Source organism: Serratia sp. CY82433, from assembly GCF_052166535.1.
Taxonomy (GTDB): domain Bacteria; phylum Pseudomonadota; class Gammaproteobacteria; order Enterobacterales; family Enterobacteriaceae; genus Serratia; species Serratia sarumanii.
Genome location: NZ_JBJNOR010000008.1, coordinates 55934 through 112267, shown reverse-complemented (window position 1 = coordinate 112267; position 56334 = coordinate 55934). Strand labels below are relative to the sequence as shown.

The following is a 56334-nucleotide window of genomic DNA, read 5'->3' as shown; positions in this document are numbered from 1 at the left end:
GTCATCGACGATCCAGACTATCCCTCGTTGCATAGCAAACCTCACTGACGAATGGGCAGGTAGACCGAGAATTCGGTATGACCTGGCCAACTGTTGAATTCAATTTTTCCGCAATGCTGATCGATAAGATTGCGGGCGATGGATAATCCCAGGCCGGTGCCGCCCTCGCGGCCGCTGACCATCGGGTAGAACAGCGTGTCCTGCAGCTGCGCCGGCACGCCGGGGCCGTCGTCTTCGACGTCGATGCGCGCCGCCAGCCGGTAGCGGGTGCCGTGCAGCGTAATCTGAAACGCGGTGCGGGTGCGCAGCGTGATGGTGCCGCCCGCCTCACCCAGCGCCTGCAGCGCATTGCGGGTGATGTTCAGCAGCACCTGCTCGATCTGATCCGGGTCGTGGGCCATTTCCGGCAGGCTCGGATCGTAATCGCGCACCAGCGTGACGTTATCCGGCATTTCCAGCGACACCAGCTGGCAGACGCGCTCCGCGACCTGATGAATGCTCTGGGTGATGTGCTGGCCGGGCCGCTGCGGGCCGAGCAGGCGATCCACCAGATTGCGCAGCCGATCGGCCTGCTCGATGATCACCTTGGTGTATTCGGTCAGCGCCGGATCGGGCAGCGCCTTGGCCAGCAGCTGTGCCGCGCCGCGCAGACCGCCCAGCGGATTTTTAATCTCGTGCGCCAAACCGCGCACCAGATCGCGGGCCGCCACCTGTTGGGCATGCTGCAGCTGTTCCTGGCTCAGGCGGCGCTGATTGTCCATCGGCGCCAGCTCGACCAGAATATAGCCTTCCGGCAGCGCCTGAGCGGTCAGGGAAAGGATATGCGCACGGCCGTCGACCACCAGGGTCACTTCGTTGTCGGTGAAGCCCTGACCGGCGCGCAGGCTTTCACGCATCAAAGAGACGTTCAGCGAAAAATAACCGAGCAAATCGGGCAGCGGCGTGCCGAACAGCTTGCGGGAGCTTTGCGCCAGCAATTGCTGTGCCGCAGGGTTGGCGTAGTGAACCGCCAGAGAGTCATCCAACAGCAGGATGCTGTTGATGAGTGAATTGAGGATCTGCCCAGCATCGGGCAGCTTGCCAGTTGCCATACAGCAGACTCCTGCACCTTTTTAGTGCATCTATCCTACTCCATCCGGGATCGGCGCGGTATGGAATAGTTTTGCAGAAAATACGGTGGAGAAAAAAACCCATCCGAAGATGGGCTGAAAGTTTCCACGGCAACAAAAAAGCGATAACAAAAATGTGGGCGCCGTCCACCTGCGCAGACGGCGCGGGTAGGGCTTAGACGCTGTAGTACAGTTCGAACTCAACCGGGTGTGGCGTCATGCGAATGCGGTCCATCTCTTCTTTGCGCAGTTCGATGTAGGCATCGATCGCATCGTCGGTGAACACGCCACCGCGGGTCAGGAACTCGCGGTCTTCGTTCAGTGCGGCCATCGCCTCGTCCAGCGAGCCGGCCACTTTTGGGATCTCGGCTTCTTCTTCCGGCGGCAGGTCGTACAGGTTTTTGTCCATGGCGTCGCCAGGGTGGATCTTGTTGATGATGCCGTCCAGGCCGGCCATCAGCAGCGCGGCGAAGCACAGGTATGGGTTAGCCGCCGGATCCGGGAAGCGGGCTTCGATGCGGCGCGCTTTCGGGCTGGCGACCACCGGGATACGGATGGACGCGGAGCGGTTACGGGCGGAGTAAGCCAGCATCACCGGCGCTTCGTAACCCGGCACCAAACGTTTGTACGAGTTGGTGGTCGGGTTGGCCAGGGCGTTGATCGCCTTGGCGTGCTTGATGATGCCGCCGATGTAGAACAGCGCGGTTTCAGACAGGCCGCCGTATTTGTCGCCGGCGAACAGGTTGGTGCCGTTCTTGGACAGCGACATGTGGCAGTGCATGCCGGAACCGTTGTCGCCGAACATAGGCTTCGGCATGAAGGTCGCGGTTTTGCCGAAAGCGTGCGCCACGTTGTGCACCACGTATTTGTAGATCTGAATTTCGTCGGCTTTCTTGGTCATGGTGTTGAAGCGGGTTGCCACTTCGTTTTGACCGGCGGTCGCCACTTCGTGGTGGTGCGCTTCAACCACCAGGCCCATCTCTTCCATGGTCAAGCACATGGTGGAACGCAGATCCTGCGAAGAGTCGACCGGTGGAACCGGGAAGTAACCGCCTTTCACCGCCGGACGGTGGCCTTTGTTGCCGCCGTCGTATTTTGTGCCGGAGTTCCAAGCGCCTTCGATGTCGTCGATGGCCACGTGGGAACCGCGGATGCTGCTGCCGAAGCGGATGTCGTCGAACAGGAAGAACTCAGGCTCTGGCCCGAACAGCACGGTATCCGCGATGCCGGAGGAGCGCAGGAAGTCTTCGGCGCGTTTGGAGATGGAGCGCGGGTCGCGATCGTAGCCTTGCATGGTGCCCGGCTCGAGAATGTCGCAGCGAATGATCAGGGTAGGTTCTTCGAAGAACGGATCCAGAACCGCCGTGCTGGCGTCCGGCATCAGCACCATGTCAGATTCGTTGATGCCCTTCCAACCACCGATAGAGGAGCCGTCAAACATTTTGCCTTCTTCGAAGAAGTCGGCGTTTACCTGGTGAGCCGGGATAGTCACGTGCTGTTCCTTACCCTTGGTGTCAGTGAAACGCAGGTCTACGAATTTCACTTCATGCTCATTCAGCATCGTCAAAACGTGTTCAGCGGACATACTTAACTCTCCCGGTTTATCATTGTCGTCGTCGTGGAACGAATCTGTGGAACTGGCTTTTTTTCGCCTTGAAAAGACTAAAGCGAAAAGCGTGCCAACTTTTTAAAAAGGCGTTCATCGCCTTTCTGGGCGGGTTTTACCCAGCCACAGTATGCACCACCAACGATAAATTGCACTGCTATGGTGCAATAAGGGCGGGTGCAGGCACCGAAATGGTGCAAAAGTGCAGCGATTGCGGCTTTTTGCACCGTGAAAGGGATCACAAACTGACCGGTACGCGGTTGTTTATAAGAGATGGTTGTGATCTTGTTTAGTCCCTCGCTTAATACGTGTACAATAGCGCGCTATTTCTAATGCCCGAGGCAAAGCTGTGATCGAAAATTTGCGTAACATCGCCATTATTGCCCACGTTGACCATGGTAAAACCACCCTGGTTGATAAGCTGCTGCAACAATCCGGTACTTTCGGAGAGCGTGCGGAAGCCACCGAACGCGTAATGGACTCCAACGATTTGGAGAAAGAGCGTGGGATTACCATCCTCGCAAAAAACACCGCCATTAATTGGAACGGTTACCGTATCAACATCGTGGATACCCCAGGACACGCCGACTTCGGCGGCGAGGTAGAGCGCGTGATGTCGATGGTTGACTCGGTGCTGCTGGTTGTGGATGCAATGGATGGCCCTATGCCGCAAACCCGCTTCGTGACCAAGAAGGCCTTCGCCAACGGTCTGAAGCCGATCGTGGTCATCAACAAGGTTGACCGTCCTGGCGCGCGCCCTGACTGGGTTGTGGATCAGGTGTTCGACCTGTTCGTGAACCTCGACGCGACCGACGAGCAGCTCGACTTCCCGATCATCTACGCTTCTGCGCTGAACGGCATCGCCGGCGTCGACCACACCGACATGGCGGAAGACATGACCCCGCTGTATCAGGCGATCGTCGACCACGTGTCTGCGCCGCAGGTTGAGCTGGAAGCGCCATTCCAGATGCAGATCTCCCAGTTGGACTACAACAACTACCTGGGCGTTATCGGCATCGGCCGCATCAAGCGCGGTAAAGTGAAGCCGAACCAGCAGGTCACCATCATCGACAGCGAAGGTAAAACTCGCAACGGTAAAGTGGGCAAAGTGCTGGGCCACCTGGGGCTGGAGCGTATCGACAGCACCCTGGCGGAAGCGGGCGACATCATCGCCATCACCGGCCTGGGCGAGCTGAACATCTCCGACACCATCTGCGACACCAACGCCGTAGAAGCGCTGCCGGCGCTGTCCGTCGACGAACCGACCGTCACCATGTTCTTCAACGTCAACACCTCGCCGTTCTGCGGTAAAGAAGGCAAGTACGTGACGTCGCGTCAGATCCTTGACCGTCTGAACAAGGAGTTGGTGCACAACGTGGCGCTGCGCGTTGAAGAAACCGACGATGCGGACGCCTTCCGCGTTTCCGGCCGTGGCGAACTGCACCTGTCGGTGCTGATCGAAAACATGCGTCGCGAAGGTTTCGAGCTGGCGGTTTCCCGTCCGAAAGTTATCTTCCGCGAAATCGATGGCCGCAAGCAGGAGCCATTCGAGAACGTGACGCTGGATATCGAAGAGCAGCATCAGGGTTCCGTGATGCAGGCGATGGGCGAGCGTAAAGCCGACCTGAAAAACATGGATCCGGACGGTAAGGGCCGCGTGCGTCTCGACTACGTGATCCCAAGCCGCGGTCTGATCGGCTTCCGTAACGAATTCATGACCATGACTTCGGGCACCGGTCTGCTGTACTCCACCTTCAGCCACTACGACGACGTGCGTCCGGGCGAAGTGGGCCAGCGTCAGAACGGCGTGCTGATCTCCAACGGCCAAGGCAAAGCGGTCGCGTTCGCGCTGTTCGGCCTGCAGGATCGCGGCAAGCTGTTCCTGGGCCACGGTGCGGAAGTGTATGAAGGCCAGATCATCGGTATTCACTCGCGTTCCAACGACCTGACCGTAAACTGCCTGACCGGTAAGAAGCTGACCAACATGCGTGCTTCCGGTACTGACGAAGCGACTACCCTGGTTCCGGCCATCAAAATGACCCTGGAGCAAGCTCTGGAGTTCATCGATGACGACGAACTGGTAGAAGTGACGCCAACCTCGATCCGTATCCGTAAGCGTCACCTGACGGAAAACGATCGTAAGCGTGCCAGCCGCGGTCCTAAAGACGCTTAATCGCTGATTGAGTGCCTCATGCTTAGGGCGCGGTTCTCGCGCCCTGAGTTTTTTCCTCTGTTGTTCCCCGTTTGTGCGGCGCGCTATGCGCTTTTCCGTTCGTTCCCTGTTCAGCTGTTCCTTTTCCCGCTACAGTGAAATCTCACCGGCCCATCAGGAGAGGACTATGCTGTATATCTTTGATTTAGGTAATGTGATCGTCGATATCGATTTCAAGCGTGTGCTGGGCGTGTGGAGCAATTTGAGCGGCACGCCGTTGGCGGTGCTGTCCGATCGTTTCACTATGGGTGAGGTGTTCCAGCAGCATGAGCGCGGTGAAATCAGCGACGAAGACTTCGCCGGCAAGCTGTGCGATGAAATGGGCATCGCGCTCAGCTTCGAGCAATTCGCCACCGGCTGGCAGGCGGTATTCGTCGCGCTGCGCCCGGAAGTGATCGACATCATGCAGCGCCTGCGCAACGAGGGCCACCGGGTGGTGGTGCTGTCGAACACCAACCGTCTGCACTGCAACTACTGGCCGCAGCACTATCCTGAAGTGGCCGCCGCCGCCGATCATCTCTATCTGTCGCAAGATCTCGGCATGCGCAAGCCGGAGGCCGAGATCTACCAGCATGTGCTGGCCGCGGAAAACACCGCCGCCGCCGACGCGGTGTTCTTCGACGATCACCCGGCGAACGTCCTCGCCGCGCAGGCGTTGGGGATCAAGACGGTGCACGTCACCGATCGCGACGTGGTGCCGGCCTATTTTGCTCAATGAGCGTAGGGCGCGTTAAGCTTAAGGCGTATCAACGGACATCAAGGAGTGACCATGTCGTTTTTCCGCCGCAAGAAGTTGCCCTCTGCGATTAAGCCCGGCGTCACCTTCGGACGGCTGCTGTACCAGCGTATCGATCACGATGGCCTGACGATGTTGGCGGGCCATCTCGCCTATGTTTCCCTGCTGTCGCTGGTGCCGCTGGTCACCGTGGTGTTCGCGCTGTTCGCCGCTTTCCCGATGTTTTCCGACATCAGCGAACAGCTGAAGAGCTTCATCTTTTCCAATTTCGTGCCGGCCGCCGGCAACGTCATACAGAACTACCTGGAACAGTTCGTCGCCAACTCCAACAAGATGACCGCCGTCGGCACCTGCGGGCTGATCGTCACCGCGCTGCTGTTGATCTCCTCGGTGGACAGCGTGCTGAACACCATCTGGCGCAGCAAGAACAAGCGGCCGATCGTCTTCTCCTTCGCCGTGTACTGGATGGTGCTGACGCTGGGGCCGCTGCTGGTGGGTGCCAGCATGGCCATCAGCTCCTACCTGCTGTCGCTCAACTGGCTGGCGCAGACCGGCGTCAACGGCCTGGTGGATCAGGTGCTGCGCATCTTCCCGCTGATTTTGTCGTGCGCTTCCTTCTGGCTGCTGTATTGCATCGTGCCGACGGTGCGGGTGCCGCCCAAAGATGCGCTGATTGGCGCGCTGGTGGCCGGATTGCTGTTCGAGCTGGGCAAGAAGGGATTCGCGCTGTACGTCACCATGTTCCCTTCCTACCAGCTGATTTACGGCGTGCTGGCGGTGATCCCGATTTTATTCCTGTGGGTCTACTGGAGCTGGTGTATCGTGTTACTCGGCGCGGAAATCACCGTGACCATCGGCGAATACCGCGACTACCGCCGGCAGAAGGCGGAGCAACAGGAACAGAAACCAGAAGGGCAGCAGGAATGATTGCGTTGATTCAACGGGTGTTAAACGCCAGCGTCACGGTGGGTGGCGAGACGGTAGGCAAGATTGGCCCCGGTTTGTTAGTGTTATTGGGCGTGGAGCAGGGCGATAACGAGCAAAAAGCGCAGCGCCTGTGCGAACGCGTGTTGGGATACCGCATTTTCGGCGACGAGAACGACAAGATGAATCTCAACGTCCAGCAGGCCGGGGGCAGCGTGCTGGTCGTTTCGCAGTTCACCCTGGCGGCGGACACCCAAAAGGGCATGCGGCCCAGCTTCTCGCGCGGCGCCGCACCTTTGGTCGCCGATCGGTTGTATCAATATTTTGTTGGCCAGTGCCGCGAACGCGGCGTAGAGACCCAGACCGGCGAATTCGCCGCCGACATGCAGGTGGCGCTGGTCAACGATGGTCCGGTGACATTCTGGCTACAGGTCTAAGCATTCGGAGAACAGGCGTCTATGTATCACCTACGAGTACCCGTAACAGAGCAAGAACTGAAGGAGTATTACCAGTTTCGCTGGGAAATGCTGCGCAAGCCGCTGCACCAGCCGGTGGGTTCGGAAAAGGATGCCTATGACGCCATGGCCCATCACCAAATGGTGGTGGACGAGGCCGGTAAAATCGTCGCCATCGGGCGGCTGTACATCAATGCCGACAACGAGGCGGCGATCCGTTTTCTGGCGGTAGACCCGACGCTGCAGGATAAAGGGCTGGGGACGCTGGTGGCGATGACGCTGGAGTCCGTCGCGCGGCAGGAGGGCGTGAAGCGGGTGGTGTGCAGCGCCCGTGAAGACGCGGTGGACTTCTTCGCCAAGCTGGGGTTCGTCAATCAGGGGGAGATCACTGCGCCGCAGACCACCCCGATCCGCCACTTTTTGATGATCAAACCGGTAGCGACGCTGGACGATATCCTGCATCGCCCCGACTGGTGCGGCCAATTGCAGCAGGCCTGGTATGAACACATCCCGCTGAGCGAAAAGATGGGCGTGCGCATCAGCCAATACACCGGCCAGCGCTTCGTCACCACCATGCCCGAGACCGGCAACCAGAATCCGCACCACACGCTGTTCGCCGGCAGCCTGTTCTCGCTGGCGACGCTGACCGCCTGGGGGCTGATTTGGCTGCTGCTGCGCGAGCGCCACCTCGGCGGCACCATCATTCTGGCGGACGCGCACATTCGCTACAGCAAACCGATTACCGGCAGGCCGCGAGCGGTGGCGGATCTCGGCTCGCTGAGCGGCGATTTGGCGCGTCTGGCGCGCGGCCGCCGCGCGCGCGTGCACGCCGAAGTGCATCTGTTCGGCGACGAGGATAAAGGTGCGGTGTTCGAAGGCACCTACATGGTGCTGCCGGCCGAGCCGGATGTGCCGCTGGATCAGGGCGGCTCTGAGGCGCTGGAAGAGTAAGACGGCGGCCTGCCTGAGGGCGGGCCGCGCAGGGCATTACGGCAGTTGCTGGTTCACCGCTTGGCCGTCGCCGGCGGTGGCCTGCAGATTTCCCTTCAACGAGGCTTTGAACGGCCCGTCGCTGTTCAGCAGCCCTTTCAACTGCAGCTCAAGGTTGCCGTCGCCCGTCAGCGGCACCGGCTGCCATCCCCATTGCTGCAAGGTGTTGATCGGTACCGAACGGCCGCGCAGCGTCAGCTGGAACGGCTTGCCCGGCAGCTGATCGACGGTCGCTTTGGCCTCAAGCAACCCATTAGGCATAAAGGCGCTGAGCTCGGTGACGTTAATCTGATTGGCGTCGGCGTTCAGCGCCAGCGAAGGGCGCCGCACGTCTATCTTGTTGAAGGTCGCCTCGCTGCCGTTCAGGTTGAGCGATCCGGACCATATGCCCCACTGGCGATCGCGCGCCAGCAGCAGGTTGCTGCCGTAGCCGTCCAGCGCGGTGATCTGGAACGGGAATGCCGGGTTGATATCGATGATCAGATTGCGGTTGGTGGTCAGCTTGGTGACGTACACCTCCGCCAGCCAGTCCGGCAGCGGTTTCAGCCACAGTTCGCGCCAGTCGCTCGGCAGGGTGTACTCCAGCGCCGCCATGGCCACCTCATCCAGCTGCAGGCGTTTGCCGGCGCGCAGCCAGTTGCCGGAGGTGCGCAGCAGCCCGCCTTCCCAGCGGGTGGTGAACTGTTGAATGGCGATGCCGGCGGAGGAGAGCCGCAGGGTGGCGATCGGATCGATCAGGTGGAAGCCGCCGTTGATCACGTCGCTGGCGTTGACGTTGAGCGAGCCGTCTTCGCTGCGCCAGTCGCCTTTTTCGACGCTGACGTTTTGCAGCGACAGATCGAGATCGTTAAACGCCCATGCCTTGCCTTCCAGGCGCGCGTCGATCAGATCGAAACGCTTGAGGGTGACCGGCGGCAGGGTGGTAAAGCGCTGCATGAATTCCGCCAGCGTCAGCGGGGTCTGCATGCGCACGCCGCTCAGCCGCAGGCGATCCACCTGCCAACTGCCGTCGGCGGCGCGGCTGGCCACGCCGGTCAGGTCGCCCTGCGCCAGATCGGCGCCGAAGTTGTTCAACAGCAGCTGGCCCTGCTTCTGCTCCCCCTGCACCAACACCTTCGAGGCGGGGATGCCATTCAGCGTCATCGAACCGGCGCTGAACTGGAACTGGTTGTTGTCCCCCAGCAGATGACCGGCCAGCGGGCGCCACGGCGTGATGCCGGCAGTGACCTGCTGCGCGTTGAGTTGCCACTCGTTATCGTTGGACTGCAACGCCATGTTGCTCAGCTGCAGCACGTCGGCCTGTACAGGCAGCGCCGCCGCCTGCGGCTGCACGTTCAGCGTGCCGTCGCGCAGCGTGACGCTGTGAAAATAGCGCGGCTCGGTGATTTGGCGCAGGCTGAGGCCCAGATCGACGCGTTTGGCGACCAGCGCCTGCGGCTGGCCGTTGCGCGCCAGTTGCACGTCTTCCAGCTCAATCTGGTTCGGCTGGCTCCACGAATGGGTGATTTTTCCTATCGACAGGCGGTATTCGCTGTTGTCGCTGATCCAGGCGCTCAGGCGGCCTGCCGCCCAGCGGGTTTGCCCCACCAGGTACAGTACCACTGCCGCCAGCACGATCAGCAGCAGCAACGTCAGCAACAGCTTTCCGATAAATTTCATCGTCTACATCCGCATCGGTCAAAAAAGATACCCTGTTTATGCCGCAATTGGCCGGGCATCTCAAGGGCAATGGTCTGATAGACAATAAAAAACGGCCGCAAGCGGCCGTTTGAACGCCGATGGACGGGTTACTTCTTCTCGTATTCCTGCGGGAACACCAGGTTCAGCACGATGGCGGTAATGCCGCCGGCGGCGATGCCGGAAGAGAGCAGGGTTTTCAGCCAGTCCGGCGCGAACTGCAGGATCAGCGGCTGCTGGGAGACGCCCATGCCGACGGCCAGCGACAGCGCCATGATCATAATGGCGCGGCGATTCAGACGCTCGCGCGACACGATGCGCACGCCGGAGGCGGCGATGGTGCCGAACATCACGATGGTCGCGCCGCCCAGTACCGGTTCGGGGATGTGCTGCACGAAGCCGGCCACCGCCGGGAACAGCCCCAGCGCGATCAGCATCAGCGCCACCACGAAGCCGACGTAGCGGCTGGCGACGCCGGTCAGTTGGATCACGCCATTGTTCTGGCCGAAGCAGGAGTTGGGGAAGGTGTTGAACACCGCCGACAGCATCGAGTTCAGGCCGTTGGCCAGCACGCCGCCCTTCAGGCGCTTCATATACAGCGGCCCGCTGACCGGCTGTTCGGAGACGTCGGAGGTGGCGGTGATGTCGCCGATGGTCTCGAGCGAGGTGACCATAAAGATCAGCATCAGCGGCAGCAGCAGGTTCCAGTCGAAGCCCAGGCCGTAATAGAGTGGCGTGGGGATAGTGATTGCCGCCGTGGGGGCCGCCGGTGCATCGGCGGGCAGCATGTCCATCGCCCAGGCCAACAGATAGCCGACCGCCATGGCGATCACCAGCGAAGCCACGCGCAGGTAAGGGTTGCGCTGGCGGTTCAGCAGGATGATTACCGCCAGCACCGCGCCGGCCAGCAGCAGGTTTTTCGGCGAGCCGAAGCTATGATCGTTCATCGCGGCGTAGCCGCCGCCGATCGAGGTCAGGCCGACCTGAATCAGCGACAGGCCGATGATCATCACCACGATGCCGGAAACCAGCGGGGTGATGATGCGGCGCGCCAGATGCAGCACGCGCGACAGCAGAATTTCGGTGCAGGAGGCGACCATCAGGGTACCGAACAGCGCGGCCATCATGGTCGGCACGTCGGCGCCGCCGTTTTTCAGCGCCAGGCCGCCCATGATCAGCGGCGAAACAAAGTTGAAGCTGGTGCCCTGAATCGACAGCAGCCCGGAACCCACCGGCCCCCAGGTTTTGATTTGCAGAATGGAAGCCAGACCGGAGGCGAACAGCGACATGCTGATGATGTGCTGGGTATCCTGTGCCGGCAGGCCCAGCGCCTGGCAGATCAGCAGGGCCGGGGTGATCACCGCGACGAACATCGCCAGCAGATGCTGGCCGGCGGCAAACAGCGTTTGCGGCAGCGGCGGGCGATCTTCCAGGCGATAAATCAGTTCACTGGCGCGGGGTTCTGAGGCGGCTTGGCGCGCGGCATCAAGCTCGGAGGATGACATGCTCATGGTGTGGCGTTTCCAGATACGGCAAAGCAGGCATTTTAATGCTCCGCCCCACAAAAGCAAACGGTTGCGCGTAAATATTATGTTGCCGACTTTCCTGTTTATGTCGCATTTTCATTCATTTTTTCTTGTCATCTCAGCGTTTTTTACTTCTAATCCTGCACTCATCAAGTTTAAAAACTCAGTGGTTTTCTATAACTTATTATTTTTATTTGGATCTTTTTCCTTACATGGAGTACCTGGATGTTTCATCTTGATACTTATGGCACGTTAGTCGCGGCGACGCTGGTTTTGCTCCTCGGGGGCAAGTGCGTCAGAACCATTCCTCTGCTGCGAAAATATACCATTCCCGCTCCCGTCGCCGGCGGTTTGCTGGTGGCCCTCCTGCTGTTAGCCCTGAAAAAGCTCGTCAACTGGGAAATCAGTTTTGACATGTCGCTGAAGGATCCGCTGATGCTGGCCTTCTTCGCCACCATCGGCCTGAACGCCAACCTGGCGCGTTTGCGCGCCGGCGGCAAGGTGCTGGTGGTGTTCCTGTTCGTGGTGCTGGGGCTGCTTATCGTGCAGAACGCCATCGGCATCGGCATGGCGAAAATGCTGGGGTTGGATCCGCTGATGGGCCTGATCGCCGGGTCGATCACCCTGTCGGGCGGCCACGGCACCGGGGCGGCCTGGAGCAAGCTATTCATCGAGCGCTACGGCTTCGAGAACGCCACGGAAGTCGCCATGGCCTGCGCCACCTTCGGCCTGGTGCTGGGCGGCCTGATCGGCGGCCCGGTGGCGCGCTATCTGGTCAAGCACTCCTCCACGCCGGAAGGCACCCCGGATGACAGCGTGCAGCCGAGCGGCTTCGAGAAGCCGGAAAGCGGCCGTCTGATCACCTCGCTGGTGATGATCGAAACCATCGCCATGATCGCCATCTGTCTGAGTCTGGGGCAGCTGATTGCCGGCCTGCTGAGCGGCACGGTGTTTGAACTGCCGAACTTCGTCTGCGTGCTGTTCGTCGGGGTGATCCTCAGCAACACGCTGGCCTTCACCGGTTTCTATACCGTGTTCGAGCGGGCGGTGTCGGTGCTGGGCAACGTCAGCCTGTCGCTGTTCCTGGCGATGGCGTTGATGAGCCTGCGCCTGTGGGAGCTGGCCTCGCTGGCGCTGCCGATGCTGGCGATCCTGGCGGTGCAGACGCTGGTCATGGCGCTGTACGCGATCTTCGTCACCTATCGGGTGATGGGTAAAAACTACGACGCGGCGGTGCTGGCTGCCGGCCACTGCGGCTTCGGCATGGGCGCCACGCCGACGGCGATCGCCAACATGCAGGCGATCACCGATCGTTTCGGCCCGTCGCACGTGGCGTTTTTGGTGGTGCCGATGGTGGGGGCGTTCTTTATCGATATCGCCAATGCCATCGTCATCAAGCTGTATCTGCTGCTGCCGGTGTTCCCGGCGGTGGGGTGATATCGCGGGTCATCGCGAAAAGGGCGCCTGCGGCGCCCTTTTTTATGCGTTGGAGTAGCGCGCCTTCTCCGGCAGCCAGCGTTCGATCAGCGCCTGGGCGTGCTCCGGATAGTGCTGATGGAGATGGCGAGCGACGCGCTGCACTTCGGGGATCATCGCCTGATCGCGCAGCAGATCCGCCACCTTGAATTCGGCGCTGCCGGTCTGGCGGGTGCCCAGCAGCTCGCCCGGGCCGCGGATCTCCAGATCGCGCTGCGCGATGACGAAGCCATCATTGCTGTCGCGCAGCACCTGCAGGCGCGTTTGCGCAGTCTTGCTCAGCGGCGTTTTGTACAGCAGCACGCAGTGTGAGGCCACGGCGCCGCGCCCTACGCGGCCGCGCAGCTGGTGCAGCTGAGCCAGGCCCAGCCGCTCCGGGTTTTCGATGATCATCAGGCTGGCGTTCGGCACGTCGACGCCGACTTCGATCACCGTAGTGGCCACCAACAGCTGCAGCTCGCCCTGTTTAAACGCCTGCATCACCGCCTGCTTTTCCTGCGCTTTCATGCGGCCGTGCACCAGCGCTACCTTCAGCTCTGGCAGCGCGGTTTTCAGTTCTTCCCAGGTGGCTTCCGCCGCCTGCGCTTCCAGCAGCTCGGACTCTTCGATCAGCGTACATACCCAGTAAGCCTGCCGCCCCTCTTCCAGACAGGCGCTCTTCACCCGTTGAATGATGTCGGCGCGGCGGGTATCGGGGATGGCGACGGTGGTCACCGGCGTACGGCCCGGCGGCAGCTCGTCGATGACCGAGGTATCGAGATCGGCATAGGCGGTCATCGCCAGCGTGCGCGGGATCGGCGTGGCGGTCATGATCAGCTGATGGGCGTGGAAGCCTTGCTCTTCGCCCTTCTCCCACAGCGCCAGCCGCTGATGCACCCCGAAGCGGTGCTGCTCATCAATGATCACCAGCGCCAGGCCGTTGAACTGCACCTGCTCCTGGAAGATGGCGTGGGTGCCGACCACCATCGACACCTGGCCGCTGGCGATAGCCTCCTGCTGCGCGATGCGCGCCTTGCCTTTCTGTTTGCCGGCCAGCCAGCCGACCTCCAGTCCCAGCGGTTCAAACCACTGACGGAAATTGTTGGCGTGCTGCTCGGCCAGTAGCTCGGTCGGCGCCATCAGCGCTACCTGCTTGCCGTGCGCGATGGCGCGCAGCGCCGCCAGCGCCGCCACCAGCGTTTTGCCGGAGCCGACGTCGCCCTGCACCAGCCGCATCATCGGGAAGTCTTTTTGCATATCGGCTTCGATGTCGGCCACCACTCGCGTTTGCGCGCCGGTCGGCGAGAACGGCAGCTGGGCGAGAAAACGGTTTTTCAGCCGATCGTCCGGCAGCAGCGGCTGCGCCTGATAGCTCTGCGCGCCGGCGCGCACCGCCAGCATGCTGAGGTTATGCGCCAGCAGCTCTTCAAGGATCAGGCGTTTTTGCGCCGGGTGTTTGCCCAGCTCCAGATCCGCCAGCTGGATGTCCGGCGGCGGGCGATGCAGGGTGTGCAGCGCGTGCGGCAGGCTCATCAGGCCGCCGCTCAGCTCCGGCGGCAGCAGCTCGGCGATAGCGCAGGTATCCAGCAGCTCCAGCGCCTGATCGGTTAGCTTGCGCAGCGTGGCCTGCCGCACCCCTTCGGTGGTGGGGTAGACCGGCGTCAGCGACTCTTGCAGCTCAACCTCGCTGGCTTCGCCCTGAATGCGGTATTCCGGATGGATGATTTCCGCGCCGTGGTTGCCGCGCTTGATCTCGCCGTAGGCGGTCACGCGGCGGCCGGTGGCCAGGCTGTTCTTCATTGCGGCGTTGAAGTTGAAGAACCGCATGGTGAGGATGCCGGTGCCGTCGCTGATCTGGCAGGTCAGCATGCGGCGGCGGCCGAAGCTGATGTCGCTGCGCAGCACTTCCCCTTCTACCGTGGCGTAGATACCCGGCAGCAGATCGTTGATCGGGTAGAGGCGAGTGCGGTCTTCGTAGCGCAGCGGCAGGTGCAGCAGCAGATCCTGAATGGTCTCGAGGCCGAGTTTGGCCAGTTTGCCCGCCTGGCTGGCGCCAACCCCGGAAAGCGTGGTGAGTGGGACAGCATCCAGCAGGCGGCCTTTCATTTGCGCACCGTCGCCTGCATGGCCGCCCACCATTCGGCGCTGGCGACCACCTGGCCCTGCTCGTCAATCTGCGGGCGCGGCAGCCCTTTGCGCTTGGCCACGTTGGCCAGCACCGGGTAACCGCCTTCGAACAGCAGACGCTGCTGCTCTTCTTCATCCAGCATGCTGTTGTCGCGGCGATACAGGCCGGCGTTCTGCCGCTGGCGCTGCGCTTCATACAGGATCAGCGCCGAGGCCACGGAGACGTTGAGCGATTGCACCATGCCGATCATCGGAATGACGATGTCCTGATCGGCCAGCGCCAGCGCTTCTTCGGTGATGCCGGTTTTTTCCTGGCCGAGCAGCACGCAGGTGGGCCGGGTGTAGTCCACCTCGCGGAAATCGACCGCGCGCGCAGACAGATTGGTGGCCAGAATTTGCATGCCCTGCGCTTTCAGATGACCGACCGCGTCGCCGATGGAACGATGGGTTTTGACGCTGACCCAGCTGTTGCTGCCGGCGGCGGAGGAAACCAGGGTGCGCATGCGGGTGGTGGGCCACACGGCGTGGACCTGATGCACGCCGACGGCGTCGGCGGTGCGGATAATGGCGGAGACGTTATGCGGCTTGTGCACTTGCTCCAGGCAGACCGTCAAATCCGGCTGCCGGGTCGCGAGCATTTCACAAATCCGCGCATAGCGTTCAGGACTCATAAGCGCTAGTTTCGGTTGCGGTTAACTTTGATCACATCCGGCATGATACGGATTTTACGCATAATGTTTGCCAAATGGATGCGATCGCGGGTGGTCAAGCGGATAAAGGCGCTATAAACCCGACCGTCTTTCTCTTCGGTGTTCAGGCTCTGAATATTGGACTCGGCCGCGTTGATCGCCGCCGTCAGGTTGGCCAACGCGCCCTGGTGGTTGAACATATCCACCTTGATCTCGGCGATGAACTCCTGCTCGGTCTCTTTATCCCACTCGACCGCCATGAACTTCTCAGGCTCTTTCTGATAGCCGCGAATATTGCGGCAGGACTCATGGTGGATCACCAGCCCTTTGCCCGGGCTGACGTGAGCGATAATCGGATCGCCCGGAATCGGGCGGCAGCACTTGGCGAAGGTGATCAACACCCCGTCGGCGCCCTTGATGGCCAGGTTACGCACGCCGGAGGATGCGCCCAGGCTGGACTGATCGCCCTGCAGGTTCTTCGCCACCACCACGCTCATGGCGTTGCCGAGGCCGATTTCCGCCAGCAGATCGTCCAGCGTCGCCAGCTTCATACGGTCCAGCTCGTGCTGAATGTTTTCCTGCGGGATTTCGGCCAGCTTGCGGCTGCCGCCCAGCGCGTGGTTGAGCAGACGGCGGCCGAGGCCGACGGAGTCGTCGCGCTTGAGGTTCTTCAGCATCTGGCGAATTTTGGCGCGCGCTTTCGAGCTGACCACGAAGTTCAGCCAGGCGGCGTTGGGCCGCGCGCCCGGCGCGGTGATGATCTCGACGGTCTGGCCGCTGGTCAGCGACTGCGACAGCGGGTACGGCTGACGATCGACGCGCGCGCCGACGCAGGCATGGCCGATATCGGTATGCACCGCATAGGCGAAATCGACCGGCGTGGCGCCGGCGGGCAGCTCGACGATGCGGCCTTCCGGGGTGAAAACGTAAATCTCATCCGGGAACAGATCGGATTTGACGCTCTCGATAAACTCAAACGAACTACCGGCGCTTTGCTGCAGCTCCAGCAGGCTTTGCATCCAGCGCTGGGCGCGGATCTGCGCCGTGGTGCCGGTTTCGCCCTGTTCTCTTTCCTTGTAAGCCCAGTGCGCGGCCACCCCCATCTCAGCCATCTGATCCATGTCTTCGGTGCGGATCTGCACTTCGACCGGCACGCCGTGCGGGCCGATCAGCGAGGTATGCAGCGATTGATAGCCGTTGGCCTTGGGAATGGCGATGTAATCTTTCACTCGCCCCGGGCGCGGTTTGTACAGGCTGTGCACCTGGCCGAGCACGCGGTAGCAGGTATCGACCTCTTTCACGATCACCCGGAACGCGTAGATATCCATGATGGAATGGAAACGCTGTTCCTTGAGGTGCATCTTGAGGTAGATGGAGTAGAGGTGTTTTTCCCGCCCGCTGACGCGGCAGGCGATGCCGGCTTCGGTCAGTCGCCCTTCGATCTCGGAGAGGATTTTTTGAATCATCTCTTTGCGGTTGCCGCGTGCGGCTTTCACCACTTCCTTGATCACGCGATAACGGTTCGGGTACAGCGCCTCGAAGCCCAGCTCTTCCAGCTCGGTCTTCAGGTGATGAATACCCAGACGGTGGGCGAGCGGGCTGTAGATTTCCAGGGTTTCACGCGCGATGCGCCGGCGTTTGTCGGGGCGCAGCGAACCGAGGGTGCGCATGTTGTGCGTACGGTCGGCCAGCTTGATCAGCACGACGCGGATATCCTGCACCATCGCCATGATCATCTTGCGGAAGTTTTCCGCCTGCGCTTCTTTCTTGTCCTGGAACTTCAGCTTGTCGAGCTTGGAGACGCCCTCAACCAGTTCGGCGACGCTCTTGCCGAACAGCTGTTCCATATCTTGATAGGTGGCTGGGGTGTCTTCGATGACGTCGTGCAGCAATGCCGCCATCAGCGTCTCGTGATCGAGACGCATTTCCGCCAGGATGCAGGCCACGGCGACCGGGTGAGTAATGTAAGGCTCACCGCTGGAGCGTGTCTGGCCCTCGTGCGCGTCGCGCGCGACGAGGTATGCCTGTTTGAGGCGCTTAATCTGCTCCTCGGGCAGGTAACGTTGAATCAGCAGATTCAGGCTTTCAAACAGGTACAAGGCGGACTCGCAGTCTAATTAACGACGACCTTCAGCAATCGCGGTAACCGCTTGAATCTCTGCGGCTTCCTGCTCTTGCTGCTCCTGGCGCTCACGCACGTCGAGGATCTGGCTGGTGATCAGGCCTTCTTCGATTTCGCGCAGGGCGATAACGGTGTACTTGTCGTTCTCTTCCGGAACCAGTGCATCTTTGCCGCCGGTCTGGATCTGACGCGCCCGACGAGCAGCGACCAACACCAGGTCAAAACGGTTACCAATTTTCTCTACAGCGTCTTGAACAGTTACGCGTGCCATATTTGTGCTACTCCACAGGTGACGAAAAGACTGGGCATGATACTGAAACTGCCTTCAGTCTGCCAATAGTTTGCTGATTAAAGCGTCATGCCGCAGCAACTGGCGGCCCAAACGCAGGCGCTCGGCGCGAATGATGGTCTTCAGATCGGACAGCGCCAGATCGAAATCATCGTTCACGATCAGGTAATCGTACTCCGCGTAATGCGTCATTTCCGCCACGGCCTGAGCCATGCGCTTGGCGATCACCTCTTCGGAATCCTGCCCGCGCCCGCGCAGGCGGCGGCCCAGTTCTTCCTTCGACGGCGGCAGAATGAAGATGCTGCGCGCCTGCGGCATTTTGGCGCGGATTTGCTGCGCGCCCTGCCAGTCGATATCCAGAAACACGTCCACGCCGGTCGACAATACTTGTTCGATGGCGGCGCGCGAGGTGCCGTAATAGTTGCCGAACACTTCGGCGTGCTCAAGAAACGCGTCCTGCTCGATCATCCGGCGGAATTCGTCTTTCGAGACGAAGAAATAGTGCTCGCCGTGATTTTCACCCGGGCGGCTGTCGCGCGTGGTGTGCGAAACTGAAACCTGCGTGTCGTACAGCGGTTGCGTCTTTAACAAAGCCTGAATCAGACTTGATTTACCTGCGCCACTGGGAGCAGAGACAATATAAAGCGTGCCTTGAGCCATGATGATGTTCGTTGATAACGGTTGATATGCCAATAACAGCGGATGTGTATTTTCTCCGCACAGTATACACGGCTAACGCGCCGGGTGCAGCGTTAGCTCGCATTTTGCCCGCCGCTTTGCGCGGAAAAAGCGGCGAATGAGCGAATTTGCGCGTCGAAGGGCGACATTTCTGCAGTTTTGGCCTCGGCGGCGAGGCCATGTCAGATTACGGCGCGTCGGTAATGCGGGGGGCGGACGAGGGAGTTTCCCGCACGGGGTGGCGGAGAAAGAGAAAGATAATGACGGCGGATGCCAGCGTCGTCAGGGCGAGTAGGTACAGCAGATTCTGGAAAGCCAGTTCGTAGGCGTGCTTCAGCCGTGCGGCATCCGTATTGAGCAGGGCGGTCGCCCGCAGCATATCCCCCATGGCCAGGGCGTGCGCGCCGGCGGCGTTTGCGGTTGGGGGAGCGAGATGGCGCCCAACCAACAAAGCCAACAGGGCACCGACGACCGCCAATGCAATGCCTTCCCCCGCGACGCGAACGGTGCTGAAAATGCCGGTCGCCATGCCCGCTCGTTCTCGCGGCACGACGCTGACGGCTAAACCGTCCATCAATCCCCAGGGCAAACTGATGCCGCAACCGATGGTCAGCATCGGCAGCAGTAACCGCGCGAGCGATTGCCCCGGCGCATAGTGCGCCAGCCATGCCAGCCCGGCGGCGCAAATCAACAAACCGAGGCTGGAAACGGCGCCGGCGGAAAAGCGGTGAGCGAATGCCCCGGTCAGCAGCGGCAGCGCCAGCATTGGCGCGGACAACGCCAGCATCATTATGCCGGTTTCCACGGTGCCGTAACCCTCGATGCCGATAAATCGGAGGGGAAGCAGCACCAGCAACACCACGTACGAATAGGCCGGCGCCGCCGCCAACAGCTGTACGCCGACAAAGCGCGGGTAGCGAAACAGCGACAGATCGAGCATCGGCCGAGCCGTGCGGCGTTCGATCAGGATAAAAGCCAGCATAAACAGCAGCGCGCCGGTCAGCGGCATAATGACTTGCGCGCTGCTCCAGCCGCCGTCGGGCGCCAGCAGCACGGCGTAAGTCAACAGCGACAGCGCCAGCGTAAAGACGATGGCGCCGGGCCAATCGAGGCGAGAGGCGGCGGGATCGCGCGATTCGGGCATATCGCGCTGGCCGCTGAACAATGCAATGGCGCTGAGCAGCGCCAGGGAGAGAAAAAGTGCGCGCCAGCCGAAGAGCTGCGTCAGCGTGCCGGCCAGCAGCGGACCGAATGCCAGCCCGATGCCGAACGTGGTGCCCAGCAGGCTGAAGGCCTTGCTTCTCTCCGGCCCGTTAAATACCTGGGCCAGGCTTGCGGTACCGCCGGCCAGCGCGGCTGCGGCGGCGATGCCTTGCAGCGCGCGTATCGCGTCGAAGGACATAATGTCTTGCGCCGCGCTCATGAGCAGAGCGCTGAGCGCGAGCGCCGCCAATCCACAGATAAACACGCGCTTGCGGCCAAAACGATCGGCGAGCGCTCCGGCGAGCATCAGGCTGCAGCCGAAGGTCAGCATAAACGCATTGGTGACCCAACTGAGCGCGACCAGTCCGCCACCCAAATCTTTGGCGATCGCGGTGAGCGCGACTGCGGGGCCGGTAAAGCTCAGTGGCATGATCAGGCCTGCGAGACACACGGAAAAGAGTATGAGCCAGCGCTGCGGGGGCGCATTCCGGGATGGATGAGCGTTCATGGGCGATTCCTGATGCGGTGGTTTCGATGGGTATGGATGATAAATAAGACTGAATGGGATAAAAATAAGGCTGAACTCCACACATTCAGGACAAAAGCGCTCTAATGGGGGCAATATGGAAAGTTTGAGCGGGCTGCTGGCGTTTGTTCGCGCTGCCGAATCGTGCAGCTTTGTCGCTGCTGGGGAGCGATTGGGGGTGTCGGCCTCGGCGGTGGGTAAAAGCGTGGCGCGGCTGGAGGCGTCGTTGGGCGTCAGGCTGTTCAACCGCAGCACCCGGCGCATCAATTTGACGGAGGAAGGGGCGCTATTTTACGAGCGCTGCCGGCGTATTGTTAGTGACATCGAGAACGCCGAAGCCGAGATGGTACGCATTTCAGAGGCGCCGCGCGGCAGGCTGCGCGTCAGCATGCCCGCCATCGGTTACCGCATGCTGGTGCCGCTGTTGGCTGATTTTACCGCGCGTTATCCTGAGATTGAGTTGGATGTGGACTTCAACGATCGCATCGCGGATCTGATCGCCGAGGGCGTGGATGTGGCGGTTCGCGGCGGCGAGCTGGCCGATTCTCGCCTGATGGCGCGGCGTCTTGGACCGTTTCGCCAGGTTTTGGTCGGCGCGCCGGACTACTTCCGCCGGCGCGGAACGCCGTTGAAACCGGCGGATCTGCTCGAGCATGCTTGTCTGCGTTATCGCTTCCCGGGCGGGCAGCAGTTGCAAGCGTGGCGGCTGAGCGCCGACGATGAGGCGCTGCCGTTAAGGTTGCCGGTGACGATGAGTTTCAGCAGCGTTGAGGCGCTAATCCACGCGACGCAGCAGGGATTGGGCATCGCCTACCTGCCGGATTTCACTTTGAGCCAGGCCCTGCGCGGCGGGCAGCTGACGGCGGTGCTGCAAGACAGTACGCCCGAGCGCGGCGCGTTTTCTGCCGTGTGGCCCTCTAACCGGCACATGTTGCCGAAAGTCCGGGTGTTCGTGGATTATCTGGCGCGGTACATGCTGCCGGACGGTCAATGATCCGGATGCTGGTAGTTGAACACCGGCAGGCCGAGGCGGAAGCGCAGGGCGATCAGGCGCGCGCTCAGGCCGGCGACCAGCGTGAGGATCACCACCAGATTGTGCGGCAGGCTGAGGTGCTGCAGGCCGATATACAGCCAGGCGGCGCTGAAGGAGATGCCGGCGTAGATCTCTTTCTGGAAAACCAGCGGGATACGGTTGCAGAACATGTCGCGCAGCACCCCGCCGAAGACGCCGGTGATCACTGCGGCGATGGCGGCGATAATGGCGCTGTGTCCCATATCCAGGGCCACCTGCGCGCCGATGATGGAGAAGACGATCAGGCCGACGGCGTCGAGCACCAGGAACAGGCGGCGCAAATGGCGCATCAGGGGAGCCACCCAGGTGGTGACGATCGCCGCTATCGCGACGATGACGATGTATTCCGGGTGTTTGACCCAGCCCAAAGGAAAATGCCCGAGCAGCATATCGCGCACCGACCCGCCGCCGATCGCCGTGACCGAAGCGATGATGATCACGCCGAACATGTCCATTTGGCGGCGGCCGGCCGCCAGCGCGCCGGTCATGGCTTCGGCGGTGATGCCGATGATATAAAGGATGCTCAGTAACATAAGGGATTCACAGCGTACTTGCGTCAGAATGATGGCCGGCAGGGTAATCGCCGCCGAGGACGCGCGCCACTGAGTTTTTTTCACCGATGGCATTTCGGATTAATTTAGCTAATCCAAACTCCGTTTTTATTGCCGATAACCAGCCTTTTTTAACATCTGGCTGTTGATGAAAGCATTAGAAATTTCGCGCTGGTTTCCATCGCTGACTATGCTTTTTGCAGCGAATCCTTCAACCGATAAACCGAGACTGCAGATGAAAAACTCCCCGAGATTGGCCGCCGGCGCCGTGGTGGCCGCCCTGCTGCTGAGCGGCTGCGTGGCGCCAGGCCACCAGGCTGTGCCACCCGCCCCGGCTTGCCGCACCGGCGATCCGCTGGTGCAAACAACGCTCTACTTCGGCCTGAATCGCCCGGCGGGGCCGGCGATCACCGCCGCCGAGTGGCAAACCTTCGTCGATAGCCAGGTGACGCCACGCTTTAAAGACGGGCTGACGGTCTTTGATGCCAAAGGGCAGTGGCTGGGCCACGACGGCAAGCTGGCGCGCGAGAACAGCAAGGCGCTGCTGCTGATCCATGCGCCGGGCAAAGAGAGCGAGATGAATATCGAGGCGCTGCGCAGCGGCTACAAGCAGCAGTTTGCGCAGGATTCGGTAATGCGGGTGGATGCGCCGGTGTGCGTGGCGTTTTAAAGCGAACTCCCGGCCCTGCGGCCGGGAGTGGGGATTACAGCACCAGGCCGGCGATGGCCGCCGACAACAGGCTCACCAGCGTCGAGCCGTAAACCAACTTCAGGCCAAAACGGGAAACCACGTTGCCTTGCTGCTCGTTCAGCCCCTTGATGGCGCCGGCGACGATGCCGATGGAGGCGAAGTTGGCGAACGACACCAGGAACACCGACAGAATGCCCAGCCCGCGCGGCGACAGCTCCGCCGCGATTTTCTTCAGCTCAATCATCGCCACGAATTCGTTGGCCACCAGCTTGGTCGCCATGATGCTGCCCGCCTTCAGAGCCTCCTCCGCCGGGATACCGATCAGCCAGGCCAGCGGATAGAACACATAGCCGAGGATCTGCTGGAAGCTGATGCCGAGCACCGCGGAGAACAGCGCATTGACGGCGGAGATCAGCGCGATAAAGCCGATCAGCATCGCCGCGATGATCATCGCAATCTTGAAGCCGGCCAGAATGTATTCGCCCAACATTTCGAAGAAACTCTGATCTTCATGCAGTTTGTTCAGCTTCAGCTCCGGCTCGTCTTCGACCTGATACGGGTTGATGATCGACAGAATGATGAAGGTGCTGAACATGTTAAGGATCAATGCCGCCACTACGTACTGCGCGTCGATCATCGACATGTAGGCGCCGACGATGGAGAGCGATACCGTCGACATGGCGGTCGCGGCCATGGTGTACATGCGGCGCGGCGAGATATCGCCGATGATGCCTTTATAGGCGATGAAGTTCTCCGACTGCCCCAGCACCAGCGTGCTGACGGCGTTGAACGATTCCAGCTTGCCCATACCGTTGACCTTGGACAGCAAGGTGCCGACCAGGCGAATGATCAGCGGCAGGATGCGGAAATGCTGCAAAATGCCGATCAGGGCGGAAATAAAGATGATAGGGCACAAAACGCCGAGGAAGATGAATGCCAGACCATCCTTGCTCATGCCGCCGAACACGAACTCCGATCCTTGGGCGGCGTAGGCGAGCAGGGTGTCGAAGAAGCCGGCGACGTGTTTGATCACGCTGAGTCCGCTGGCGGAGTGCAGGAAGAAATAGGCCAGCGCGCCTTCGATCACCAGCAGCTGGATGATATAGCGCAGGCGGATTTTCTTGCGATTATTGCTGACCAGCAGCGCCAGGGCGATGATCACCACCAGAGCCATAATAAATTGCAGAATTTGTGGCATAAACGGTCCGTACGGTTCACGGGCAGGAAAAAAACACATTTAGCCACAGCATCGCCGCCCTTTCATTACCTTGCGTGATAATTAGAACAAAATACTTATGGCGTGCGGGATATCTTGCCGATTGTCATCCGCACGCGCTGCTCGGCAGTTTTTCATAAGCTTCCTGGTGGCCGGTTGCCCAGAGGCCTGCTGGCTCGCAACCTGATGCAATCGCCGTCACTCGCGTGCAAACGCCTGGAATCTGGCTCGCAACTGGCGCTTTTTCATGGCGTAAAGCGTGGTTTTTTCGAGAGAGGCAGAGAAAAATGCCTGAACAAAGCGCCACGACCGGCGCGTATTTTCTCGGACAAGGAGGCGAACGATGAATACCGGCACGTTGCTCAGGGCGCTGGCCAACGGCGTTAATCCCGACACCGGCGAGCTGTTGAGACCGGCTTCGGCGGCCTGTGCGCCGGAGGCTATCCGCCTGCTGTTCGCGTTGGCCAACGAGTTCGACGGTGAATCCGAACTGCAGAAAAAAGCCCGGCTGACGCCGGAGGAGAAGCGGCAGAAGAATCTGGCCGAGGGCCGGCCGGCCAATGCCTACTTCCCTTGGCCGGAAGAAGAAAAACTGCGGCTGCGTGAGAGCCATGCGGCCGGGGCGACGCTGGAAGCGCTGAGCGATGAGTTCGAGCGCTCAACCTGGATCATTGCGGTACAGCTGCAGAAAATGGGGTTGATCGGTGAGGAACAGGCGGCCGCCTATCGTTGATCGACTGATTTATAGTTATAAAAGGTTCATTTTATTTTACCGAGGAGTACTACTTTGATTTTCATAAATAAGTAAGCGTTATCCCGATACCTATCCGTTTCATCACTTTTATCTTATTGATCATCCTTTCTGGGATGATGAGTTAGTCAATCCAATTGAGTCGTTGGCGTTTACGCACATGACAGAGGTATTATGTTTAACAGGAACTTGGCGTTTAGATTGACAAAACAAACGAGATGATTGTGTCTCGCTGGAGTTGAGTATACAAAGTGTTGGAACTGATGTGAGAGGGCATCGCGGAGTCTAAATACATGGAAGGTGAAGTATGTAACCTCAGTATCGAGCTTAGCGAGTTTCTATGGGCTCTCAAGCAATGCACCTTCTACAAGTGAAGGTGCATTTTTTATTACTTTATTTGTTAAGATTATTCATCGGCTGCTATACTCTCAGCACATCTTATATATAAAATGGAATAATTAACAATGTTAATTCATAGATGTATAATAATTTTATTGTTTGACATAGTAGATTACACCGTTTAGCGATGGCTAACTTAACAGTTATTTAAACTTTATATATAATTATTGATAGAAACTCATGGGAATGGAGGATTAAGATGGACTTCACTCAAGCTTTACATTGGGCGTTTAAAGGAAAGGCAGTTGTTTTTTTGGGGGCGGGATTTAGTTTTGAGGCTAGAAATAAGGCAGGCGAACAGTTCCCTAATGGAAATCAGCTGGCAAAAAATCTCAAAGCTGAATTAGATTTTGATGATGATGAAGATTATTCCTTAAAGGAAATATCTGACGATTTTATCGATGAGCTAGGAAAAGAAAATTTATATAGATACATAATAGATAAGTTTCAAGTATCAGATTACTCTGCTGACTATCAGGTTTTCTCGCAAGTGCCTTGGAGGCGATTATATACTACTAATTATGATAATGTTATAGAGGATAGTTATAGGAGAAATAGTAAAGATATATACTCCTTTACTATAAAAGATAGTCCGTCATTGATAGTGCCTAATAAAGCTAATTGCATTCATATCAATGGTTTTGTTGAGAAAATGTCGCTAAAGGAGTTCAACTCGGAATTTAAATTGACGGAAACGAGTTATCTAACTGAAATTTTTGTCGATAGTAAATGGAAAACCGTTTTCAACACTGATTTGAGAGATTCTAAAGCGATAATTTTCATTGGTTATTCTATATATGATATTGATATAGAAACTATCTTGATTGAAAATCCAGATTTTATTAGTAAAACTTTTTTTATCACGGAAAAATCTCCATCAAAACGTATTGTCAGGAAACTTGAGAAATATGGAACGATAGTAAATATAGGTGTTTCTAATTTCTTAAAGGAGCTGGAAATTAAAGAAAAAGAAATTGACTGGGAAAGTGAAACTCTAGTTCCAAATTATTTTTCACTCACTAAAGTTGAGAGAGATGGTAGAGTCTCTACTCCAATAACAGACGATGTGATTGACTTGTTTCTTTATGGAAAGTCTAGAGAGGAAATGATCAGAAATGATATCCTAAATAAGGAAAGGAAATATTTTATTTACCGAGATGGAATAAATGGCATTTCTTTGGATTTTAAGAATAATTCCAGTGTGGTTATTCACTCTAAGATGGCAAATGGTAAAACTCTATTTTCGCAAGGGGCAGCTGAATATTTAATAGAAAATGGCTATACTGTATTTAAATTAAATGATGGTAAGGAAATTACCAGCGAGGAAATAGAATGGATAAAGAAGGAAAGAAAACCAGTAGTAATAATTGAAAACTATCAAAGAAATTTTAAGAGTATCAAGTTAATTAATTCTATGAATGAAGATACTATAAAGCTCATACTTACTGCGCGTACTGAACTTCATGAGATTTTCTGTGAAAATCTAGATGAAGAGATAATAACGTTTTCTGAAATTGATATTAACAACTTAAGAAATATAGAAATAGAGTCGGTAGTAGACATTTTTGATAACAATGGTCTTTTTGGGGCTAGGTCTGGAATGTCTAAGAAGTCGAAAACTGAATATATAAAAAATAAAATGAGAGGAGAGTTCTCATTAATATTGGCTGATATTCTTGATGCGCCACAGATAAAAGAAAGAATTACAGTTTTATTAGATGAGATTAAAACTAATAGTGACTTTGAAGAAATGGTTATTCTTTGCTCTTTATCTAGTTACTTGAACTTCGAACTCGATTCCTTAGATGTGCAAACTTTATTAAATGTGAGGGGGATTGGAAGTGTATCATTTTTGAAGAATACTGCAATATCGCAGGTTCTACAAAAAGATGTTAAAGGGAATTTTATACTGAAGAATCCTATTCTTGCTAAGCATCTCCTTCAGCTTTTTGTAAATAAAAAGCCTGAAATGGTACTTGATTTTATTGTTGATATATATGCAAAGCTAGATAAGAATCATATTTATGAACCAAAATTCAAGTTCTTAGCTAAAGACTTAAACGTATACTCAAATTTACTCAAGATCTTTGGGAGTAAAAATTCTGATATCATTGAAGATTTTTATGATAGAGTGAAAAATTATTTAGATAATACAACTAATCAACACTTTTGGCTACAATATGCGATTGCTAAAATCACTTCTTCAAAGCATGATGTAGCCGAACGATTTATTGAAACGGCGTATTCACTGGCCAAAAGGCATAGAGGCTATAACTATGATTGGATCAATTGTCAGTTTTCAAGGTTATTGATCGAAAGTGCTCCTATGCAACCAACTCCTACTGCGATGATTGGTCAATTGAAACACGCACATTCGTTAATTATTGATCAGAATAATAGACATTACCCTTTCAGAGTAGCAACTAAATATTGTGATTTCCTACAAGATCATGGAAATAGATTGGGAGCTGATCATAAAGAAGAAGTAGTTACTCTCATAAGAGAGTTCTATGAAAAATATGACATTACATTGAAAGCTCTAAATAACTACGATCATCCCATTATGAAATCATTCAAAAGAGAAGCTGATAAAATTTTCAAAAAACGTTAATTCCCTCCCCCATTGTGCCGAGTTTGTAATTTGAAGCTCGGCAGTTTATTTAAGATATTTTAATACTTATTTATTCTAGTTATACTCTTTAACTAGAGTAATACTCTATTGACCAGTCTGCTTCATGTGCCACTTTTCATGTGGCTGTAGTACTGATCGTAAACTGTTTCAACACTGACATGGAAAAGGGACGGAAAATGTATTTTTGCATGTGGGGTTATATGCCCTGTGCATGCTCAAAATAATCGGCCTGCTAGGGAGAAAGTCATAAAAAAGGAAGGCGAGGCCATAAAAAAGCCCGCGTGGCACGGGCTTGATGGTGAGCGGAGCGATATCACTCGATATTCTGGATCTGCTCGCGCATTTGCTCGATCAGTACTTTCAGCTCGATGGCGGAAGCGGTGACGTCGGCATTGATCGACTTGGAGGCCAGGGTATTCGATTCGCGGTTGAACTCCTGCATCATAAAGTCGAGGCGGCGGCCGACGGCTTCTTTCTTCTTCAGAATGTTGTGCGTCTCTTTCACGTGCGCTTCCAGACGGTCCAGCTCTTCGGCGACGTCGATGCGCTGCGCCATCAGCACCAGCTCCTGCTCCAGGCGGGTGTTTTCCAGCTGTACCTGTGCCTCTTCCAACTTGCTGACCAGGCGCTCGCGCTGCCATTGCAGGATGTTCGGCATCTGGGCGCGCACTTTGACCACTTCGGCGCTGACGCCGTCGAGGCGCTGTTCGATCAGCGTTTTCAGCGCGGCACCTTCGCTTTCGCGTGCGACGATGAAGTCATCCAGCGCGCCGTCCAGCGCCTGCATCAGCTCGGCGCTGATGGCGTCCAAATCCTGCTCCTGCGCGGACATCACGCCCGGCCAGCGCAGCACGTCGATCGGGTTGATTTCACCTTCGTCGCTCTGCATTTTCACCCAGTTGGCGGCTTCGACCAGCTGTTTGGCCAGTTTTTCGTTCAGGATCAGCGAGCTTTGCGCGCTTGGATCCAGCTCGAAACGCAGGTTGCATTCGACTTTGCCGCGGGTCAGGCGGCTACGGATACGTTCACGGATCACCGGCTCCAGGCTGCGGAATTGTTCCGGCAGGCGGATGTAGGTTTCTAAGTAGCGCTGGTTAACGGAACGCAGCTCCCAGGCTGCGCTGCCCCATTCACCCTTGATTTCACGCCGGGCGTAGGCGGTCATGCTGCGGATCATTGATGCGTACCCGTAATAGGAAAAGATGGGGCGATTATAGCGTCGCGGCTGCGGGCAGGATAGGCATTACGTCACGAAGCCCGTATAATGCGCAGCCAATAGTTGATTTGAAGCCGGAGAGAGCCCATGCGTCCTGCAGGCAGAGCACCACAGCAAGTTCGCCCCCTGACACTGACCCGTCACTATACCAAACACGCTGAAGGTTCAGTGCTGGTTGAGTTTGGCGATACCAAAGTCTTGTGCACCGCCACGGTAGAAGAGGGCGTTCCGCGCTTCCTGAAAGGCCAGGGGCAAGGTTGGATCACCGCCGAGTACGGCATGCTGCCGCGCTCCACCCACAGCCGCAACGCTCGTGAAGCCGCCAAAGGCAAACAGGGTGGCCGCACGCTGGAGATCCAGCGCCTGATCGCCCGCTCGCTGCGCGCCGCGGTAGACCTGAAAAAGCTCGGTGAATTCACCATCACCCTCGACTGCGACGTACTGCAGGCCGACGGCGGTACCCGAACTGCCTCGATCTCCGGCGCCTGCGTGGCGCTGGCCGATGCGTTGAACACGCTGGTGGCCAACGGCAAGCTGAAAGCCAACCCGATGAAGGGCATGGTGGCGGCGGTTTCCGTCGGCATCGTCAATGGCGAAGCGCTGTGCGATCTGGAGTATGTGGAGGATTCCGCGGCGGAAACCGACATGAACGTGGTGATGATGGAAGATGGCCGCATGATTGAGGTGCAGGGCACCGCCGAAGGCGAGCCGTTCAGCCACGATGAGCTGTTGGCGCTATTGGCGCTGGCCCGAGGGGGCATCGAAACCATCTTCCAGGCGCAGAAAGCGGCGCTGGCGGACTGATTTTTTAAGGCGACTGAGAAGTCGCCTTTTTTATGCCCGGCGATCGGGCGGCAGTAATGACAAGACCCAAGCAGATTCAGACGAGGAGAAGCAGTAATGAAAGCCTATCAGCGCCAGTTTATCGAGTTCGCGCTTAACAAGCAGGTATTGAAATTCGGCGAGTTCACCCTGAAATCCGGCCGCACCAGCCCGTATTTCTTCAACGCCGGTCTGTTTAATACCGGGCGCGATCTTGCGCTGTTGGGGCGCTTCTACGCCGAAGCTCTGATGGACTCCGGCATCGATTTCGACCTGCTGTTTGGCCCGGCCTATAAAGGCATTCCTATTGCCACCACTACGGCGGTGGCGTTGGCGGAACACCATGAGCGCGACGTGCCTTACTGCTTTAACCGCAAGGAAGCCAAGACCCACGGCGAAGGCGGTTCGCTGGTGGGCAGCCCGCTGCAGGGGCGAGTGATGTTGGTGGACGATGTGATCACCGCCGGCACCGCGATCCGCGAGTCGATGGAAATCATCGGCGCCAGCGGCGCTTCGCTGGCGGGCGTGCTGATTTCCCTCGACCGTCAGGAACGCGGCCGCGCGGATATCTCCGCCATTCAGGAAGTGGAACGCGACTATCACTGCAAGGTGATTTCGATCGTGACGCTGAAGGACCTGATCGCCTATCTGGAAGAGAAGCCGGAAATGGCGGACCACCTGGCGGCGGTGCGCGCTTACCGCGAGCAGTACGGGGTGTAAGTAAAAACGCCGGGCATACCCGGCGTTATCTTTATTGCAGCTGGGCCGCCAACAGCGGCCAGCGGGCGTCGAATTCCTGCGTTGGGCGATAGCGGAATTCCGAACGCACATAGCGCGACAACATGCCTTCGCAGAAGGCCAGCAGCTGGCTGGCCAGCAGCGTTTCATCGACGATAAAGCCTTTGCCTTCGCGCAATTTGCGCTCTTTCAGCACCTGTCGCAGCTGCGCCTCGATGCGTTCGAACAGCTGGTTGATGCGGCCCTGCAGGCGATCCTGTTCAAACATCAGCGCGTGGCCGGTCATGATGCGCGTCAGCCCCGGGTTGCGTTCCGCAAAGCCCAGAATCAGCAGTAAAATCAGGCGCAGACGATTAAACGTCTCTTTCTCGTCCTGCAAGATCAGGTTGATGCGGGTGATCAGGCTGTCTTCGATAAACTCGATCAGGCTGTCGAACATCCGTGTCTTGCTGGGGAAATGCCGGTACAGCGCAGCTTCAGAAACACCCACGTTCGCGGCGAGCTTGGCGGTGGTGATGCGTTGGCTGCCGTCGCTGGACTCCAGCATCTGGGCTAACGCCTGCAATATTTCCTCGCGCCGATTCCTTTTCGTATTTTCTTTTTCTGCCATGTCTGATTAGACCCTTGCTAAAACTTAACTGACGGAAACCCGGGCACCGGCCGCTGCAGAGCAGGCTCTGTGCGGCTTATGTGATAGCTTTTTTACGATGCTGGGGTCAGCGGCCTTAACGGCCTTTTCCGCGCTGCCTGGTGTGCGCTGCAATTGTCGCGGTAAAACCTTGCCGCAGAGACATCCTTCTCCCCGGAAAGGCAAGGTTCAGGCGACGTTTCCCTGCCGGCCCTCGTGCCTTGGGTGGCGCTTAGTGGCGCCCCGAGTGGCCGAAGCCGCCTTCGCCGCGCTCGCTGCCGTCGAATTCTTCCACCAGGTTGAATTCTGCCTGCACCACCGGCACGAAGACCATCTGCGCGATGCGTTCACCCGGCTCTATGGTGAAGTGCTTCTGGCCGCGGTTCCAAACGGACACCATCAGCTGGCCCTGATAATCGGAGTCGATCAGGCCGACCAGGTTGCCCAACACGACGCCGTGCTTATGGCCCAGGCCTGAGCGCGGCAGGATCACCGCCGCCAGGCTTGCGTCGGCGATATGGATCGCGAGGCCGGTAGGCAGCAGCGTGGTTTCACCCGGCGCCAGCTCTACCGCGCTGTCCAGGCAGGCGCGCAGGTCGAGACCGGCGGAGCCCGGGGTGGCGTAGGTCGGTAGCGGGAAATCCTGACCGATGCGCGGGTCGAGGATCTTAACGTCGATTTTTTTCATCATAACGGCTGACTATCTCGTCTATTAAACGTTGGCCAAGGAGTGCCTTGTCGCTCAGCGCCAGGCGTTTCTCTCCATCCTGCCAAAAAAGGTGCAGGGCATTGGTGTCGCTGTTGAACCCGTGCTCTGCAAGCGATACATCGTTAGCGCAAATCAAATCCAGCTTCTTACGCGCCAGTTTTTGCCGCGCGTATTCTTCCACATTCTGGGTTTCGGCGGCAAACCCCACGACAAACGGTCGATTTTTGGTCATCGCCGCCACGCCGGCGACGATGTCGGGGTTTTTTACCATCTTGAGGATGATTTCATCACCCTGTTTTTTTATTTTTTCATCGGCGATCCGCTCGGGGCGGTAGTCGGCCACGGCGGCGCAGGAGATGAAAATCTGCTGTTGCGCGGCGCGCTGTTGCACCGCCTGCTCCATCTCCAGCGCGCTGGTGACGTCCACTCGGGTGACCGATGGCGGCGTCGGCAGGCTGACCGGCCCGGCGATCAGCGTCACCTGTGCGCCGCGGGCGGCGGCGGCGCGGGCGATGGCGAAGCCCATTTTGCCGGAGCTGTGGTTGCTGATGAAACGCACCGGATCCAGCGCTTCACGCGTCGGGCCGGCGGTGATCATAACCTGCAAATGTTGCAGATCCTGCGGGGCGGAAAAATGCGCGTTCGCCAGGTCGACGATGTTCAGCGGATCCAACATGCGGCCCGGGCCGACGTCGCCGCAGGCCTGGCTGCCGCTGTCCGGCCCCCAAAGCAGCATGCCGCGCGCCTGCAGCGTTTGCAGGTTGGCCTGCGTGGCGGCGGCGCGATACATCTGCTGGTTCATGGCGGGCGCGGCGGCGATGGGGGCATCGGTCGCCAGGCAGACGGTGGTCAGTAGATCGTTGGCCATGCCGGCGGCGACGCGCGCCAGCAGATCGGCGGTCGCCGGCGCCAGAATAACCAGATCCGCCCACTTGCCGAGTTCGATGTGGCCCATGGCGGCTTCGGCGGCGGGATCCAACAGATCGTCGGATACCGGGTAGCCGGAAACGGCCTGCAGCGTCAGTGGCGTAATGAACGCCTTGGCGGCATGGGTCATCACCACGCGCACTTCCGCGCCCCTGTCTCGCAGGCGGCGCACCAGCTCTGGGCATTTGTAAGCGGCGATGCCGCCGCTGATGCCAAGCACAATATGTTTGCCGGAAAGTCCCGTCATCATCATTGTCCGATTGAAAGCCGAAAGATGCGCCATTTTAGCATATCCGTGGTTCAGGTGAGCGATTCCGCAATGGCTGCAGGGCGTTACATTGTGCTTTGCGAAACACTTCGCAATGTTATCAAACACCTGTCGAACGCGCCGGGCGGCACATGGCATGCTGTAGCCCTTTCAGGGAGGAACACGATGAGCAACCCGATTGTGGCGTGCTGGCCGGGCGCGCTGGCACCGCGTGAAAAGCTGTTGATGCAGGGGGCGGCGGCGCTGTCCGACGCAGAGCTGTTGGCCATTTTCTTGCGCACCGGGTTGCCCGGCGTGCACGTGATGCAGCTGGCGGAGCAGCTGCTGCGCCGGTTCGGCTCGCTTTATCACCTGATGTCGGCCGATCATCAGGCTTTTTGCAGCCAAAAAGGCCTGGGGGACGCCAGCTATACGCAGCTGCAGGCGATTGCCGAGCTGGCGCTGCGCTTCTTTTCCAGCCATTTGTCGCAGGAAAACGCCATGCTCAATCCGCGCGTCACCCAGCATTATCTGCAAAGCCTGCTGGCGCATCGCGAGCGGGAGGTCTTTTTGGTATTGTTTTTAGACAATCAGCACCGGGTTATTCGCCATCAGGAGATGTTTGCTGGTACCATCAGCAGCGTCGTCGTCTACCCGAGAGAAATTGTGCGCGAAGCGTTGAAGGCTAATGCCGCCGCGCTGATTCTCGCGCATAATCACCCTTCGGGTAAGGCTGAACCCAGTCATGCCGACCGCTTGATAACGGAACAGGTGGTGAAAGCCTGTCAGTTATTGGAGATCCGAGTGCTTGATCATTTGGTGATCGGTCGGGGTGAATGCGTCTCTTTTGCCGAGCGCGGATGGCTTTAAGCGATTTTTTCGCGATCCTTGTGGGATCTTTAGCTGTTCGGGACTTGAGCACTTACGCTTCAGAGCGTATACTACGCCACCTTTGAGAATCTTGGGTTTGGCGCAAGAGCCTATCTCAGCAGGTTTCTGACCTGATGTGTGGTTTCTACCTGATGACGAGAGTCTCCTCAGTATGAAGTTTGCTGAGATGGGCTCTAAAAGCCTGACGAGGCGGCCATACCCTATACGAAGCTCGAGCTGATTTGATTTTTGGAGAATAGACATGTCCCGAGTCTGCCAAGTTACTGGCAAGCGCCCGGTGAGCGGTAACAACCGTTCCCACGCAATGAACGCGACCAAACGCCGTTTTCTGCCTAACCTGCACTCACACCGTTTTTGGGTTGAGGCTGAGAAGCGCTTTGTAACTCTGCGTGTATCTGCTAAAGGTATGCGTGTTATCGATAAGAAGGGTATTGAGACGGTTCTGGCCGATCTGCGTGCCCGTGGTGAGAAGTATTAAGGAACTGAATCATGGCTAAAGGTGTTCGCGAGAAGATCAAGCTGGTTTCTTCTGCTGGTACTGGTCACTTCTATACCACCACGAAGAACAAGCGTACTAAGCCGGAAAAATTGGAACTGAAGAAATTCGATCCAGTTGTCCGTCAGCACGTAGTATACAAAGAAGCTAAAATTAAATAATTTTAGTGGATTAATGAAAAACCCGGCCTTGGCCGGGTTTTTTGTTTTATAAAGGGTAGAAAACGTCGGAGGGGAAGCCAGATGCCTGAATTACCGGAAGTTGAGACGAGCAGACGCGGTATAGAGCCTTATCTTGTCGGCCACAGCATTCAGTATGCGGTGGTGCGCAACGCGCGCCTGCGCTGGCCGGTTTCCGAGCAGATCCTGACGCTGAGCGATCGGCCGGTGCTCAGCGTGCAGCGCCGGGCCAAATACCTGCTGATCGAGCTGGAGAACGGTTGGATTATCGTGCACCTGGGCATGTCGGGCAGCCTGCGCATGCTGCGCGAGGAAAACGAAGACGAAGCCGGCAAACACGACCACGTCGATCTGGTGATCAGCAACGGCATGATCCTGCGCTATACCGATCCGCGCCGTTTCGGCGCCTGGCTGTGGTGCGAAGATTTGGCGACCAGCAGCGTGTTGGCGCATCTGGGGCCGGAACCGCTGAGCGAAGCGTTCAACGGCGACTACCTGTATGAAAAATCACGTAATAAGCGCACGCTGATCAAACCGTGGTTGATGGATAACAAGCTGGTGGTCGGGGTCGGCAATATTTACGCCAGCGAATCCCTGTTCAGCGCCGGGATCCTGCCCGATCGTCCCGCGGGATCGTTGAGCAAAGCCGAAGCGGCGCTGCTGGCGCAGACCATCAAGGCGGTGTTGCAGCGCTCTATCGAGCAGGGCGGCACGACATTGCGCGACTTTTTGCAGTCTGACGGCAAACCGGGATATTTCGCGCAGGAACTGCAGGTTTACGGTCGGGCGGGAGAACCCTGCCGCGCGTGCGGCACGCCGATCGAATCCGCTAAGCACGGGCAGCGCAGCACCTTCTTTTGCCGCCGCTGCCAGCGCTGAGCATTACTCGGCGGCGAGCTTCGCCATCAGCGCCTGGGTGACCACATCCGGCAGGAAAGGCGCGATATCGCCGCCGTGACGGGCGACCTCCTTCACCAGTGAGGAGGAGATGAACGACCACTCTTCGGAAGGCATCAGGAACACGCTTTCCAGCGTCGGCATCAAATGGCGGTTCATGTTCGCCAGCTGCAATTCGTATTCAAAGTCAGACACCGCACGCAGGCCGCGCACCAGGATATTGGCATTTTGGTGAGCGGCAAAGTGCGCCATCAGCTCGCTGAAGCCCAGCACTTCCACATTGCCCAGATGCGAGGTGACCTGCGTCGCCAACGCCACGCGCTCATCCAGGCTGAACAGCGGCTTTTTGCTCGGGCTGGCGGCGATGGCCAGAATCACGTGATCGAACATCAGTGATGCGCGCGTCACTAAATCCAGGTGGCCGTTGGTCATGGGATCGAAGGTCCCGGGATAGATGGCTTTGCTGGTCATGATTCACTTCTCTGAGTAGTTGCGGCCCAATGCCCATAATGCGGCATATTTATTGAAGGTATATTGCGCGTTGACCACCGCTAACAGCAACCCCTGTTTACCGTCGAGGAAGCCGGCCCGCAGCAGCCAGGTTTTGACGAAGGCGCCGAGCGTGTGGGTCAGGATAGACAGGTAGCCGCAACGCTTGCCGGCCCGGTGGCGTTGCGTCGCCCACTCTTCGGCGTAGCGCAGCTGTTTGCGCTGGAAGGCGAAGAAATCGCGGCAGGTCAGGTGCAGCATATCGCCGCTGAGGGGGATCACTTTGGCGCCGCCGATGTTCAGCGATTCGTGCACCAGATCGTCGTTATAGCGATAGCGTCGGTTGGCGTACAGGCGGTTGACGCGGTCGGGATACCAGCCGCTGTGGCGCATGAAGCGGCCAAGGAACAGATTGCGCCGCGCACAGCTGTAGACGGCGCCGTCGTCCGGCGCGTTCAACACCCGTTCGATGGATTGCCGCAGCTCGGGCGTGACGCGTTCGTCGGCGTCGATCATCAGAACGTAGTCATGGCTGGCGTAGCTTTGCGCCAGCTGGCGCTGCTTGCCGAACCCTTGCCAGTCGGTGTGCGTGAAGACTTTGGCGCCCAGGCTTTCGGCGATGGCGACGCTGTCGTCCTCGCTGCCGGAGTCCAGCACGATGATTTCATCGGCCCACTCGACCGAGCGCAGACAGTCCGGCAACAGCCCGGCTTCGTTTTTGGCGATCATCACCACCGACAGGCTTTTGCGGCTGCTCATTTAGTGGCTCCGGGGCGGCAGGTGCGGTTCCAGCAGCTGCAGCAGGCGCTGCAGCGCTCCCTGATTCTGATACAGCACTTCCACCGCATGGCGGCCGTAGTAGCGGCGGTAGTCTTCGTCGGTCAGCAGGGTTTCCACTTCCTTCACCAGCGAATCCACGTCGGTCACGGTGATCAGGCCTTCGGCCTGCGAAAGCTTGGCGCAGATGTCTTTGAAGTTGAAGGTATGCGGGCCCATCAGAACCGGGATGGCGTGCGCGGCGGCTTCCAGCGGGTTGTGTCCGCCGCGTTCCACCAGGCTGCCGCCGACAAAGGCCAGATCGGCGATGCCGTACAGCAGCATCAGCTCGCCCATGGTATCGCCGATCACCACCTGGGTGCTGCCGGACGGGATTTCGCCGCTGCTGCGCAGGGTGTAGCTGAAGCCGGCTTTCTGCACCAGCTCCTTGGCGGTCGGGAAGCGCTCCGGGTGACGCGGCACCAGGATCAGCAGCAGATCGGGGTGTTTTTCCAGCAGTTTGCGGTGCGCTTCCAGCAGGATGGTTTCTTCCCCGTCATGGGTACTGGTGGCGATCCACACCGGGCGGCGCGGCGCCCATTGGCGGCGCAGCGTAACGGCGCGGGCGGCCAGCTCCGGGGTGACGGAGATATCGAACTTCAGGCTGCCGGTCACGGCCAGCTGAGAGCGCTTCAGGCCCAGCTCGATAAACCGATCGCCGTCTTCCTGGTTCTGGGCGGCGATCAGCGTGATGCGGCGCAGCATATCGCGCATGAATCCGCCAATTTTCTTATAGCCGGCGGCGGAGCGGGCCGACAGGCGCGCATTGGCGATCACCAGGGGGATCTGCCGCTGATGCAGCGCGTTGATCAGGTTGGGCCACAGCTCGGTTTCCATGATGATCACCAGCTTGGGATTCACCTGATCGAGGAAGCGGTTCATGGAGCCGGGCAGATCGTAGGGCAGATAGACATGATGCACGTCTTTGCCGAAAGCGGACTGGACGCGTTCTGAACCTGTTGGGGTCATTGTGGTCACAGTTATCGGCAAAGCGGGGTAACGATGGCGCAGCGCCCGCACCAGCGGGATGGCCGCCAGCGTTTCGCCGACGGAGACGGAATGCAGCATGATGCCGCCTGGCACGACTTTCCCGGCGCAGAAGCCATAGCGTTCCGCCCAGCGTTTACGGTAGGCTGGAGCTTTGCGGCTGCGCAGCAGTAAGCGGAGCCAGATCAGGGGTTGGATGAGGTAGAGTAGTACCTGATATAAACGCAGCAACATTCTATCAATTTCATTTATATGGGTTATTCGGAATAGTACCATAACTGGAAGGGAAAGGCGCTAATTTGGTAACCTTGGGTGTCAGTTTCAGACAACCGGCGAGCGATTTCGCCGACAGGCTCGGAATGAAGAATATTTTAATTATTCGCCGCGATAACATCGGCGATCTTGTTTGCACCACGCCCTTGATTGAAGGGGTGAAAATTGCCTATCCGGACGCAAAAGTTTATCTGCTGATCAATAAAGTCAGCCAGGACGTCGTTAAAAACAACCCTCATCTCGAGAAAGTCTTTGTCTATAAAAAGGCCAAGCACAAGGCGAAAAATGAAACGACGCTGGGCGTTTATTTCGAGCGTCTGATGATCTTCCTGAAGCTGCGCAAAATAAAATTCGATGCGGTCATTCTGGCCAACCCGGTGCCTTGCAAATACAGTTTACGTTTAGCGAAAATGGCTGGCGCCACCCATATCATCGGCGCCGATTTGGGCACGAAAGATATTCATCGCCCGTTCCGCAAGGACGATTTCAACGGTCAACATCAGGTCGAACATACCTACAGCTATTTATCGGCGATAACCGATCAATCCATTCCGATCCCGCCGGTGCGGGTGTTTCTGACGCCTGAAGAGCGGCAATTGGCGGCGCAACGGATGCAGGAGCGTCTGCCGCCGGTCGAGCGCGTATGCGCCGTGCATATCAGCAGCCGCAGCCCGAAAAGGCGTTGGCCGGTTGAACGCTATGCCGAAATCATCAACCGTCTGGTTGCCGATCCCCACACCGGCGTGCTGATCTTCTGGTCGCCGCAGGGCACGCTGGCGCCGGACGACATCGGCGACCAGCAGCGCGCCGAACAGCTGCTGGCGCTGTGTCAAAACGAACGCGTCGCGCTTTATCCGACGGCGTCGGTGCGTGAGCTGTTGGGCGGGTTTGATTTATGCGACCGGGTGCTGTGCAGCGACGGTGGGCAGATGCATCTTGCCGCCGCGTTGAATAAGGACATGGTAGTGTTCTTTGGCGATACCGATAAAGCATCCTGGCATCCATGGACCGGCCGTCATCATATTTTGCAGAGTGAGTCGGGGCACTGTGAGGATGTTTCTGTCGATGAGGTTTGGCAGAAAATGCAGGCGCTCAGCTAGCGAAGAAAATAAGGCAGGCATCCCCTGCCTTATTTCATTCTTTATTATTTTCTTTCCAGTTCCAGATATTGGCGGCAAATAGGCTCAAGCCCATAGCTCAGCAATTGCTGTTGATTTATCTGCGGCGGATTGGCGTAAATCTCCGCCATTTTTTCTGCCAGCGACGCTTCGTTTAATTCCGCCAGCGCGTTAGCCATGCCGGCCTTTTCCAGAATTTCCGCAGGGCCACCCGGACAACGGGTGCTGACCACCGGTGTGCCGCACAGCAGCGATTCTACCAGCACGTTGCCAAACCCTTCGCTGTCGGAGCTGAGCACCAGCAGCGAGGCATGGCGAATAAACGGGTAGGGATTAGCCTGGAAACCGAGAAACAGCACGCGCTCCGCAATGCCCAGGTCTGTCGCCAGACGTTTGACCTCGGCGACTCTGGCGTCGTCCCCGGCGCCGATCAAGGCCAGCGGCGCCTGAATGCCGGAGTGCGCATAGGCTTTCAGCAGGCGGTCATGCCGCTTGGTGGCGTGAAAGCGGCCGACGTGCACCAGATAGTCCTGGCCGGCCAGTTCGCAAGGCATCGCCGCCTGTTGCTGGATGGCGTCGATATCGAACGGGTTGTTGATGACCGCCAGCCGACGCGGGCGGATCGGCAAGTTCTGCTGCAGATCGTCGCCGACCGCCCGTGAAACGGCGACGATGTTTCTTCCCTGGTAAACGTTGGCGATTTTGCGTTGCTTCAGCCAGCGATCCAGGCCCTTGCGGTGGCCGAGGTAGGAGGTGGAGAGAATGCCGTGAATGCAGAACCACAGGCGATCCGTGGCCAACCGCTTGCTGCGGCTGACGATGCGATCGGTTTTATGCAGGTTGGAGAACACCAGATCGAACGCGCCGTGTTGGCGCTCGTGTTCGGCTATCGCCCGATCCAGCGCGCCGGCGCGGCGCGACAGCTCGGTCAGCTTGCGCCAGGGGGCGCAGCTGCGATCGGCCACCACCTGATAATCAATGCCCGGCGGGATAGGGTAATTGCAGACGTCGCGCAGCGAGATCAGACTGACGTCATGCCCCTGTTGCTGCATGCCCTGGCACAGGGTCAGCACCACTTTTTCCGCGCCGCCTCCCGGCAGGCCGTCGATGATCATCAGAATACGCATAGCTAATCCAGTAACCGGTTATAGAGGGAAATAAGCTGTTCGGACAGATGCGCCGGCGTAGCCGGCATAATACGCAGTCTTGCCGCTTCGCCCATGGATGATCCCAGCGCCTGGCGCGGCAGCGCGCGAATGGCCTCCGCGATGGCCGGTACGTCGAGCGCATCGGTCACGAAGCCGTTCTGGCCGGGGGTGATAAACTCGGCGCCGCCGCAGGTGGTGCTGGTGATAACCGGCAGGCCGCACGACATCGCTTCCAGAATCACATTCGGGAACGGATCGTACAGCGTCGGCAGCAGCAGCGCATCTGCGGCCTGATAAAACGGCAAGGTCTGCTTCTGCACGCCCATAAAGTGAACCCGATCGCTGCAGCCCAGCGACTGTGCCAGCGCCCGGTAGCGTTTTTCGGCCTTGTCTTTGCCGACCACCAACAGGTGGCTGTCGGTCGCTGCCACGGCGCGGATGGCGGCCGCCAGCCCTTTGCGCTCAAAGCCGGAACCGACGAAAATCAGGCAGTGCGCCTGTTGCGGGATCTGATACTGCTCGCGCAGACGTTGGCGCAGGGCCTCGTCGGCGGGCGGGAACTTTTGATTATCGATGGCGTTATAGATCACCGTGATTTTTTCGGCGGGCACGCCAAAGTCCGCGATGATTTCCTGCTTGATCATCTCGGCGTTGCAGATGACGGCTTTCAGCTCCGGTGCGGCGTACATGGCGCGTTCGGCGCACATCACATAGCGGTGATAACGGTTGGAGAACAGCCATTTGCGGCGCCATTCCGGCAGCAGACGCGCGCGTTGCAGCAGCCAGCGGCGGTGTACGCCGTCGCCGGCGCGGTAGATGTCGCAGCCGGGAATGCGCTCGTGGCTTTGCACCAGATCAAAATGCTCTTTCTGCCACAGCGCCCTGGCCGCCACGGCGAAGCCCCGTTCGCGGCTGATGCGGCCGAGTTTTAGCGGGTTGCACAGGTGGATATGCCAGTTGGGATTGGCGTCACCCTGCCATTCGCGGGTGATGACGTTCAGATCGAGATCCTGTTGCTCCAGCGCCTCTAGGGCGCGGGAAACGAAACGTTCGGCTCCGCCGTCCGGGCGGTATTTTTGGCGAACGATCGCCAAACGAAATGCTTTCATGCCAGCGTGCTCCGCGCGGCTGCAATCACCGCGTCTGTAGGAATAAGGTCGAGATACCGTTCGTCGGTGCCGGTATCGATGGCGTCCGGATCGGGTAGTTCGCCGAAGTCGCCGGCCCAGATCACGGCGCCGGTAGCCTGCCACGGCCGCCAGAAAGTCAGTTTGGAAGGGCCGAACAGCGCCACGCACGGCGTGTGCAGTGCGGCGGCCATGTGCATCGGCACCGAATCCACGCCGATAAACAGCTTGGCGTGGTCGATCAGGGCGGCCAGCTGGCGCAGCGTCAGCTGGCCGGCTAACGAAATCACGCCCTGCGGCGGGCAGAGCGCCAAAATGCGCTCTACCATGGCTTGTTCTCTGGCGTCGGGGCCGGAGGTGATCACCAGCTGGTGGCCGTCGGCCTGCAAGGCGGTGAGGGTGGCGGCCATTTTCTCTTCGCTCCAGCATTTGAAGAACCAGCGCGAGGTGGGCTGCACCACAATATAACTGCCGGTGACGCCCTGTTTCTGCAACCGTTGCTCACATGCCTGCCAATCCTGCGGATCGTAACTCATGGTCACATGATCACTGAGCGCGGGCAGGTTCAGCGGCGCCAGCAGCGAGAGGTTTTGTTCGACGGTATGCAGGTGGGCGTGATTGTCGACCGGCACCAACTGCGTGTGGCAGTGGCGCCACAGGAAGCCACGGCGTTTGGGGAAATCGAAGCCCAGACGGATGCGCGCGCCGGTCAGGCGCGTGAGGATGGCGCTGCGCCACTGATCGGCCAGGTTGACCACCAGATCGTAGCGCTGCGCCTTCAGGCGGCGCAGCAGCGCCAGTTCGTGCCCCAGATGCGCGCGGGCGCCCTGTTTTTTCCATTGGCGGTCGATGGCGAACAGCGTCGACAGTTCCGGATTACTGGCCAGCATCTCCTGCGTTTCCTGATACAGCAGCACATCGATCTGCGCCTGCGGGTAGTTTTGCCGCAGGCTGCTGATGACCGGCGTGACCAGCAGCATATCGCCGTGATGGCGCAGTTTTATGATCAAAATACGCTGTACGGATGGGGCGGAAGTTGGGGCTGGCGCGTCGTTCATCATGAGTCGCTTTCTGGGAAACCAATCTTTGATTCTAAATGACCCGATCGCATGTGGCTACTGTTGCAAGGTTTTCTTGCCGGGCCGCAAAAAAATCGCCGAGTCGGGGACGAATGCGTTTCAATGTTGTCCAAACCAGGCAGCAAAGTCGTTTGCCCTGGGGAAACGGGCTGCGTAACATAGTGCATTCTGTTGATATCAGGCTCGATATTCATGACTAAACCGGCGTTTCTCATCACCATTGATACCGAAGGCGATAATCTGTGGCAAAACCACGATCGCATCGCGACCGAAAACACGCGTTTCTTGCCGCGCTTTCAGGCATTGTGCGAAAAATACGCCTTCAAACCGGTTTATCTCACCAACTATGAAATGGCGATGGATCCGGCTTACGTCGAGTTCGCGCGTGACGTGATCGCCCGCGGCGCGGGTGAAGTCGGCATGCACCTGCACGCCTGGAACAGCCCGCCGCTAACGCCGCTCACCGACGACGACTGGCGCCACAAACCGTATTTGATCGAGTATCCCGCCGATCAGATCCGCGCCAAGGTCGATCACATGACCAAGCTGCTGGAAGATGCCTTCCAGACCAAAATGCTCAGCCATCGCGCCGGCCGCTGGGCGTTCAACGAATATTATGCCTCGCTGCTGCTGGAGTATGGCTATCAGGTGGACTGTTCGGTGACGCCGCGCGTCAACTGGCAGTTTTCGCCGGGCAATCCGCAGGGCAACGGCGGCACCGATTACAGCCGGTTCCCGTCGCAGGCCTATTTCATCGATCCGCAGAACATTGCCAAACCGGGCGCTTCGGCGCTGCTGGAAGTGCCGATGAGCATTCAGTATAAGCACTCGGCGCTGATGAACGCGTTCAAGCAAGGTTATGATCGGCTGCGCGGCAAGCGGCGTTCGCCGTCCGTCAACTGGCTGCGGCCAAGTGGCGGCAACGTGGCCAAGATGATAAGCGTGGCTGAAGCGTCGCTGGCGCAGGGGCATGACTACGTCGAATTTATGCTGCACTCCTCCGAGTTTATGCCGGGCGGCAGCCCGACGTTCAAAACCGAGCAGGATATCGAAGTGCTGTACCGCGATCTGGAACAGCTGTTTGACTGGCTGCAGCAGCGCACGGTGGGCATGACGCTGGCCGAGTATTATCAACTTAAAGCGAATTAAGCACGCACATGTCGAAAAAATGGAAAATCAAGGTTGCCGACTGGTTCTTGCGGCGCTATACGGCGAAGTACGGTCGTTTTCAGGATAAGACGACGTTCGACGGCGCCCAGCAGTTTGACAATATCGTCATCTATTCCACCACGGCGTTGGGCGACTTCATGTTCAACACGCCGGCATTGAGGGCGATGCGGGAACGCTACCCCAACGCACACATCACGCTGGTGGTGCACAAGAAAAACCGCGAGCTGGTGGAAAACGGCCGCTATTACGATCGCGTGGTGTATTGGGACAGCAAGATCAAGACGATCCGCCCGTTGCTGAAATCGCTGCGCGAACATCAGCCGGATTTGGCGCTGATTCTGCACTCCCACCTGCCTTATGACATCATCAGCGCCGTACTGGCCGGGGCGAAGTACATTATCCGCGATAACTACAGTTCGGGCATTTGCGGGCTGGAGCCTTGGCTGACCAACTATGTCTTCCATTATTACGGCCACTTCGTGCGCCGCAAGCTGGAGCTGATTTCCATTTTGGGCTGCCGCAGCGACGATCCGACGATGGAAATTCCCGTGGATTATCAGCGCGGCGTCAAAAGCAGCGAGCATCCCACCATCGGGTTTCAATTGGGGGCATCTACGGAGTCGCGTTGCTGGCCGGTTTCGCACTATGCGCGGCTGGCCGATGAGCTGGTGGCGAAGCACCCTAATGTACGCATCGTGCTGATTGGCGCACCGTTTGACGACGGCAAGGCCAAACAGTTTATGAGCCTGATCGGCCCGCAAACGCAGGCCAGCGTGGATAACCAGATCGGTAAAACGGGGCTGCAAGGCTTGCTGACGTTGATCGACAGTTTCCATGTTCTGGTCACCGGCGATACCGGGCCGCTGCACCTGGCGGTGGCGTTGAAGGTGAAAACCATCAGCCTATTCGTGACCGCCGACTCACGCTCCACCGGGCCGATTCAGGATGCTGAACTGCACCGCATCATTCAGGTGTCGCGTACCGGTTATACGATGCCGCTGGAGGCGGAAAGCCCGATGGGGGTCATCCAACCGCAGCGGATTTATGACGAGCTGGTCGCACACGTGCCTTTAGCGCGCTAAAGGCGAGACGACCCATCGGCCGCCAGGCCGATGCGGTTAGCGCGGCCTGCGCCCGCGCAGCTTAGAAAGAAAGGTATCCACTCGCGCATAGCGCATCTGGCGGACTTTTTTGCCCGGCACGTCGCTGTTGCGGCAGACGTCGGCGGCGCAGCGCAGGATGTGCAGCGTTGCCGGCGCGTAATGGTAATAGCCGTAGACCGCCTTCGACATGCTTTTCACCTCGGAAAAGCAGTTGGCCAGCATCAGGGCGGCCAACCGGCGCAGCGGCTCATCCCCGGGATGCTGCGCCACAAAACGCAGCATCTTCTCCATGGCGAACAACATATCTTCAATATCTTTGAGTTTGATATTGCGGGTGATGCCCTGGCTGTTGTCCCGATAGAAGTAGAGTTCGCCGTCAAGATGGGCGATGCGGCGAGTTTTGAAATACTGAAAAGGTGTGAAAATCACGTCTTCGTAGCGCCTGCCTTCTTCGAACGCTTCCTCTGCCAGCAGCGTGCGTTTATATACCCGGCTCCAGAGATGCCACATCGAGCGTGCAAACAGCGGTTGCAGGCTGCCCAGTCCCAATTGTGAAAAGTCGTAGGCTACGGGCCGCGCCGCGCGGTTATCCGGTGTCGGCGGATGCTCGGTGAACTTCTGATAATTAAAATCGATCAGGTCATATTCACCGGCGGTAAGCTGGGGGCGCAGGAGCGCCAGATAGTCGTCGCTCAGCAGATCGTCGCCGTCGAGGAAGGTGATATAGCGTCCGGTGGCCAGACGTAAGCCGACGTTGCGGGCGTGCGCAATGCCGCCGTTGGCCTGTGAAGTAAAGACCACGCGCGGGTGCCGCCGCTGCGCCAGATATTGGCTGACCAGCGCGCCGGAGGCGTCGGTGGAGCCATCGTCGATGATCACCACCTCGATATCGTCGCTAATCTGTGCAAATAACGAATCTAGCGCAGCGATAACGAACGCTTCGTTATTATAAAACGGCACGATAACGCTGAGCAGCGGCTGCTGAGGATTCACGGGGTGGGCTCCTGAACAGGGGGCTGTTTCGTGACGGAAAGAACGGCGGCGATCAGCGCAAGGCCGAACATGGCGGTACCTTCCGTGCTGAAGAAGATGACGTCGCTCAGGCCGTAAACGAACAGGCTGGCGCTGACGCTCAGCAGCAGCGCGTTGCGCTGTGGCCGGAAGGAAGAGAAAAACAGGCTGACATACAGCGCCAGCAGCAGCAGTACGCCCCAGACGCCCTTGAGCGAGTAAGTTTCCAGCAGCTCGTTGTGCAGGTGGACGTTGATGTAGGGCATGACGCCAGACAGGCGGGGTTGCTGTGCGACCATCGCACGGATCTCTTCGCCGCGCTGTTCGGCGGATTGGCCCCACGGGGCTTGTGATCCGGTATGCCATGCCAGCGTTTGCATCGACAGCCGGGAAATGATGGAGTTTTCAGTCTGCGGCTGGTCCATCAGGCGCATGTCGGTCTCAAAAGCCTGAATGCGTTCTTCTATCTGCGGTTTAAACACCAGGCCGCAGGCTACGAGCAGCAGCGGTACCGAGGCCACTAACGCAAGCTTGTGTTTTCTGGAAACCAACTGCTTGGTGGCCAGCAGCGACAGGCAGACCGCCACCGGATAGACCAACATGGCTGCGCGCGTGCCGGTGAGCACCAGCGCAGAGAAGGACAGCAGGAATGCCGCAATGTACAACACCAGGCGGTAGCGGGTGCGCAGCATCAGGATGGCTTGCATCATGACCAGATCGATGGCGGTCATCAGATAGGCGGCGACCGTGGCGCGATCGAAGTTGAGCTCTACGCGCGGGATATCCAGACGCAGCCCCTGATAGAGGGAATAACCGTTGATCGCCAGACCGGTGGCGAGAGCCACAACGATCAGCAGGCGCTGTACGCACAACCGCTCATTGAGCGCAATCAGCAAGATGAAAGCGGTCGCGAGCTGCAGTTTGCCGGTCGACATATAAGAGCGATAAATATTGATGTACTCACCCGGCTGTTTGAAGTGATGCATCCAGAGGATGGTTCCCATGCCCACGCTGAACATCAGCGCGGGCAGCAGCAGGTTTCTAACGTTGCTGAAGTAGTAGCGCGGGTACAGGCAAACGGCGATAAAGGCGATGTAGCTGGAAACGTAAAACAGATTGCGTCCGGTCGCGGAACCGAAAGGAATGGTGCAAAAAGCGATGGCGCACCCCAGATAGATCAGATAGCTGAAGGCAGGGTGCGGCGTTCTGTGTTTTAGCATCGGGCGTATTTTCCGGCTCACGTTTCAATTAAGCGATAAAGGATCGCAGCGTGTCGTCGAATTCAACTTTGAACTGAGCATAGTTAAAATGTTCCGCAGGATAGCGCTGCGCATTTCGGCTCAGAGTCTGGTAGGTTTCTCGCTCCAGCAATTTCTCAACGGCATCCGCACAGTCGATATGCGACAGCAGCTTGGGCGCGACCAGGCTGTCGGTCAACGGATCGTAGACCTCATGCGGGAAGTCGACCTCGATATCGGTGAGCTGCCGGTGTTGTTCGATGGTGACCGACGGCGTCAGGCCAATGCCGCAGACCCCGTCTTTCACCGCTTCCGGCTGGCCGTCGACCTGCGGGAAGATGACCGGCACGCCGAAATAGAGCGATTCCATGCAGGACAAGCCGAACGGCTCGGTGATCGGCGTGCTCATGTAGATGCGCGTGCGATTGAAGAAGCCGGCGACGTCATCCTGATAACCGCTGAAGGTGACGCGATCGCCGAGCTGTAGCCGGGCCGCCAGCGCCTCGAACGCCGCGCGATCCGGCCCTTTGCCGGCCACTTCCAGCGTGACGTCATGCCCGCGCCGCAGCAGTTCCTGCATCATCAATAATGACACGCTGATGCCTTTCAGGCTGACCAGGCGTGAGGCAGTGCCGATCCTGACCGGCTGCGACAGGGTTTTCGGCGCAGTATCGATCCCCGCCGGCGTTTTGATGCGGTTGATCACCACGTGATTTGGGCAAGGCAGATTAAAGCGCAGCTCCATCACCCGCTTCGACGCGTGTGAGGCGGAAATGACGCCGTCCAGCATGGCGAAGAAGCGCAGCGTCTTTTTATTCTTGGGGTAACGCCAGGAGCAGCCGTGATCGTAGTAAACCAGCTTGCCGCGCTTGGGTTTGGCCGCCAGCCCCGGCACCAGGTCCCAGACGATCACCACGTCGGCGTTCGCCCGCTCGATTTTCCACTTCAGCAAAAATTTGCGCAGGAACTGCGGGCAGCGCAACGGCAGCGCATTGATCAGGCGGTTGGCGAAGGTGACGGGCTGATGCGCAGGCAACTGGCGGCGGATTTCTTCGCCAATGTCGCCGCTGATGCACAAGACCTGGTTGCTGCCGTCGGTGGTATCGTTGATGTACTGCAGGAACAGGCGTTCGACGCCGCCCATTTTACCCAGGTTGATAATGTGCAGTTTTTTCATGCTATAACCTTTTGCAACGCCTGCCATGCCGTATCGGCGTCGATTGTCGCCATGCTTTTTTCCGGCGAAATCAACGAGTGCTGATTTTGCCCGTAGCCGCCGATCAGGCCGGGATCGGTCGGCCCGAACAGCGTGATGTTCGGTTTGTCGAGCGCGGCGGTCAAATGGCTGAGTCCGGTGTCGACCGAGACCACGCCCTTGGCGCCGGCCAGCACCTCGGCCACCTGCTGCAGGCTGAGCTTCGGCAGCACTTCGACATGTGAAAAACCTTCCGCCAAGCGCAGCGCGCGCTGATGTTCATGCTCTGCACCCCACGGCAGTTTGATCTTCAACCCGCTGTCCGCCGTCAGCGCGATCAGCTCGCGCCAGTTTTGCTCCGGCCAGTGCTTGTCGTCACGCGTCGTCGCGTGCAAAAACACCAAATACCGCCCGGCATCGGCCGGCGGGCTGCTGAGAAAGCGCGCGGCGATGGCGTAATCGCCGTAGCTTCCCGGTTTATCGTAGCCAAGGCTTTTGGCGAACAGTTCGCGCGTGCGTTCCACCGCGTGCTGCTGCTTGTCTATCTCATGGCGCACGTTGTAGAACCAGCTGGCGAACGGCTCGCGCGCGCTCTTGCAGCCCAGGCCATGTTTTTTGCCTTTGGCGATGCGCGTGATCAGCGCGGCGCTTTTGATCAGGCCCTGCGCGTCGATCACTACGTCATAACGGCGTTCTTGCAGCGCGCGCTTGAAGTCGCAGCGCTGTTGCCGGGTGTCGTTGCCGAACCAGTTCTTGCGCCAGCGGCGAATGGCCACCGGGATCACGCGATCCACCGCCGGGTGCCAGGTCGGGATTTGGCTGAAACCTTCTTCCACCACCCAGTCGAAGCGGATATCGGGAATGGCCTGCAGCGCGTCGGTCAGGGCGGGCAGCGTATGCAGCACGTCCCCCATTGAGGAGGTTTTTACGATTAACACCTGCATGACTATTCCTCGCTGGCGACAAGTAACGGCGTCAGCGCGTCCAACACTTGCTGCGGCTGAATATCGATCAAACTTTGGTGGTATCCCTGCTCGGCATCGCCCTTACGCACCTTGTGGTAGCCGCTGATCAGGCGAATTACCCGCGCCTTGTCCGAGAGCGGCGGCGTGAAGTCGGGGCTGCTCGGGCCGTACAAGGCTATCAGCGGTTTGTTCAACGCTGCGGCAACGTGCATTAAACCGGAGTCGTTGCTGACCACCGCCCGGCAGGCCGCGATCAGGATCACCGCCTGCTCCAGCTGGGTTTTTCCGGCCAGGTTAAGGCAGAAATCGCGGGCGTCTTCCTGCAGCGCGGCGCGGATCTGTTCGCCGGCCTCGTGGTCTTTCGCCGAGCCGAACAGCGCGATCTGATAGCCGTTCTCGATCAGCCGCTGAGCCAGCGCCGCGTAGTGATAGTGCGGCCAGCGTTTGGCGGGGCCGAACTCCGCACCCGGGCAGAAGCCGACGATCGGCCGGCTGTCGGTCAGGTTGAAGGCCGCGGTGGTGTCGGCGATCTCTTCGTCGCTCACCTGCAGCTGTGGCCACAGCAGCGGCTGCGGCAGATCGTCGGCGCGCTGAATGCGGCCTTTGTCATAGGCCAGCGCCACGTAGCGCTGCACCATCAGCGGGAAGGCCGCCTTGTCGAGCACGCGGACGTCGTTCAGCAGGCCGTAACGCATTTCGCCCCGCCAGCCGGTGCGCTGCGGGATATCGGCGAAGAAGGGCACCAGCGCGGATTTGAATGAGTTGGGTAGAACGTAAGCGCGATCGTAACGGTTGGCGCGCAGGGCGCGCCCCAGGCGGCGGCGCTCGCCGAGCCCCAGCGCGCCGTGGCCCAGCGGCATCGCCAGCGCCTGATTGACTTCCGGCATGCGCGCCAGCAGCGGGCGGCACCAGGCCGGCGCCATCACATCGATCTCCGCCGACGGGTATTCGGCCTTCAGGGTGCGATAGAGACTTTGCGACATCATCATGTCGCCAACCCAAGAAGGGCCGATAACCAGTATTTTCATACCCAGCGTTAATTCCTTCTGCTTATGCGGTGCGGTTCAACCAGGCCATGTACTCTTTCACCCCTTCGGCGACCGTTTTGAACGGTGCGTCGTAGCCGGCGGCGCGCAGCTTGGTCAGATCGGCCTGGGTGTACGCCTGATAGCGGCCCTTCAGCTTCTCCGGGAACTCGATGTATTCCACCGCGCCCTTCTGGTGGAAGTCCACCACCGCGTCGGCCACCGCCTGGAAGGTTTCCGCCCGGCCGGTGCCGCAGTTGAAGATGCCGGATTTGCCGGTTTCCCAGAACCACAGGTTAACCGCCGCCACGTCGCCGACGTAGATGAAGTCACGCTTGAAGTTTTCGCTGCCGGCGAACAGTTTCGGGTTTTCGCCGCGGTTGATCTGGGTATTCAGGTGGAAGGCGACGCTGGCCATGCTGCCTTTGTGGCCTTCGCGCGGGCCGTAAACGTTGAAGTAGCGGAAGCCGCAGATCTGCGAGTCCGCTTCCGGCAGGATCTCGCGCACGTACTGATCGAACAGGAATTTGGAGTAGCCGTACACGTTGAGCGGCGCTTCATACTCACGCTCTTCGATGAACTCTTCGCGGCCGCCGTAAGTGGCGGCGGAGGAGGCGTACAGGAACGGGATTTCGCGATCCAGGCAGTAGTGCAGCAGGTCTTTGGAGTACTGATAGTTATTGTCCATCATGTACTTGCCGTCCCACTCGGTGGTCGCGGAGCAGGCGCCTTCGTGGAAGACCGCTTCGATATCGCCCAGATCGTCGCCGGCCACGATGCTGGCGATAAAGTCTTCTTTATCGATATAGTCGGCGATGTCCAGATCGACCAGGTTGACGAACTTGGTGCCGTCTTTCAGGTTATCCACCACCAGGATATCGCGATATCCCTTGTCGTTCAGTGCCTTAATGATGTTGCTGCCGATCATGCCGGCGCCGCCTGTGACGATAATCATTGGGTTACCCCTGCTAAGCTGCCTGGCGGGGCACAATGCCCCACGCTCAATGGCGGTTATAATAGCATTTCATGCCGCGGCAAACAGCGGAAGGGCTCCGAATATCCCGCATTGCCATTGAAGTCCGCTTTTTGCCGTGATATCTGCTGCAATTTTAATATTCTCTCCCGCGCATTCTCGTCAGTTTGGTTACAAATCAGTAAAATATGCCGCAAATAGCCCAATCCTGGAGATAACCGAATGTCAGCGTCTTTTTATCAGCAGTTGGAACAACAGCTTGCCGCCACTCGCAGTGAAGGGCTGTTCAAGGAAGAACGCATCATCACCTCCGCGCAACAGGCGGATATCGCCGTTGCCGACGGCAGCCATGTGATCAACTTCTGCGCCAATAACTACCTGGGCCTGGCCAACCATCCGGCGCTGATCGCCGCCGCCAAGTCGGGCATGGACAGCCACGGCTTCGGCATGGCGTCGGTGCGCTTCATCTGCGGCACCCAAGACAGCCACAAGCAGTTGGAACAGAAACTGGCGGCCTTCTTGGGCATGGAAGACGCGATCCTCTACTCCTCCTGCTTCGATGCCAACGGCGGGCTGTTCGAAACCCTGCTCGGCCCGGAAGACGCCATTATCTCCGATGCGCTGAACCACGCGTCGATCATTGACGGCGTGCGCCTGTGCAAGGCCAAGCGCTATCGCTACGCCAATAACGACATGGCCGAGCTGGCCGCGCAGCTGAAGCAGGCCAAAGCCGACGGCGCGCGCCATATCCTGATCGCCACCGACGGCGTCTTCTCGATGGACGGCGTGATCGCCAACCTGAAAGGGGTGTGCGATCTGGCGGACGAATACCAGGCGCTGGTGATGGTGGATGACTCCCACGCGGTGGGCTTTGTCGGCGCCAATGGGCGCGGCACCCATGAATACTGCGAAGTGATGGGCCGCGTCGATATCATCACCGGTACGTTAGGCAAAGCGCTGGGCGGCGCGTCCGGCGGCTACACCGCCGCCAGGAAAGAAGTGGTGGAGTGGTTGCGCCAGCGTTCGCGCCCGTACCTGTTCTCCAACTCGCTGGCGCCGGCGATCGTCGCCGCGTCGATCAAAGTGCTGGAACTGCTGGAAGAGGGCGATGCCCTGCGCGATCGCCTGTGGGCCAACGCGCGTCTGTTCCGCGAAAAAATGACCGCCGCCGGCTTCACGTTGGCCGGCGCCGATCATGCCATCATCCCGGTGATGCTGGGTGAGGCGAAGCTGGCGCAGGAATTCGCCAATGCGTTGCTCAAGGAAGGCATCTATGTGACCGGTTTCTTCTATCCGGTGGTGCCGAAAGGCCAGGCGCGCATCCGTACCCAGATGTCTGCCGACCACACCCCGGAGCAAATCGAACGCGCAGTGGCGGCGTTTACACGTATCGGTAAGGATCTTGGCGTTATTGCATAAGGTAAAACCATGAAAGCACTGTCAAAACTGAAAGCGGAAGAAGGGATTTGGATGACCGACGTGCCTCAGCCGGAGCTGGGCCACAACGACATCATGATCAAAATCCGCAAAACCGCGATCTGCGGCACCGATGTGCATATCTACAACTGGGACGAGTGGTCGCAAAAAACCATTCCGGTTCCGATGGTGGTCGGCCATGAATACGTCGGCGAAGTGGTGGCGATCGGTCAGGAAGTCAAAGGCTTCAGCATCGGCGATCGCGTGTCCGGCGAAGGCCACATCACCTGCGGCCATTGCCGCAACTGCCGCGGCGGCCGCACGCACCTGTGCCGCAACACCGTCGGCGTGGGCGTGAACCGTCCGGGCAGCTTTGCGGAATACCTGGTGATCCCGGCGTTCAACGCCTTCAAGATCCCGGATAACATCTCCGACGAACTGGCTTCGATCTTCGATCCGTTCGGCAACGCGGTGCACACCGCGCTGTCGTTCGATCTGGTTGGGGAAGACGTGCTGGTGTCCGGCGCCGGCCCGATCGGCATCATGGCGGCGGCGGTGTGCAAACACGTCGGCGCTCGCCATGTGGTGATCACCGACGTTAACGAATACCGCCTGGAACTGGCGCGCAAGATGGGTGTGACCCGCGCGGTGAACGTCAGCAAGGAAAACCTCAGCGACGTGATGGCCGAGCTGGGCATGACCGAAGGGTTCGACGTCGGTCTGGAAATGTCCGGCGCGCCGCCGGCGTTCCGCACGCTGCTCAATGCGATGAACCACGGCGGGCGCATCGCCATGCTGGGCATTCCGCCTTCGGATATGTCGATCGACTGGAACCAGGTCATCTTCAAAGGGCTGTTTATCAAAGGGATTTACGGCCGCGAAATGTTCGAAACCTGGTACAAGATGGCGGCCCTGATCCAGTCCGGTCTGGATTTGAGCCCGATCATCACCCACCGATTCTCGATCGACGAGTTCCAGCAGGGCTTCGACGCCATGCGCTCCGGCAAGTCGGGTAAAGTGGTGCTGAGCTGGGATTAATCTCGGCAGACGTGACAAGGGCCGGAATTCCGGCCCTTTTTTTACGCTTGTGGTTTGGCTTGCGTCCAGTGCTGCCAATGACGCTTGATGAAGGTCACCGGCGGCGAGGTGGCGATGCTGTCGGCGATGACGCCCAGCGCGGTGCCGGCGTTGGTTTTTTCCTTCGGCGGTTTGACCTTGCACTGCTTGATGCCGCCGCTGAACGGGTTCTTCGGCTGCGGTTTTTGCGGTTTGACCGGCGGTGGGACGTAGCCGCCGCCGTTGCCCTGCGGTTCGTTCAGCAGCGCGCTCGGCTTGACCAGCACGATATCGGCGGGCAGCGACGGCAGCATCTGCTGCAGCACCCTCACCGTCGCCGGGCGCGGGTGGCCGATGGCGATGGCGGAGCCGTTGCGCCGCGCCAATTCGACCGCGCGGTTGAACTGGCGGCGGATGTCGGCTTCGTTCGCGGTATCGTCGAGGAACACCTTGCGTTTGATCACCTTCACGCCGGTGCCGGCCGCGGCGCGGGTCGCCTGGCTGCTGCCGATGGTCATGCTGTCGAGGAAATACAGTCGGTAGCTTTCGAGCGCCTGCATCACTTTCTGCATGCCCGGCAGGCTGGAGGTCATGGCGCTGCCCATGTGGTTGTTCATGCCGACCGCGTAGGGCACGTTGTTCACCGCGTTACGGATGATGCGCTGGATCTCGTCGCTGCTCATGGAAGGCTGCAGGGTATCGCGCTCCAGCGGCTGCTTGCTGAGCGGCGCCATCGGCATGTGGATCAAGACTTCGCGGCCCTGGCTGTGGGCGCGGGTGGCCATCAGGCGGGCATGCGGCGCGTTGGGCAACACCGCGACCGAGATCGCCGTCGGCATTTGCAGCACCGCGTTTTCTTCGTGAGGGCGGTAGCCCACGTCATCGATGACGATGGAGAGTTTTCCTGCCTGCGCAGCGTAAACCTGCAGCAGACAGCCTATTAACAGAGCTGTACGGGTTTTGACATAGCGCAAATCTATCTTCCCAACCACGGCAGTGGGTTAACCGCCTGTCCCTGACGACGGATTTCGAAATAGAGCGACGGCGTTCCCTGGCCGCCGCTGGTGCCGACCAGAGCGATCGGCTGGCCGGCGCGCACCTGCGCCCCGACGTTGACCAACGCGCTCTGGTTGTAGCCGTACACGCTCATGTCGCCTTTACCGTGTTCGACCACCACCATCAGGCCATAGCCTTGCAGCCAGTCGGCCAGCAGCACGCGGCCATCGGCGACGGCTTTCACTTCGCTGCCTTCGCGGGCTTCGATCACCATGCCTTTCCAGCGTAGCTCGCCCTGCTGCTGTTCGCCAAAGCCGTGCAGCGTGCGCCCGCGCACCGGCCACATCAGCTGGCCGGCCGGACGACCGAGGCCGCCGGTTCGCGCCATCAGCGAGCGATCGGCTTCGCTAGGTTTGTAGGTGGTGCCGGTTTTCTTCGCCTGCTGCTCCTTGATGCGCACCTGTTCGCGCACCTTGGCCGCTTCACGCGCTTCGCGTTCGGCGCGCGCACGGGCTTCGCGCTCCGCCCGGGCGATCTTGTCGCGCATGCGGGCTTCGTTCTGGCGCAGTTCCACCAGGCGTTGTTGGTCTTTTTCCAGCGAGGCTTCCAGCGCGGTCAGCGTTTTCTTGCGGGCGCCGCGCGCCTGCTCCAGCTTCTGCTGCTGCGTCTGTTGCTCGCCCAGTAAGGATTTTTGCTGGCCCTGTTTGGCCACCAGCGTGGTTTTTTGCTTCGCCAGCTCGGCGCGGGTCTGCTTCAGCTCTTCGATGGTTTTCTGACGCGCTTCGTTCAGATAGCCGAAATAGGCCAGAATACGTTCGCTGCGCTGGCTTTCTTCACCGCTGAGGATCAGCTGCACGGCGCTGTGCTGCCCTTGCCGGAAGGCGGCGTCGAGCTGTTTGGCGAGGAGGTTTTGTTGGGTTGATTGCTGCTTTTGCAGTTTGGCTATCGAGGCGTTCAGGCCGGCAATGTCCTTGCCCAACTGGGTGAGCGTGCTCTGGGTGTCGCGCAGCTGGCGGCTGGCCTGGGCGATGGTTTTTTCCTGCTGACGCAGCTGATCCTGCAGCGAGCTGCGCTGCTGTTGCTGCTGCTTCACCGCCTTTTCTTTCTCGGCGATGCTCTGCTGGATGTCTTTCAGCTGGGATTTATTGTCCTCCGCCGCCTGGCCGGCGAGCGGCAACAGCAAGACGCCAGCGCAAAATACGCTGGCGCACATGGCGGTGAACGTCCTTGGCGCGGTGCGTTCAGGCAGCGGCCGGCTGCCTGCGTTTGCGCTTCGGGTTACCCTTGATAGTGCAAAAAACGCCTTCTCCCTCATGGAGAAGGATTATTCCACGATGAACAGCGGCTTACCAGTCATCTCTTGCGGGATTTCCATTCCCATCAGCGTTAACAGGGTTGGCGCGATGTCCGAAAGCTTGCCGCCTTCGACCGCCCGCGCCGGTTTACCGACGTAAATCAGCGGCACCGGCAGGCTGGTGTGGGCGGTGTGCGCCTGGCCGGTGGCCGGATCGCGCATCTGCTCGGCGTTGCCGTGATCGGCGGTGATCAGCAGCTGACCGTCGACGTCGCGCACCGCATCAACCACCTGGGCGATGCAGGCGTCCAGCGTTTCCACCGCTTTGACCGCCGCTTCATACACGCCGGTATGCCCCACCATGTCGCCGTTCGGGTAGTTGCAGATAATGGCGTCGTATTTGCCGCTGCGGATGGCGCTCAGCAGCTTGTCGGTCAGCTCGGCGGCGCTCATCTCCGGCTGCAGATCG

The 56334-nt window shown here is 58.7% G+C and carries 53 protein-coding genes (2 of these 53 only partly in view); 21 read left to right on the top strand and 32 right to left on the bottom strand.

The annotated features are described in order from the left end of the window. The 3 genes from glnG to glnA all read right to left on the bottom strand — a co-directional run. Nucleotides 1-33 carry the beginning of a nitrogen regulation protein NR(I) gene (gene glnG / locus ACJ8PI_RS23830; RefSeq protein WP_015379452.1) on the bottom strand. 1380 nt of this gene lie to the left of the window's left edge, so 33 of the gene's 1413 nt are visible here — the first part of the coding sequence; it begins with the start codon at nt 31-33; its stop codon lies off the left edge, out of view. Nucleotides 34-41: 8 nt separating this feature from the next. Next, nucleotides 42-1091: a nitrogen regulation protein NR(II) gene (gene glnL, locus ACJ8PI_RS23825; RefSeq protein WP_004931246.1), complete on the bottom strand. Its 1050-nt coding sequence runs from the start codon at nt 1089-1091 to the stop codon at nt 42-44. Between the two features lie 193 nt (nt 1092-1284). Further along, nucleotides 1285-2694 (bottom strand): glutamate--ammonia ligase, encoded by a 1410-nt coding sequence (glnA, locus tag ACJ8PI_RS23820; protein WP_004931244.1) that lies wholly within the window; start codon nt 2692-2694, stop codon nt 1285-1287. A 370-nt stretch (nt 2695-3064) separates the two neighbouring features. On the opposite strand from glnA, the gene typA reads away from it, so the two are divergent. From typA to fabY, 5 genes are all read left to right on the top strand, one after another. Then, nucleotides 3065-4888 carry a ribosome-dependent GTPase TypA gene (gene typA / locus ACJ8PI_RS23815; RefSeq protein ID WP_004931243.1) on the top strand — a complete coding sequence of 608 codons (1824 nt, stop codon included), beginning with the start codon at nt 3065-3067 and terminating at the stop codon, nt 4886-4888. Between the two features lie 166 nt (nt 4889-5054). After that, nucleotides 5055-5645, top strand: a complete 591-nt coding sequence (yihX, locus tag ACJ8PI_RS23810) for a glucose-1-phosphatase (RefSeq protein WP_033636494.1) — start codon at nt 5055-5057, stop codon at nt 5643-5645. Nucleotides 5646-5696: 51 nt separating this feature from the next. Further along, on the top strand, nt 5697-6590 hold the full coding sequence (locus ACJ8PI_RS23805) for a virulence factor BrkB family protein (protein WP_033636493.1): 894 nt from the start codon (nt 5697-5699) through the stop codon (nt 6588-6590). Further along, complete coding sequence (gene dtd, locus ACJ8PI_RS23800) at nt 6587-7024, top strand: D-aminoacyl-tRNA deacylase (protein WP_016929644.1); 438 nt, start codon at nt 6587-6589, stop codon at nt 7022-7024. Before ACJ8PI_RS23805 ends, dtd begins: the two co-directional genes overlap by 4 nt. Nucleotides 7025-7045: 21 nt before the next feature. Next, nucleotides 7046-7993: a fatty acid biosynthesis protein FabY gene (gene fabY, locus ACJ8PI_RS23795; RefSeq protein WP_033636491.1), complete on the top strand. Its 948-nt coding sequence runs from the start codon at nt 7046-7048 to the stop codon at nt 7991-7993. 36 nt (nt 7994-8029) lie between these two features. On the opposite strand, the gene ACJ8PI_RS23790 is transcribed toward fabY, so the two are convergent. Then, entirely contained in the window at nt 8030-9691 is a 1662-nt protein-coding gene (locus ACJ8PI_RS23790; RefSeq protein ID WP_033654517.1) for an AsmA family protein, read from the bottom strand. 128 nt (nt 9692-9819) lie between these two features. Then, on the bottom strand, nt 9820-11220 hold the full coding sequence (locus ACJ8PI_RS23785; RefSeq protein ID WP_038872554.1) for a nucleobase:cation symporter-2 family protein: 1401 nt from the start codon (nt 11218-11220) through the stop codon (nt 9820-9822). Between the two features lie 240 nt (nt 11221-11460). Here ACJ8PI_RS23785 and gltS point away from each other — a divergent pair, with 240 nt between their 5' ends. Then, nucleotides 11461-12672, top strand: coding sequence for a sodium/glutamate symporter (gltS, locus tag ACJ8PI_RS23780; protein ID WP_033649747.1), 1212 nt, complete (start codon nt 11461-11463; stop codon nt 12670-12672). A 42-nt stretch (nt 12673-12714) separates the two neighbouring features. On the opposite strand, the gene recG is transcribed toward gltS, so the two are convergent. The 6 genes from recG to ACJ8PI_RS23750 form a co-directional block, all read right to left on the bottom strand. Continuing rightward, nucleotides 12715-14796, bottom strand: a complete 2082-nt coding sequence (gene recG / locus ACJ8PI_RS23775; RefSeq protein ID WP_041037382.1) for an ATP-dependent DNA helicase RecG — start codon at nt 14794-14796, stop codon at nt 12715-12717. Continuing rightward, nucleotides 14793-15488 carry a tRNA (guanosine(18)-2'-O)-methyltransferase TrmH gene (gene trmH, locus ACJ8PI_RS23770; protein WP_041037384.1) on the bottom strand — a complete coding sequence of 232 codons (696 nt, stop codon included), beginning with the start codon at nt 15486-15488 and terminating at the stop codon, nt 14793-14795. Before trmH ends, recG begins: the two co-directional genes overlap by 4 nt. A 5-nt stretch (nt 15489-15493) precedes the next feature. Then, nucleotides 15494-17605, bottom strand: coding sequence for a bifunctional GTP diphosphokinase/guanosine-3',5'-bis pyrophosphate 3'-pyrophosphohydrolase (gene spoT, locus ACJ8PI_RS23765; RefSeq protein WP_019452189.1), 2112 nt, complete (start codon nt 17603-17605; stop codon nt 15494-15496). An 18-nt stretch (nt 17606-17623) separates the two neighbouring features. Beyond that, nucleotides 17624-17899 (bottom strand): DNA-directed RNA polymerase subunit omega, encoded by a 276-nt coding sequence (gene rpoZ, locus ACJ8PI_RS23760; RefSeq protein WP_004931221.1) that lies wholly within the window; start codon nt 17897-17899, stop codon nt 17624-17626. 54 nt (nt 17900-17953) lie between these two features. Beyond that, nucleotides 17954-18577 (bottom strand): guanylate kinase, encoded by a 624-nt coding sequence (gene gmk, locus ACJ8PI_RS23755; RefSeq protein WP_033636481.1) that lies wholly within the window; start codon nt 18575-18577, stop codon nt 17954-17956. 205 nt (nt 18578-18782) lie between these two features. Further along, the gene (locus tag ACJ8PI_RS23750) at nt 18783-20306 is read right to left on the bottom strand and encodes an MFS transporter (protein ID WP_164134771.1); all 1524 of its coding nucleotides are present in this window, start codon (nt 20304-20306) and stop codon (nt 18783-18785) included. A gap of 115 nt (nt 20307-20421) precedes the next feature. Between ACJ8PI_RS23750 and ACJ8PI_RS23745 the strand changes: the two genes are divergently transcribed. After that, nucleotides 20422-21318, top strand: a complete 897-nt coding sequence (locus tag ACJ8PI_RS23745; RefSeq protein ID WP_164134772.1) for a LysR family transcriptional regulator — start codon at nt 20422-20424, stop codon at nt 21316-21318. Here ACJ8PI_RS23745 and ACJ8PI_RS23740 read toward each other — a convergent pair. Beyond that, nucleotides 21312-21929 carry a trimeric intracellular cation channel family protein gene (locus tag ACJ8PI_RS23740; protein WP_025304704.1) on the bottom strand — a complete coding sequence of 206 codons (618 nt, stop codon included), beginning with the start codon at nt 21927-21929 and terminating at the stop codon, nt 21312-21314. The two genes, ACJ8PI_RS23745 and ACJ8PI_RS23740, sit on opposite strands and share 7 nt — an antisense overlap. 253 nt (nt 21930-22182) lie before the next feature. On the opposite strand from ACJ8PI_RS23740, the gene ACJ8PI_RS23735 reads away from it, so the two are divergent. Further along, nucleotides 22183-22617, top strand: a complete 435-nt coding sequence (locus tag ACJ8PI_RS23735) for a DUF3574 domain-containing protein (protein WP_033636480.1) — start codon at nt 22183-22185, stop codon at nt 22615-22617. A gap of 34 nt (nt 22618-22651) precedes the next feature. Here the strand turns inward: ACJ8PI_RS23735 and ACJ8PI_RS23730 are convergent, their stop codons facing one another. Next, nucleotides 22652-23836 (bottom strand): NupC/NupG family nucleoside CNT transporter, encoded by a 1185-nt coding sequence (locus ACJ8PI_RS23730; RefSeq protein WP_004931212.1) that lies wholly within the window; start codon nt 23834-23836, stop codon nt 22652-22654. Nucleotides 23837-24197: 361 nt separating this feature from the next. Between ACJ8PI_RS23730 and ACJ8PI_RS23725 the strand changes: the two genes are divergently transcribed. Further along, nucleotides 24198-24587 carry a hypothetical protein gene (locus ACJ8PI_RS23725; protein WP_164134773.1) on the top strand — a complete coding sequence of 130 codons (390 nt, stop codon included), beginning with the start codon at nt 24198-24200 and terminating at the stop codon, nt 24585-24587. 616 nt (nt 24588-25203) lie between these two features. Next, nucleotides 25204-27615, top strand: a complete 2412-nt coding sequence (locus tag ACJ8PI_RS23720; protein ID WP_164134774.1) for an SIR2 family protein — start codon at nt 25204-25206, stop codon at nt 27613-27615. 334 nt (nt 27616-27949) lie between these two features. Here the strand turns inward: ACJ8PI_RS23720 and ACJ8PI_RS23715 are convergent, their stop codons facing one another. Continuing rightward, a complete protein-coding gene (locus ACJ8PI_RS23715; protein WP_164134775.1) occupies nt 27950-28813 on the bottom strand; it encodes a YicC/YloC family endoribonuclease in 864 nt (287 codons plus the stop codon). A gap of 126 nt (nt 28814-28939) precedes the next feature. Here ACJ8PI_RS23715 and rph point away from each other — a divergent pair, with 126 nt between their 5' ends. Continuing rightward, nucleotides 28940-29656 (top strand): ribonuclease PH, encoded by a 717-nt coding sequence (gene rph, locus ACJ8PI_RS23710; protein WP_025160305.1) that lies wholly within the window; start codon nt 28940-28942, stop codon nt 29654-29656. Between the two features lie 96 nt (nt 29657-29752). Continuing rightward, nucleotides 29753-30394, top strand: a complete 642-nt coding sequence (gene pyrE, locus ACJ8PI_RS23705) for an orotate phosphoribosyltransferase (RefSeq protein ID WP_004931204.1) — start codon at nt 29753-29755, stop codon at nt 30392-30394. 31 nt (nt 30395-30425) lie between these two features. Here pyrE and slmA read toward each other — a convergent pair whose 3' ends face one another. The 3 genes from slmA to coaBC form a co-directional block, all read right to left on the bottom strand. Beyond that, a complete protein-coding gene (gene slmA, locus ACJ8PI_RS23700; protein ID WP_025304700.1) occupies nt 30426-31022 on the bottom strand; it encodes a nucleoid occlusion factor SlmA in 597 nt (198 codons plus the stop codon). A 250-nt stretch (nt 31023-31272) separates the two neighbouring features. Next, on the bottom strand, nt 31273-31731 hold the full coding sequence (gene dut, locus ACJ8PI_RS23695; protein ID WP_033636478.1) for a dUTP diphosphatase: 459 nt from the start codon (nt 31729-31731) through the stop codon (nt 31273-31275). Beyond that, complete coding sequence (gene coaBC / locus ACJ8PI_RS23690) at nt 31709-32926, bottom strand: bifunctional phosphopantothenoylcysteine decarboxylase/phosphopantothenate--cysteine ligase CoaBC (protein WP_033654544.1); 1218 nt, start codon at nt 32924-32926, stop codon at nt 31709-31711. Before coaBC ends, dut begins: the two co-directional genes overlap by 23 nt. Nucleotides 32927-33109: 183 nt before the next feature. Here coaBC and radC point away from each other — a divergent pair, with 183 nt between their 5' ends. The 4 genes from radC to mutM all read left to right on the top strand — a co-directional run bounded on the left by radC (nt 33110) and on the right by mutM (nt 35368). Next, on the top strand, nt 33110-33793 hold the full coding sequence (gene radC / locus ACJ8PI_RS23685; protein WP_025304698.1) for a RadC family protein: 684 nt from the start codon (nt 33110-33112) through the stop codon (nt 33791-33793). Nucleotides 33794-34055: 262 nt separating this feature from the next. After that, nucleotides 34056-34292 (top strand): 50S ribosomal protein L28, encoded by a 237-nt coding sequence (gene rpmB, locus ACJ8PI_RS23680; protein WP_004931195.1) that lies wholly within the window; start codon nt 34056-34058, stop codon nt 34290-34292. A gap of 11 nt (nt 34293-34303) precedes the next feature. After that, nucleotides 34304-34471, top strand: a complete 168-nt coding sequence (gene rpmG, locus ACJ8PI_RS23675) for a 50S ribosomal protein L33 (protein ID WP_002442576.1) — start codon at nt 34304-34306, stop codon at nt 34469-34471. An 81-nt stretch (nt 34472-34552) separates the two neighbouring features. Continuing rightward, nucleotides 34553-35368, top strand: coding sequence for a bifunctional DNA-formamidopyrimidine glycosylase/DNA-(apurinic or apyrimidinic site) lyase (gene mutM / locus ACJ8PI_RS23670; RefSeq protein WP_033649742.1), 816 nt, complete (start codon nt 34553-34555; stop codon nt 35366-35368). 3 nt (nt 35369-35371) lie between these two features. Here the strand turns inward: mutM and coaD are convergent, their stop codons facing one another. The 3 genes from coaD to waaA are packed head-to-tail and all read right to left on the bottom strand — an operon-like array spanning nt 35372 to nt 37912. Next, nucleotides 35372-35857 carry a pantetheine-phosphate adenylyltransferase gene (gene coaD, locus ACJ8PI_RS23665; RefSeq protein WP_033631353.1) on the bottom strand — a complete coding sequence of 162 codons (486 nt, stop codon included), beginning with the start codon at nt 35855-35857 and terminating at the stop codon, nt 35372-35374. A 3-nt stretch (nt 35858-35860) separates the two neighbouring features. Beyond that, nucleotides 35861-36634, bottom strand: a complete 774-nt coding sequence (locus ACJ8PI_RS23660) for a glycosyltransferase family 2 protein (RefSeq protein WP_041037400.1) — start codon at nt 36632-36634, stop codon at nt 35861-35863. Beyond that, nucleotides 36635-37912 carry a lipid IV(A) 3-deoxy-D-manno-octulosonic acid transferase gene (waaA, locus tag ACJ8PI_RS23655; protein ID WP_025304695.1) on the bottom strand — a complete coding sequence of 426 codons (1278 nt, stop codon included), beginning with the start codon at nt 37910-37912 and terminating at the stop codon, nt 36635-36637. It lies immediately after the preceding gene. 125 nt (nt 37913-38037) lie between these two features. Here waaA and ACJ8PI_RS23650 point away from each other — a divergent pair, with 125 nt between their 5' ends. Further along, entirely contained in the window at nt 38038-39051 is a 1014-nt protein-coding gene (locus ACJ8PI_RS23650) for a glycosyltransferase family 9 protein (RefSeq protein WP_033636473.1), read from the top strand. A 44-nt stretch (nt 39052-39095) separates the two neighbouring features. Here the strand turns inward: ACJ8PI_RS23650 and ACJ8PI_RS23645 are convergent, their stop codons facing one another. The 3 genes from ACJ8PI_RS23645 to rfaQ are packed head-to-tail and all read right to left on the bottom strand — an operon-like array spanning nt 39096 to nt 42405. After that, nucleotides 39096-40196: a glycosyltransferase gene (locus ACJ8PI_RS23645; protein ID WP_164134776.1), complete on the bottom strand. Its 1101-nt coding sequence runs from the start codon at nt 40194-40196 to the stop codon at nt 39096-39098. A 2-nt stretch (nt 40197-40198) separates the two neighbouring features. Further along, nucleotides 40199-41326, bottom strand: coding sequence for a glycosyltransferase family 4 protein (locus ACJ8PI_RS23640; protein WP_033649737.1), 1128 nt, complete (start codon nt 41324-41326; stop codon nt 40199-40201). Further along, complete coding sequence (gene rfaQ / locus ACJ8PI_RS23635) at nt 41323-42405, bottom strand: putative lipopolysaccharide heptosyltransferase III (RefSeq protein WP_033649736.1); 1083 nt, start codon at nt 42403-42405, stop codon at nt 41323-41325. Before rfaQ ends, ACJ8PI_RS23640 begins: the two co-directional genes overlap by 4 nt. 210 nt (nt 42406-42615) lie before the next feature. On the opposite strand from rfaQ, the gene ACJ8PI_RS23630 reads away from it, so the two are divergent. Both ACJ8PI_RS23630 and ACJ8PI_RS23625 read left to right on the top strand, forming a co-directional pair. After that, nucleotides 42616-43572 carry a polysaccharide deacetylase family protein gene (locus ACJ8PI_RS23630; protein ID WP_033636469.1) on the top strand — a complete coding sequence of 319 codons (957 nt, stop codon included), beginning with the start codon at nt 42616-42618 and terminating at the stop codon, nt 43570-43572. Nucleotides 43573-43580: 8 nt separating this feature from the next. Then, nucleotides 43581-44675: a glycosyltransferase family 9 protein gene (locus ACJ8PI_RS23625; protein ID WP_049234133.1), complete on the top strand. Its 1095-nt coding sequence runs from the start codon at nt 43581-43583 to the stop codon at nt 44673-44675. A gap of 36 nt (nt 44676-44711) precedes the next feature. On the opposite strand, the gene ACJ8PI_RS23620 is transcribed toward ACJ8PI_RS23625, so the two are convergent. From ACJ8PI_RS23620 to rfaD, 6 genes are read right to left on the bottom strand one after another with little or no spacing between them, the layout of a single operon-like run. Further along, entirely contained in the window at nt 44712-45689 is a 978-nt protein-coding gene (locus ACJ8PI_RS23620) for a glycosyltransferase family 2 protein (RefSeq protein ID WP_103773242.1), read from the bottom strand. Next, a complete protein-coding gene (locus ACJ8PI_RS23615) occupies nt 45686-46927 on the bottom strand; it encodes an O-antigen ligase family protein (protein ID WP_033649733.1) in 1242 nt (413 codons plus the stop codon). Before ACJ8PI_RS23615 ends, ACJ8PI_RS23620 begins: the two co-directional genes overlap by 4 nt. 28 nt (nt 46928-46955) lie before the next feature. Further along, a complete protein-coding gene (locus ACJ8PI_RS23610) occupies nt 46956-48122 on the bottom strand; it encodes a glycosyltransferase (RefSeq protein WP_164134777.1) in 1167 nt (388 codons plus the stop codon). Further along, nucleotides 48119-49084: a lipopolysaccharide heptosyltransferase RfaC gene (rfaC, locus tag ACJ8PI_RS23605; protein WP_164134778.1), complete on the bottom strand. Its 966-nt coding sequence runs from the start codon at nt 49082-49084 to the stop codon at nt 48119-48121. The genes ACJ8PI_RS23610 and rfaC overlap by 4 nt, the downstream gene beginning before the upstream one ends. A gap of 2 nt (nt 49085-49086) precedes the next feature. Continuing rightward, entirely contained in the window at nt 49087-50133 is a 1047-nt protein-coding gene (gene rfaF, locus ACJ8PI_RS23600; RefSeq protein ID WP_060439587.1) for an ADP-heptose--LPS heptosyltransferase RfaF, read from the bottom strand. A 22-nt stretch (nt 50134-50155) separates the two neighbouring features. Further along, a complete protein-coding gene (gene rfaD / locus ACJ8PI_RS23595; protein WP_016929696.1) occupies nt 50156-51085 on the bottom strand; it encodes an ADP-glyceromanno-heptose 6-epimerase in 930 nt (309 codons plus the stop codon). A gap of 240 nt (nt 51086-51325) precedes the next feature. On the opposite strand from rfaD, the gene kbl reads away from it, so the two are divergent. Then, nucleotides 51326-52522, top strand: a complete 1197-nt coding sequence (gene kbl, locus ACJ8PI_RS23590) for a glycine C-acetyltransferase (RefSeq protein WP_033636462.1) — start codon at nt 51326-51328, stop codon at nt 52520-52522. Nucleotides 52523-52531: 9 nt separating this feature from the next. Next, a complete protein-coding gene (gene tdh, locus ACJ8PI_RS23585; protein ID WP_033649729.1) occupies nt 52532-53557 on the top strand; it encodes an L-threonine 3-dehydrogenase in 1026 nt (341 codons plus the stop codon). Between the two features lie 41 nt (nt 53558-53598). On the opposite strand, the gene ACJ8PI_RS23580 is transcribed toward tdh, so the two are convergent. The 3 genes in view from ACJ8PI_RS23580 to gpmM are tightly spaced (at most 9 nt apart) and all read right to left on the bottom strand, a layout consistent with a single transcriptional unit that may run on beyond the window. Then, complete coding sequence (locus ACJ8PI_RS23580) at nt 53599-54549, bottom strand: divergent polysaccharide deacetylase family protein (RefSeq protein ID WP_074026839.1); 951 nt, start codon at nt 54547-54549, stop codon at nt 53599-53601. Between the two features lie 2 nt (nt 54550-54551). Next, the gene (gene envC / locus ACJ8PI_RS23575; protein WP_033649727.1) at nt 54552-55886 is read right to left on the bottom strand and encodes a murein hydrolase activator EnvC; all 1335 of its coding nucleotides are present in this window, start codon (nt 55884-55886) and stop codon (nt 54552-54554) included. A gap of 9 nt (nt 55887-55895) precedes the next feature. Continuing rightward, nucleotides 55896-56334: the 3' portion of a 2,3-bisphosphoglycerate-independent phosphoglycerate mutase gene (gpmM, locus tag ACJ8PI_RS23570; protein WP_047570034.1), read on the bottom strand. The gene runs 1106 nt beyond the window's last position; the window shows 439 of its 1545 coding nt (coding positions 1107-1545); the start codon falls outside the window, past its right edge — the gene reads right to left on this strand; the stop codon is at nt 55896-55898.

Excerpts from the sequence above, each read along its gene's own strand:
- glnL (WP_004931246.1), bottom strand. The coding sequence starts at position 1,091 with ATGGCAACTGGCAAGCTGCCCGATGCTGGGCAGATCCTCAATTCACTC.
- glnA (WP_004931244.1), bottom strand. The coding sequence starts at position 2,694 with ATGTCCGCTGAACACGTTTTGACGATGCTGAATGAGCATGAAGTGAAA.
- yihX (WP_033636494.1), top strand. The coding sequence starts at position 5,055 with ATGCTGTATATCTTTGATTTAGGTAATGTGATCGTCGATATCGATTTC.
- ACJ8PI_RS23805 (WP_033636493.1), top strand. The coding sequence starts at position 5,697 with ATGTCGTTTTTCCGCCGCAAGAAGTTGCCCTCTGCGATTAAGCCCGGC.
- dtd (WP_016929644.1), top strand. The coding sequence starts at position 6,587 with ATGATTGCGTTGATTCAACGGGTGTTAAACGCCAGCGTCACGGTGGGT.
- fabY (WP_033636491.1), top strand. The coding sequence starts at position 7,046 with ATGTATCACCTACGAGTACCCGTAACAGAGCAAGAACTGAAGGAGTAT.
- ACJ8PI_RS23790 (WP_033654517.1), bottom strand. The coding sequence starts at position 9,691 with ATGAAATTTATCGGAAAGCTGTTGCTGACGTTGCTGCTGCTGATCGTG.
- ACJ8PI_RS23785 (WP_038872554.1), bottom strand. The coding sequence starts at position 11,220 with ATGAGCATGTCATCCTCCGAGCTTGATGCCGCGCGCCAAGCCGCCTCA.
- gltS (WP_033649747.1), top strand. The coding sequence starts at position 11,461 with ATGTTTCATCTTGATACTTATGGCACGTTAGTCGCGGCGACGCTGGTT.
- recG (WP_041037382.1), bottom strand. The coding sequence starts at position 14,796 with ATGAAAGGCCGCCTGCTGGATGCTGTCCCACTCACCACGCTTTCCGGG.
- trmH (WP_041037384.1), bottom strand. The coding sequence starts at position 15,488 with ATGAGTCCTGAACGCTATGCGCGGATTTGTGAAATGCTCGCGACCCGG.
- rpoZ (WP_004931221.1), bottom strand. The coding sequence starts at position 17,899 with ATGGCACGCGTAACTGTTCAAGACGCTGTAGAGAAAATTGGTAACCGT.
- gmk (WP_033636481.1), bottom strand. The coding sequence starts at position 18,577 with ATGGCTCAAGGCACGCTTTATATTGTCTCTGCTCCCAGTGGCGCAGGT.
- ACJ8PI_RS23750 (WP_164134771.1), bottom strand. The coding sequence starts at position 20,306 with ATGAACGCTCATCCATCCCGGAATGCGCCCCCGCAGCGCTGGCTCATA.
- ACJ8PI_RS23745 (WP_164134772.1), top strand. The coding sequence starts at position 20,422 with ATGGAAAGTTTGAGCGGGCTGCTGGCGTTTGTTCGCGCTGCCGAATCG.
- ACJ8PI_RS23740 (WP_025304704.1), bottom strand. The coding sequence starts at position 21,929 with ATGTTACTGAGCATCCTTTATATCATCGGCATCACCGCCGAAGCCATG.
- ACJ8PI_RS23735 (WP_033636480.1), top strand. The coding sequence starts at position 22,183 with ATGAAAAACTCCCCGAGATTGGCCGCCGGCGCCGTGGTGGCCGCCCTG.
- ACJ8PI_RS23730 (WP_004931212.1), bottom strand. The coding sequence starts at position 23,836 with ATGCCACAAATTCTGCAATTTATTATGGCTCTGGTGGTGATCATCGCC.
- ACJ8PI_RS23725 (WP_164134773.1), top strand. The coding sequence starts at position 24,198 with ATGAATACCGGCACGTTGCTCAGGGCGCTGGCCAACGGCGTTAATCCC.
- ACJ8PI_RS23720 (WP_164134774.1), top strand. The coding sequence starts at position 25,204 with ATGGACTTCACTCAAGCTTTACATTGGGCGTTTAAAGGAAAGGCAGTT.
- ACJ8PI_RS23715 (WP_164134775.1), bottom strand. The coding sequence starts at position 28,813 with ATGATCCGCAGCATGACCGCCTACGCCCGGCGTGAAATCAAGGGTGAA.
- rph (WP_025160305.1), top strand. The coding sequence starts at position 28,940 with ATGCGTCCTGCAGGCAGAGCACCACAGCAAGTTCGCCCCCTGACACTG.
- pyrE (WP_004931204.1), top strand. The coding sequence starts at position 29,753 with ATGAAAGCCTATCAGCGCCAGTTTATCGAGTTCGCGCTTAACAAGCAG.
- slmA (WP_025304700.1), bottom strand. The coding sequence starts at position 31,022 with ATGGCAGAAAAAGAAAATACGAAAAGGAATCGGCGCGAGGAAATATTG.
- dut (WP_033636478.1), bottom strand. The coding sequence starts at position 31,731 with ATGATGAAAAAAATCGACGTTAAGATCCTCGACCCGCGCATCGGTCAG.
- coaBC (WP_033654544.1), bottom strand. The coding sequence starts at position 32,926 with ATGATGACGGGACTTTCCGGCAAACATATTGTGCTTGGCATCAGCGGC.
- radC (WP_025304698.1), top strand. The coding sequence starts at position 33,110 with ATGAGCAACCCGATTGTGGCGTGCTGGCCGGGCGCGCTGGCACCGCGT.
- rpmB (WP_004931195.1), top strand. The coding sequence starts at position 34,056 with ATGTCCCGAGTCTGCCAAGTTACTGGCAAGCGCCCGGTGAGCGGTAAC.
- rpmG (WP_002442576.1), top strand. The coding sequence starts at position 34,304 with ATGGCTAAAGGTGTTCGCGAGAAGATCAAGCTGGTTTCTTCTGCTGGT.
- mutM (WP_033649742.1), top strand. The coding sequence starts at position 34,553 with ATGCCTGAATTACCGGAAGTTGAGACGAGCAGACGCGGTATAGAGCCT.
- coaD (WP_033631353.1), bottom strand. The coding sequence starts at position 35,857 with ATGACCAGCAAAGCCATCTATCCCGGGACCTTCGATCCCATGACCAAC.
- ACJ8PI_RS23660 (WP_041037400.1), bottom strand. The coding sequence starts at position 36,634 with ATGAGCAGCCGCAAAAGCCTGTCGGTGGTGATGATCGCCAAAAACGAA.
- waaA (WP_025304695.1), bottom strand. The coding sequence starts at position 37,912 with ATGTTGCTGCGTTTATATCAGGTACTACTCTACCTCATCCAACCCCTG.
- ACJ8PI_RS23650 (WP_033636473.1), top strand. The coding sequence starts at position 38,038 with ATGAAGAATATTTTAATTATTCGCCGCGATAACATCGGCGATCTTGTT.
- ACJ8PI_RS23645 (WP_164134776.1), bottom strand. The coding sequence starts at position 40,196 with ATGCGTATTCTGATGATCATCGACGGCCTGCCGGGAGGCGGCGCGGAA.
- ACJ8PI_RS23640 (WP_033649737.1), bottom strand. The coding sequence starts at position 41,326 with ATGAAAGCATTTCGTTTGGCGATCGTTCGCCAAAAATACCGCCCGGAC.
- rfaQ (WP_033649736.1), bottom strand. The coding sequence starts at position 42,405 with ATGATGAACGACGCGCCAGCCCCAACTTCCGCCCCATCCGTACAGCGT.
- ACJ8PI_RS23630 (WP_033636469.1), top strand. The coding sequence starts at position 42,616 with ATGACTAAACCGGCGTTTCTCATCACCATTGATACCGAAGGCGATAAT.
- ACJ8PI_RS23625 (WP_049234133.1), top strand. The coding sequence starts at position 43,581 with ATGTCGAAAAAATGGAAAATCAAGGTTGCCGACTGGTTCTTGCGGCGC.
- ACJ8PI_RS23615 (WP_033649733.1), bottom strand. The coding sequence starts at position 46,927 with ATGCTAAAACACAGAACGCCGCACCCTGCCTTCAGCTATCTGATCTAT.
- ACJ8PI_RS23610 (WP_164134777.1), bottom strand. The coding sequence starts at position 48,122 with ATGAAAAAACTGCACATTATCAACCTGGGTAAAATGGGCGGCGTCGAA.
- rfaC (WP_164134778.1), bottom strand. The coding sequence starts at position 49,084 with ATGCAGGTGTTAATCGTAAAAACCTCCTCAATGGGGGACGTGCTGCAT.
- rfaF (WP_060439587.1), bottom strand. The coding sequence starts at position 50,133 with ATGAAAATACTGGTTATCGGCCCTTCTTGGGTTGGCGACATGATGATG.
- rfaD (WP_016929696.1), bottom strand. The coding sequence starts at position 51,085 with ATGATTATCGTCACAGGCGGCGCCGGCATGATCGGCAGCAACATCATT.
- kbl (WP_033636462.1), top strand. The coding sequence starts at position 51,326 with ATGTCAGCGTCTTTTTATCAGCAGTTGGAACAACAGCTTGCCGCCACT.
- tdh (WP_033649729.1), top strand. The coding sequence starts at position 52,532 with ATGAAAGCACTGTCAAAACTGAAAGCGGAAGAAGGGATTTGGATGACC.
- envC (WP_033649727.1), bottom strand. The coding sequence starts at position 55,886 with ATGAGGGAGAAGGCGTTTTTTGCACTATCAAGGGTAACCCGAAGCGCA.